At 60.5% G+C, this 57,671-nt stretch carries 45 protein-coding genes (1 of these 45 running past the window's edge); 24 read left to right on the forward strand and 21 right to left on the reverse strand.

Annotated features, from left to right (window positions below):
• The first annotated feature begins 734 nt into the window (after nt 1-734).
• The 4 genes from VGN12_28170 (at nt 735) to VGN12_28185 (ending at nt 9,044) form a co-directional block, all read left to right on the forward strand.
• Nucleotides 735-4,994: a tetratricopeptide repeat protein gene (locus VGN12_28170; GenBank protein HEY4313359.1), complete on the forward strand. Its 4,260-nt coding sequence runs from the start codon at nt 735-737 to the stop codon at nt 4,992-4,994.
• A 179-nt stretch (nt 4,995-5,173) separates the two neighbouring features.
• Nucleotides 5,174-6,490 carry a nucleotide sugar dehydrogenase gene (locus tag VGN12_28175; GenBank protein ID HEY4313360.1) on the forward strand — a complete coding sequence of 439 codons (1,317 nt, stop codon included), beginning with the start codon at nt 5,174-5,176 and terminating at the stop codon, nt 6,488-6,490.
• 407 nt (nt 6,491-6,897) lie between these two features.
• Nucleotides 6,898-7,215 (forward strand): metalloregulator ArsR/SmtB family transcription factor, encoded by a 318-nt coding sequence (locus VGN12_28180; GenBank protein HEY4313361.1) that lies wholly within the window; start codon nt 6,898-6,900, stop codon nt 7,213-7,215.
• Nucleotides 7,216-7,373: 158 nt separating this feature from the next.
• Nucleotides 7,374-9,044, forward strand: coding sequence for an FAD-dependent oxidoreductase (locus VGN12_28185; GenBank protein ID HEY4313362.1), 1,671 nt, complete (start codon nt 7,374-7,376; stop codon nt 9,042-9,044).
• A 132-nt stretch (nt 9,045-9,176) separates the two neighbouring features.
• On the opposite strand, the gene VGN12_28190 is transcribed toward VGN12_28185, so the two are convergent.
• Nucleotides 9,177-10,151 (reverse strand): UDP-glucuronic acid decarboxylase family protein, encoded by a 975-nt coding sequence (locus VGN12_28190; GenBank protein HEY4313363.1) that lies wholly within the window; start codon nt 10,149-10,151, stop codon nt 9,177-9,179.
• A 322-nt stretch (nt 10,152-10,473) separates the two neighbouring features.
• Between VGN12_28190 and VGN12_28195 the strand changes: the two genes are divergently transcribed.
• The 5 genes from VGN12_28195 to hisN all read left to right on the forward strand — a co-directional run bounded on the left by VGN12_28195 (nt 10,474) and on the right by hisN (nt 16,458).
• Nucleotides 10,474-12,108, forward strand: a complete 1,635-nt coding sequence (locus VGN12_28195) for an ABC transporter substrate-binding protein/permease (protein ID HEY4313364.1) — start codon at nt 10,474-10,476, stop codon at nt 12,106-12,108.
• Nucleotides 12,109-12,117: 9 nt separating this feature from the next.
• Nucleotides 12,118-12,882 (forward strand): amino acid ABC transporter ATP-binding protein, encoded by a 765-nt coding sequence (locus tag VGN12_28200; GenBank protein ID HEY4313365.1) that lies wholly within the window; start codon nt 12,118-12,120, stop codon nt 12,880-12,882.
• Nucleotides 12,883-13,134: 252 nt separating this feature from the next.
• Nucleotides 13,135-14,019 carry a class I SAM-dependent methyltransferase gene (locus VGN12_28205; GenBank protein ID HEY4313366.1) on the forward strand — a complete coding sequence of 295 codons (885 nt, stop codon included), beginning with the start codon at nt 13,135-13,137 and terminating at the stop codon, nt 14,017-14,019.
• Nucleotides 14,020-14,118: 99 nt separating this feature from the next.
• Nucleotides 14,119-15,576, forward strand: a complete 1,458-nt coding sequence (locus tag VGN12_28210) for an extracellular solute-binding protein (GenBank protein ID HEY4313367.1) — start codon at nt 14,119-14,121, stop codon at nt 15,574-15,576.
• Between the two features lie 93 nt (nt 15,577-15,669).
• Nucleotides 15,670-16,458 carry a histidinol-phosphatase gene (gene hisN / locus VGN12_28215; protein HEY4313368.1) on the forward strand — a complete coding sequence of 263 codons (789 nt, stop codon included), beginning with the start codon at nt 15,670-15,672 and terminating at the stop codon, nt 16,456-16,458.
• 81 nt (nt 16,459-16,539) lie between these two features.
• Here the strand turns inward: hisN and VGN12_28220 are convergent, their stop codons facing one another.
• The 5 genes from VGN12_28220 to VGN12_28240 form a co-directional block, all read right to left on the reverse strand.
• Nucleotides 16,540-17,895, reverse strand: coding sequence for a TlpA disulfide reductase family protein (locus tag VGN12_28220; GenBank protein ID HEY4313369.1), 1,356 nt, complete (start codon nt 17,893-17,895; stop codon nt 16,540-16,542).
• A 194-nt stretch (nt 17,896-18,089) separates the two neighbouring features.
• The gene (locus VGN12_28225) at nt 18,090-19,409 is read right to left on the reverse strand and encodes a 6-phosphofructokinase (GenBank protein ID HEY4313370.1); all 1,320 of its coding nucleotides are present in this window, start codon (nt 19,407-19,409) and stop codon (nt 18,090-18,092) included.
• A gap of 184 nt (nt 19,410-19,593) precedes the next feature.
• Complete coding sequence (gene accC / locus VGN12_28230; protein ID HEY4313371.1) at nt 19,594-20,937, reverse strand: acetyl-CoA carboxylase biotin carboxylase subunit; 1,344 nt, start codon at nt 20,935-20,937, stop codon at nt 19,594-19,596.
• Nucleotides 20,938-20,973: 36 nt separating this feature from the next.
• Complete coding sequence (gene accB / locus VGN12_28235; GenBank protein ID HEY4313372.1) at nt 20,974-21,456, reverse strand: acetyl-CoA carboxylase biotin carboxyl carrier protein; 483 nt, start codon at nt 21,454-21,456, stop codon at nt 20,974-20,976.
• Between the two features lie 155 nt (nt 21,457-21,611).
• On the reverse strand, nt 21,612-22,703 hold the full coding sequence (locus tag VGN12_28240) for a Xaa-Pro peptidase family protein (GenBank protein HEY4313373.1): 1,092 nt from the start codon (nt 22,701-22,703) through the stop codon (nt 21,612-21,614).
• Between the two features lie 211 nt (nt 22,704-22,914).
• On the opposite strand from VGN12_28240, the gene larB reads away from it, so the two are divergent.
• From larB to VGN12_28260, 4 genes are all read left to right on the forward strand, one after another.
• Nucleotides 22,915-23,691, forward strand: a complete 777-nt coding sequence (gene larB, locus VGN12_28245) for a nickel pincer cofactor biosynthesis protein LarB (GenBank protein ID HEY4313374.1) — start codon at nt 22,915-22,917, stop codon at nt 23,689-23,691.
• A 180-nt stretch (nt 23,692-23,871) separates the two neighbouring features.
• On the forward strand, nt 23,872-24,735 hold the full coding sequence (locus VGN12_28250) for an NAD(P)H-hydrate dehydratase (protein ID HEY4313375.1): 864 nt from the start codon (nt 23,872-23,874) through the stop codon (nt 24,733-24,735).
• 64 nt (nt 24,736-24,799) lie between these two features.
• Nucleotides 24,800-25,405, forward strand: coding sequence for a Uma2 family endonuclease (locus VGN12_28255; protein HEY4313376.1), 606 nt, complete (start codon nt 24,800-24,802; stop codon nt 25,403-25,405).
• Between the two features lie 67 nt (nt 25,406-25,472).
• Nucleotides 25,473-25,901 carry a hypothetical protein gene (locus VGN12_28260; protein HEY4313377.1) on the forward strand — a complete coding sequence of 143 codons (429 nt, stop codon included), beginning with the start codon at nt 25,473-25,475 and terminating at the stop codon, nt 25,899-25,901.
• 66 nt (nt 25,902-25,967) lie between these two features.
• Here VGN12_28260 and gatB read toward each other — a convergent pair whose 3' ends face one another.
• From gatB to VGN12_28290, 6 genes are all read right to left on the reverse strand, one after another.
• Nucleotides 25,968-27,443 (reverse strand): Asp-tRNA(Asn)/Glu-tRNA(Gln) amidotransferase subunit GatB, encoded by a 1,476-nt coding sequence (gatB, locus tag VGN12_28265; protein HEY4313378.1) that lies wholly within the window; start codon nt 27,441-27,443, stop codon nt 25,968-25,970.
• A complete protein-coding gene (gene gatA / locus VGN12_28270) occupies nt 27,440-28,981 on the reverse strand; it encodes an Asp-tRNA(Asn)/Glu-tRNA(Gln) amidotransferase subunit GatA (protein HEY4313379.1) in 1,542 nt (513 codons plus the stop codon). Before gatA ends, gatB begins: the two co-directional genes overlap by 4 nt.
• A 97-nt stretch (nt 28,982-29,078) precedes the next feature.
• On the reverse strand, nt 29,079-29,369 hold the full coding sequence (gene gatC, locus VGN12_28275) for an Asp-tRNA(Asn)/Glu-tRNA(Gln) amidotransferase subunit GatC (protein HEY4313380.1): 291 nt from the start codon (nt 29,367-29,369) through the stop codon (nt 29,079-29,081).
• A 169-nt stretch (nt 29,370-29,538) separates the two neighbouring features.
• Nucleotides 29,539-29,892: a 50S ribosomal protein L28 gene (gene rpmB / locus VGN12_28280; GenBank protein HEY4313381.1), complete on the reverse strand. Its 354-nt coding sequence runs from the start codon at nt 29,890-29,892 to the stop codon at nt 29,539-29,541.
• 312 nt (nt 29,893-30,204) lie between these two features.
• Complete coding sequence (locus VGN12_28285; GenBank protein ID HEY4313382.1) at nt 30,205-30,720, reverse strand: hypothetical protein; 516 nt, start codon at nt 30,718-30,720, stop codon at nt 30,205-30,207.
• An 88-nt stretch (nt 30,721-30,808) separates the two neighbouring features.
• A complete protein-coding gene (locus tag VGN12_28290; GenBank protein HEY4313383.1) occupies nt 30,809-30,970 on the reverse strand; it encodes a hypothetical protein in 162 nt (53 codons plus the stop codon).
• 1,224 nt (nt 30,971-32,194) lie between these two features.
• On the opposite strand from VGN12_28290, the gene VGN12_28295 reads away from it, so the two are divergent.
• The 5 genes from VGN12_28295 (at nt 32,195) to VGN12_28315 (ending at nt 37,930) form a co-directional block, all read left to right on the forward strand.
• Nucleotides 32,195-33,403, forward strand: a complete 1,209-nt coding sequence (locus VGN12_28295; protein ID HEY4313384.1) for a PrsW family glutamic-type intramembrane protease — start codon at nt 32,195-32,197, stop codon at nt 33,401-33,403.
• A 91-nt stretch (nt 33,404-33,494) separates the two neighbouring features.
• On the forward strand, nt 33,495-34,706 hold the full coding sequence (locus tag VGN12_28300) for a D-arabinono-1,4-lactone oxidase (GenBank protein ID HEY4313385.1): 1,212 nt from the start codon (nt 33,495-33,497) through the stop codon (nt 34,704-34,706).
• 289 nt (nt 34,707-34,995) lie between these two features.
• A complete protein-coding gene (locus VGN12_28305; protein HEY4313386.1) occupies nt 34,996-36,573 on the forward strand; it encodes an AMP-binding protein in 1,578 nt (525 codons plus the stop codon).
• A 51-nt stretch (nt 36,574-36,624) separates the two neighbouring features.
• Nucleotides 36,625-37,416, forward strand: coding sequence for an enoyl-CoA hydratase-related protein (locus tag VGN12_28310; GenBank protein HEY4313387.1), 792 nt, complete (start codon nt 36,625-36,627; stop codon nt 37,414-37,416).
• Between the two features lie 232 nt (nt 37,417-37,648).
• Complete coding sequence (locus VGN12_28315) at nt 37,649-37,930, forward strand: hypothetical protein (protein ID HEY4313388.1); 282 nt, start codon at nt 37,649-37,651, stop codon at nt 37,928-37,930.
• 115 nt (nt 37,931-38,045) lie between these two features.
• Here VGN12_28315 and VGN12_28320 read toward each other — a convergent pair whose 3' ends face one another.
• The 3 genes from VGN12_28320 to VGN12_28330 all read right to left on the reverse strand — a co-directional run bounded on the left by VGN12_28320 (nt 38,046) and on the right by VGN12_28330 (nt 43,544).
• Entirely contained in the window at nt 38,046-39,833 is a 1,788-nt protein-coding gene (locus tag VGN12_28320; GenBank protein ID HEY4313389.1) for an acyclic terpene utilization AtuA family protein, read from the reverse strand.
• Between the two features lie 142 nt (nt 39,834-39,975).
• Nucleotides 39,976-41,949, reverse strand: a complete 1,974-nt coding sequence (locus VGN12_28325; GenBank protein ID HEY4313390.1) for a biotin carboxylase N-terminal domain-containing protein — start codon at nt 41,947-41,949, stop codon at nt 39,976-39,978.
• A 2-nt stretch (nt 41,950-41,951) separates the two neighbouring features.
• On the reverse strand, nt 41,952-43,544 hold the full coding sequence (locus VGN12_28330; GenBank protein ID HEY4313391.1) for a carboxyl transferase domain-containing protein: 1,593 nt from the start codon (nt 43,542-43,544) through the stop codon (nt 41,952-41,954).
• A 229-nt stretch (nt 43,545-43,773) separates the two neighbouring features.
• Here VGN12_28330 and VGN12_28335 point away from each other — a divergent pair, with 229 nt between their 5' ends.
• The 3 genes from VGN12_28335 (at nt 43,774) to VGN12_28345 (ending at nt 46,228) form a co-directional block, all read left to right on the forward strand.
• Nucleotides 43,774-44,766: a GTPase gene (locus VGN12_28335; protein HEY4313392.1), complete on the forward strand. Its 993-nt coding sequence runs from the start codon at nt 43,774-43,776 to the stop codon at nt 44,764-44,766.
• A 223-nt stretch (nt 44,767-44,989) separates the two neighbouring features.
• Entirely contained in the window at nt 44,990-45,721 is a 732-nt protein-coding gene (locus VGN12_28340; protein HEY4313393.1) for a 2OG-Fe(II) oxygenase, read from the forward strand.
• 18 nt (nt 45,722-45,739) lie between these two features.
• Nucleotides 45,740-46,228: a hypothetical protein gene (locus tag VGN12_28345; protein HEY4313394.1), complete on the forward strand. Its 489-nt coding sequence runs from the start codon at nt 45,740-45,742 to the stop codon at nt 46,226-46,228.
• 627 nt (nt 46,229-46,855) lie between these two features.
• Here the strand turns inward: VGN12_28345 and VGN12_28350 are convergent.
• Complete coding sequence (locus VGN12_28350) at nt 46,856-47,500, reverse strand: hypothetical protein (GenBank protein ID HEY4313395.1); 645 nt, start codon at nt 47,498-47,500, stop codon at nt 46,856-46,858.
• Nucleotides 47,501-47,999: 499 nt separating this feature from the next.
• Nucleotides 48,000-48,491: an SAM-dependent methyltransferase gene (locus tag VGN12_28355; GenBank protein ID HEY4313396.1), complete on the reverse strand. Its 492-nt coding sequence runs from the start codon at nt 48,489-48,491 to the stop codon at nt 48,000-48,002.
• A 213-nt stretch (nt 48,492-48,704) separates the two neighbouring features.
• Between VGN12_28355 and polX the strand changes: the two genes are divergently transcribed.
• The gene (gene polX, locus VGN12_28360) at nt 48,705-50,420 is read left to right on the forward strand and encodes a DNA polymerase/3'-5' exonuclease PolX (GenBank protein HEY4313397.1); all 1,716 of its coding nucleotides are present in this window, start codon (nt 48,705-48,707) and stop codon (nt 50,418-50,420) included.
• A gap of 433 nt (nt 50,421-50,853) precedes the next feature.
• A complete protein-coding gene (locus VGN12_28365) occupies nt 50,854-51,798 on the forward strand; it encodes a dockerin type I domain-containing protein (GenBank protein ID HEY4313398.1) in 945 nt (314 codons plus the stop codon).
• Between the two features lie 24 nt (nt 51,799-51,822).
• Here VGN12_28365 and VGN12_28370 read toward each other — a convergent pair whose 3' ends face one another.
• The 4 genes from VGN12_28370 to VGN12_28385 all read right to left on the reverse strand — a co-directional run bounded on the left by VGN12_28370 (nt 51,823) and on the right by VGN12_28385 (nt 56,723).
• On the reverse strand, nt 51,823-52,650 hold the full coding sequence (locus tag VGN12_28370) for a hypothetical protein (protein HEY4313399.1): 828 nt from the start codon (nt 52,648-52,650) through the stop codon (nt 51,823-51,825).
• Between the two features lie 655 nt (nt 52,651-53,305).
• Nucleotides 53,306-54,778, reverse strand: coding sequence for a cation:proton antiporter (locus VGN12_28375; GenBank protein HEY4313400.1), 1,473 nt, complete (start codon nt 54,776-54,778; stop codon nt 53,306-53,308).
• A gap of 123 nt (nt 54,779-54,901) precedes the next feature.
• A complete protein-coding gene (locus tag VGN12_28380; protein HEY4313401.1) occupies nt 54,902-56,215 on the reverse strand; it encodes an NAD(P)/FAD-dependent oxidoreductase in 1,314 nt (437 codons plus the stop codon).
• 25 nt (nt 56,216-56,240) lie between these two features.
• Nucleotides 56,241-56,723 carry a MarR family transcriptional regulator gene (locus VGN12_28385; protein HEY4313402.1) on the reverse strand — a complete coding sequence of 161 codons (483 nt, stop codon included), beginning with the start codon at nt 56,721-56,723 and terminating at the stop codon, nt 56,241-56,243.
• Between the two features lie 598 nt (nt 56,724-57,321).
• Between VGN12_28385 and VGN12_28390 the strand changes: the two genes are divergently transcribed.
• Nucleotides 57,322-57,671, forward strand: partial view of an AAA family ATPase gene (locus VGN12_28390; GenBank protein ID HEY4313403.1) — the start only. 868 nt of this gene lie beyond the right edge of the window; only the first 350 of its 1,218 coding nucleotides appear in the window; its start codon is at nt 57,322-57,324; the stop codon falls past the right edge of the window.

Below are 57,671 nucleotides of genomic sequence, written 5' to 3' on the forward strand. Positions count from 1 at the left end.
GCAGACGCCCGCCCAGACCGCCACGCCCACGTGCGCGCAGCAACCCAGCAAGACGCCGCCCTCACCCCCCCGTGAGAACCCGGCTTCCATACAGCCCCTACCATCGACATTCCTAACCCATTCCTCAAATCTTTCCCGAACTTTCTCTAAACGCAGTGGCCATCCGCGGCGTATGCAAATTGAGTCTCGTGGCGCGTCGTAACCGGTACAAATGCGCGCCCCGTCACGACGTACCGTCGCACGTCGTGCGGATGGCAGTAGTCCTTTGTTTTGAGACATTTGTGAGCGTTGTACGAAGTCGTTGACACCACTGCCTGCGAGGATAGGATGAGTCTGATGCCCGACCTGAGTCGTCCGTTTGGGATAGCATTACAGTTAGGCTCAGACCGGGATCAGAAATGTCACACGGCTTTCAGTGCCTGCACGCGAAGGACCGGGCGACGCAGGCGTCTCTATTCTGTTAAGCGCGTCCTTGCGGGTTCGCCCACGGTGCCGATGTTGCAAGTCCTCGTGCCCGAGTTCTCGGGCGCCAGGACGGAACAGGCACTGTCTCGATCGAGGCCAAGGCGTACGAGGCGGCATTCTAGCTTTCCCCTGAATCTTGCTTTCGCCCGAGTTTTTGTCACCAGGTGCAGGCTCGCAAGACAAAAACGCGTCGCTTGACGGACTGCAACAGCAGGCGGGCGGAAACTGCGAATTCGAAACCAATCGAGCGGATTAACGCGGAGTGAATCATGCGTAGGTTGAACATAAAACTGGTCGTGATCTTGGCGACGACCAGTCTGCTGTCGATTGTCCTGGTGGCCGTCGTCCATGCCTGGCAAATGCAACGCACGGCTCGGGTCTTGCTCTATCAGGCCGAGGAAGCACAAAAGAATGACGAGCTAGAGGAAGCAGCCTCGTTCTATTCGCAGTACGTCGAATATGTGCCGGACGACGCCGACGCCGGGGCTCACATGGCGCTCTTGATGGCGGACATCGCTGAGGAGAAAGACGCCTCGCGTCAAAAGAAGATGCGGGCCTACAGCGCGCTCGAGGCGCAATTGCGCCGTCACGAGAACCGGGACGATATTCGCCGGCGCCTGGTGGATTACACGATCCTGGTCGGCCGCTGGGGCGATTCGATCGATCACATCGAAACGCTGCGCAAAGAGACCCCCAACGACGCGGAGCTGCTGACGAAGCTTGGCAAATGCCAATACGCACTGGATAAAAATCGTGAAGCGGAAGAGACCTTGCGAGAAGCAATCGCCGCGGACCCGAAAGAGGTCGATGCCTACATGCTGCTGGCGGTAGTGCTGCGAGAAAGGATGGGGAATCCAACCCAGGCCGATCAGATCATCGACAAGATGGTCGAGATGAACCCTGACAGCGCCAATGCGCGATTAAGCCGGGCGCAATACGATACGCAGTTCTTCGCACGCGAGCAGGGCGTCAAGGAGCAGAAAGCCGAGATCGTCGCGCGTCAGGCACAGCGGCGCGAGGACTTGAAAAAGGCGCTGGAAATGGATCCCGATGACGCCGACACGCTGCTGTTGGCGGCTGGCGCGGCGATCGACGACAACAAAGCCGAGGAAGCACGCAGGTATCTTGAACACGGCGCGGAAAAGCACCCGGACGATGCCCGGCTGGTGCAGCAATTGATCAACCTGGACGTTTTCGAGAAACGCTTCGATGACATTGCGGAGCGATTGAAGAAGGGGCCCAAGACGGCCAGCCTGCAGCAACTCGATTTCGAGCTCAAGCTGCAGCAGCGCGACCTGGCCGGAGCGCGAAAGATCCTCGGCAATCTGGAGCAGGATCCCGAGACTCCGACCTCGATGCTGAACTTCATGCGGGCCTGCCTGGATTACAACGAAATGAAATGGCTGGACGCCAGCCGTAAGCTGGTCGAGGCGCGGGCCGCTTTGCCGGGGTACGCCGGGCGCATCGACTTGATGCTTGGCCGGTGCTACGAAGCACTCGGCGAGCATGACCGTGAAGTGCAGGTCTACGAACGGGCCGTGGGAGAAAACCCCGGCAATGTCTTGGCCCATGCGGTTCTCGCGCAAGCACTAATGCGCGTGGGACAGAACGATCGGGCACTTGCCGAATTGCAGGCAGTGAAGAAAGCGCAAGGCGTCGACAATTTTGTGCAGTCTGCCCCCGCGCGCACGGCTTTGTTGACGCTGCTCTTGCAGCGCAATAACCGGGTTCCCGAGGCGGATCGCGATTGGAAAGACATTGACGAGATCGTCAAGGCAACGGCCAAGGCATTCCCGGACTCGCCGGAGTTGTTGATGGTCGAGGCCAACGTCCGCGAGCAGAAGGGGGATCCCGAGGCGGCGCGGAAAATGTTGCAGACGGCCACGGAAAAAGATCCGACCGACCCGAAGGCGTGGCTGGCGTTGGCGCGGCTAGAGTTTCTGAAAGACGGCGCGGCCGGGGCCATGAAATTGCTCGATAAAGCGCAAGAGCTGGGCGGCGACTCGTTTGCCCTGAGGCAAGCGCATATCGTTTATGCTCTGCAATTGCCGGCCGATCAGGCCAAGGAAGCGCTCAAGGCGGCCGGAGATAACCTGGGAAAACTCACCGAGGATGAGCAGAATCGAGTTCTGCGACTGGTGGGTGTGGGCTATTTCCGCCTCGACGATATGCCGCAGGCCCGCGCGATCTGGACCAAGATCGCCGAGAAAGCTCCCAACGAGCCGGATGCACAATTCACGCTGTTCGACATCGCGGTGCGCGAAGACGACCAGGCCGCCATCAAAAAGAGCATCGCGGCGATCAAGCACTTATTCGGTGAAAGCAGTGCCGAAGCGAAATACGTCGAGGCCCGCCAGTTGGTCGTGGACGTGCGGGCGAAGCGCAGCGGTGATGCGTCGGCCACCTTGGAAAAGGCGCGGCAATTGGTTCGTCGTGCGCAGGAGCAAAGGCCGCGGTGGGCCGTGTTGGCGCGATTCGAAGGCGAAATCGACGTGCTCGACGGAAACACCGACGAGGCGATCACGCACCTGCAGCGGGCGCTGGACCTGGGGGATACCGATGTCGGCACCGCGCGCCAGGTCGCGCAATTGCTGATCTCGCGCGGCCGCGGTGACGAAGCGCGCACCTACATGGAGATGGCCAACGCCCGCGGCTCGACCGGCGATGCGGCTTCCTCGGAGATGCTCGAAATCGGCATGGCGTTGTCCGATAAGGACCTTCCTAAAGCGATCAAGTTGCTCGAGCATGCTCGCGAGCGCGATCCGAACGATCCCCAGAAGATCGTCAGCCTGGGGCAATTGCTTCCCGAGGTCGGCCGCGATGAAGAGGCCGAGAAACTATTCCGCGAACTTGTCGAGAAGCATCCGGAACTCCCCTTGGGATGGTTCGAGCTGATGCGTTTCTTGAAGACGCGACAGCGCGATGAAGACGCGAAGGAAGTCGTCCTACAGGCGCAGGAGAAGTTGCCCAAGGATCAAATCGATCTGTCGATGGCGCAGTGCTACGAGCTGCTGGGTGACATGCCGACGGCGGAAAAATATTTCTTGAAGGCGCGGGACGCGAAGCCCAATGACCTGGGTCTGGCTCGTGCGTTGGCGACGTTCTATGCCCGCATGAAGGACGGCGCGAAGGCGCGCGAGCAATTGGAACGGGTCGCGGGGGCCAAGCCGGCGAACGATGCCGATCGCGAGCACGTCGCTTGGGCGAACCGCGAGCTTGCGATCATTATCGCCGCGAGCGGCACCTATCAGGATTTTCGCACGGCAATGGCGCGTTTGAAGTCGCAGGACGTTAAGGCCGTTTCTTCGCTAGCGGACAAGGTGGCCATGGCGCGCTTGCTGTCCGACCGCCCCGAAGCAGATTCGCGGATGGAAGCCACGCGACTGCTGGAAGAGATCAAGAGCCAGACGAATCTTCCCCCCAACGCGCAGATGATCTTGGCGCGGTTATACGAAGTGACGGGCAACTGGCCGAAGTGCCGGGACGAGATGATCTCCTTGTTGGGTAAGGCGAAGGACAATCCGACGTACATCGCCACGTTCGTCGAAATGCTGATCCGCAACAAGGAAGTTGACTCGGCCAAGTTCTGGCTGGCGAAGTTGGAAGCCGTGGCCCCCGATGCGGCGCTGACGGCCGCGCTCAAGGCTAGGATGTTGGTCAAGGAAGGCAAGACCGACGAGGCCGTGGCCCTCTTGCGTAATCTGCTGCCGCGCCCCATGCCGCGCGAGAAGCTGGGCTCGCTGGTCGAAATCGCCAAGTTGCTCGAGCAAATGGATGCCGACGATGCTGCCGAATCGATGTACCGCGAATACGTGGCGCTCGATCCCAAGGCGGTGTTGGTTCTGGCCGGCTACATGGGACGTCATGGCAAGCTGAAAGATGCCCTGGATCTGTGCCAGTCGGCGCTCGAGGTGCGGACCGTCGAAGAGGCCGTGCGCGAGGGGTTAACCGCACTCCGGCAGCATCAAGCCGACGCCACGAAAGAGGATTACGGGCGCGTCGAATCGTGGTTGGCCAAGGCAATCGCCAAGCGGCCCAAGGATTTGATCCTGCAACTCGAATATGCCGAACTACTCGACCTGCAAGGGCGCTATCCCGAGCTGGAAGAGATCTACATGAAGCTCTTGAAAAATCCCGAGGTGAAGGGGGTGCAGCGGGCCCTGGCGCTGAATAATCTTGCCTATCTACTGGCCGTGCAGAACAAGACCGGTGATTCGCGCAAATTCGTCGACGAAGCCATCGGGATTCTGGGTCCTCAGTCCGACCTTTTGGACACACGCGCCCTGGTGACAATGGTTCACGGAGACGCGAAGCAGGCGATCGAAGACCTGAGCCTGGCTGTCGTCGATCAACCGACCGGCACCAAGTACTTCCACCTGGCGCGAGCCCAGATGGCCAATCGCGATACGATTGCCGCTATGGAATCGTTTAGGACGGCAACCGAGAACTACGACCTGAAGGTGGAAGACCTGCCGCCGCTCGAACAGCCGGCATTTCGCAAGCTGCAAGAGCAGGTGGAGCAGAAGTAGAGTGGGCAGCCGGCAGGTACGTTGTGGCGAAGCGGGATTCCCAGCCGCTCGCGGGCGCTCTCGTCGCGGTCGCACGGTGCTTCGCTTCCGGCCCTTGACATAGCTGACAGATTGGGAAATTTCGACGGGTTTGGCGGTGCGTTGCGTTCGATATCTACTCCGCAGGAAAGCACGTTTCCATGACCTCACTCGAAACCGCCATTCGTGAGAAGACCGCCCGCGTCGGCGTGGTCGGCTTGGGATACGTCGGGTTGCCGTTGATTCGCGCCTTCGTGGCCGCGGGCTACCGAACGCTGGGCTTCGACGTCGATCAGCGCAAGGTCGATCGTCTCAAGGCCGGCGAGAGCTACATCAAGCACATTCCCTCGTCGTGGATTCGTGAATGCTTAAGCGGCGGACGCTTCGAGCCGACAGCCGATATGCGCCGCTTGTCGGAAGCTGACGCCGTGTTGATCTGCGTCCCCACACCGCTCAACGAAAGCCGCGATCCGGACCTGTTGTACGTCGAAGAAACGGCCAAGAGCATCGCCGCCGTGCTGCGGCCGGGCCAGTTGGTCGTGCTGGAAAGCACCACTTACCCAGGCACGACGCGCGACGTTGTGCTACCGATTCTGGCGAAGAGCGGACTGAAAGTCGGCAAGGATTATTTCCTGGCCTACAGCCCCGAGCGAGAAGATCCGGGCAATCCCGACTACGGCGCCAGCGGCATTCCCAAGGTCGTGGGGGGCATGGACCCGACCAGCGCCAAGCTTACGGAAATGCTCTACAGCCAGGCCGTGGTGCGCATCGTGCCGGTGTCGAGCTGTGAGGTGGCCGAGGCGTGCAAGATTCTCGAGAACACGTACCGAGCCGTGAATATCGCGCTCGTGAACGAGCTGAAAATGCTCTACGACCGCATGGGCATCGATGTGTGGGAAGTCATCGAAGCCGCTAAGACCAAGCCGTTCGGCTTTCAGGCTTTCTATCCGGGGCCGGGACTTGGCGGGCACTGCATTCCGATTGATCCCTTCTATTTAAGCTGGGTCGCGCGCAAGCACGGATTGCCGACGCAGTTCATCGAACTGGCCGGCCAGATCAATACCAGCATGCCGCGCTACGTGATCGATCGCGTTGCACGCGAATTGAACGATCGCGGCAAGCCGGTGAAGGGTAGCAAAATCTGCTTGCTAGGCGTGGCTTACAAAAAGGACGTGGACGATCCCCGCGAAAGCCCCTCGTTCGAATTGATGGACCTGCTGCGCGAACGGGGCGCCGTGCTCAGCTACAACGATCCTCACGTGCCGCGATTGCCGAAGATGCGGCATCGCGAGTCCGAGGATCTCGCCAGTCAGGAACTGACGCCGCAATTCCTTGCCGCGCAGGATTGCGTGCTGATCGCCACGGATCACAGCGATTACAAGTACGACGATATCGTGCGGCACTCGAGCCTGATCATCGACACGCGCAATGCCACAAAGGGCGTCCGCGAAAATCGCGAGAAGATCGTTAAGACTTAGCCCGTCTTGTCCTGCAACTGGTCCGGGTTCGAGTCCCCGGAGGGGCCACTCTATTTGTTGGCGATATCAGGTCGATTACCGCATCATCAAACGCGGCAATCCTCGCCCGCCGAGTTGTTGGGATTACCTGCACGGCTCGGCTTTTACGGCCGCTGGCACTGCGCATTCATCAGCCAGCCACATTGCCGTCGCCTCAGATTAGCCTATCCGGCGCCACTATGCGCCCGCAGTCTGGCAAATTGACTCTGCGAAGCAGCCCCGCAATTGCACCTAGCTGAAATCATGCGGTGGCTTGCCCCTTACGCAACACATCTCACACGGGCGACGGCGATCATGAGCGTGGTTGGCTAATGCGACTGTTTGACATGTCGTTATATTGCGATATATTTGACAGTAGGAGCATTTGCATGAAATCCACGACCAAGCGTCCGGCAACTTCAACACTCATCGCATTCGATGCGCTTGAGAAGGCGGCAGAATGCCTCAAGATCCTGGCGCATGCTCACCGCTTGCGGATTGTGCAGCTGCTTTTGCGAGATCGATACACGGTTGGGGAACTTGCCGAGTCGTGTGGCATTGCTAGCCACATGGCGTCTGAACATCTGCGATTGATGCAACGCTGTGGACTTCTTCATAGCGAAAAGGAAGGGCGAAAGACGTATTACCAGATTGCTGAGCCGCATCTGGCGGACATCATGGCTTGCGTCGAGGCACGCTTTGGTTAGGAATTTTGAATAACAACAAGTCGTGCTGGTTTTCTCTGGCGTCAGCGACAATTGTGGGATCGGAATGCTAGTGGCTCGCATGCTCTGGAACCGGGGCAATGCATCAATTCTTGTAGGGTCGGCTAGATCTCTGGGATTTGCCTCAGGAGTTTAAGGTTATGAAATTGCTCATCGTCGGTGGCGTAGCGGGAGGTGCCTCGGCAGCAGCCCGCGCGCGCCGCCTATCAGAGGACGCCCAGATTGTTTTGATTGAGCGAGGCCCAGACGTGTCGTTCGCAAATTGCGGACTTCCCTATTTTATCGGCGGCGAAATTGCCGAACGAGACAAACTGCTCGTCGTCACACCTGAACTGTTACGGACTCGATTCAAGCTGGATGTACGAGCCCGTTCATCAGTCGAATCGATTGATCGCGTCGGAAAAACGATTCGAATTCGTGATCTTGCTTCGGAACGAGAATATGACGAAACGTACGACAAGCTGATTCTCGCGCCCGGAGCGGCGCCTATTCGGCCTCCGCTGTCCGGCATCGACTTGCCTGGAATCTTTACGCTGCGAAATCTGGAAGACACGGATCGCATCGTGAAGACGATCGGACAGGGCGTGCGGCAGGCGGTCGTGGTCGGAGGAGGGTTCATTGGACTTGAGTTGGTTGAAAATCTCGTTCGTCGGGGTATTCAGACCACTATGGTCGAGCGAAACCATCAGGTGCTCCCGCCATTCGATCAAGAGATGACCACCCCCATAGCCGAACAACTTATCAATCACGGCGTCTCCTTGCTGCTCGGACAGACTGCGGAAGCATTGGAGCAAACCGATGACGGACTCATGGTCCGATTAACTTCGGGCCAGAATCTATACGCTCAATTGGTCGTCTTTGGAGTAGGTGTGCGACCTGAAAACCAACTGGCGGTTGATGCAGGGCTGGAGGTTGGCCCTCGTGGTGGCATTCGAGTCAACGATCATCTTCAGACCACCGATCCCGATATCTACGCAGTCGGAGATGCCATCGAAGTTAAGGATTTCGTGACGGGGGAGCCGACTCAAGTTCCTTTAGCCGGTCCAGCAAACCGCCAAGGACGCATCGCCGCAGATAACGTCTTTGGGCGAACGGTTAGCTATCGTGGCACTCAAGGCACTGCGATTGTCCGAGTCTTCAATCTTACTGCGGCGATGACGGGAGCATCGGAGAAAACACTAAGGCGAATTAATCGCCCATACCGCAAGGTCTATGTTCACCCGATGCACCATGCCGGTTACTACCCCGGTGCGGAGGCGATGACGCTCAAGGTGTTGTTCGATCCGCAAAAAGGCAAAATACTTGGAGCCCAGGCGGTAGGCGGGGCAGGTGTGGACAAGCGAATTGACGTACTGGCTGTGGCGCTCCAAGCTGGCCTGACGGTCTTCGACCTGGAAGAGATGGAGCTTGCCTACTCGCCACAATACGGTTCGGCAAAAGACCCAATCAACATGGCGGGCTTTGTGGCTAGTGGACTGCTGCGCGGTGAACATCCGCAGGTCGATGCCGAAGCATTGCCGACCAATCGAAACGAACAGCCTCCATTCTTAGTTGATGTGCGAACGGCCAAAGAGTTCGCCGCCGGGCACATTCCCGATGCGGTCAATTTTCCGGTAGATGAAATACGGCAACGCTTAGATGAGCTTCCGCGTGACCGAACGATTGCTGCTTATTGCCAGGTGGGGCAACGAGGTTATTTGGCGACCCGGATTTTACGACAGAACGGATTCGATGCGGTCAATGTCGGTGGCGGGTACAAGACGTACAGCCTGTTTCACGCTAAGCGCAATCCCGAAGAGACCACCAAGTAAGGAGAGATTGGCCCGTGTGCTTTGGCTAAAAATCCGACACAGAACTGGCGACCTGAGTTACGCTCCGCAATTCGCGGCGCTGCGTGACCCCGCTGCCATCCCACCGCGATATTCTCGAACGACTTGCGTCCGTTAGTAGTTCGGCGTGGGGGCGCGGAACTTCTGGATATCGATCGAGCGGAACCAGGCGATCGTCTTGGTCAGCCCCTCGCGGAGCGGAATCTTCGGTTCCCAGCTGAGGTGCTTTTTCGCCAGCGTAATATCGGGCTTGCGCTGCGTGGGATCGTCGGCCGGCAGCGGTCGATAAACCAGCTTCGACTTCGCGCCGGTTAGCTCGATCACCAGTTCCGCCAGTTGCTTGATCGTGAACTCGCCGGGGTTGCCCAGGTTCACGGGGCCCAGGAAGTCGTCCGAGTTGTTCATCATCCGCAGGATGCCTTCGATCAGATCGTCGCGATAGCAGAAGCTGCGGGTCTGATCTCCTTCGCCGAAGATCGTGATGTCCTCGCCGGCCAGCGCCTGGCGGACAAAGTTCGACACCACACGGCCGTCGAACGGGTGCATGCCGGGGCCATAGGTGTTGAAGATGCGGACCATGCGGATCTGCACCTTGTTCATCCGGTGATAGTCCATGAACAACGTCTCGGCCGCCCGCTTTCCTTCGTCGTAGCAAGCGCGCGGGCCGATCGGGTTGACGTTGCCGCGGTAGCTCTCGGGCTGCGGATGGACATCCGGGTCGCCGTACACTTCGCTGGTCGAGGCTTGCAGGATTTTCGCCCGGCAGCGCTTAGCCATGCCCAGCATGTTGATGGCGCCCATCACGGACGTTTTCATCGTCTTGATGGGGTTGTATTGATAGTGTCCTGGCGCGGCGGGGCAGGCCAGGTTGAAGATTTCATCGACGTCCAGAAACAGCGGATGAATGATGTCGTGCCGCACGAGCTCGAAGTTCGGCCGCGGCAGCAGGTGCGTGACGTTCGTCTTCTGACTGGTGAAGAAATTGTCGACGCAAATGACGTCATGCCCTTGGTCGACCAGCCTTTCACACAGATGGCTGCCGAGAAAACCTGCGCCGCCGGTTACCAGAATCCGCTTGATCGTCGACACGATGATAGTTTCCTGAAGTCTGTGTGTTCACGGCTCTCTGCTGATGCCGCCGCAGTATAGCGAGGCACCACCGTTCTCGCCGAGAGGGCGATCTCGGGTAATATAGAACACGGCAGGGGCCCGGCTCGCGGATTTAGCCGGCCTTTCGCCCGGCACGCTCGACCGGTTACAGCGATCGCGCCGAAGGCGAGTGGAGACTGGCGCTCCTGATTATTGCTGTCCGCAATGGACTGCTATATTTGCTATATCTGGTTGATAGATTTTCTTGCCGCGCGGCCGGAACGCGTTTTGGGGTGAAGCGATCGTAACATCAGCAGCGATAATGCCGGGTGATTCTGGAAAACGCGGCTGCTGTCGATTCTCGCGATTGCTGGTCCTGTTTCTTTCGACCCTGCTGGTCGGTATCACTTGCCAGGCATGGGCTGCGGACGATGCCGAGGCCGTTAACGCCCGTCTGCGCGAGCGGCTGGCGGACGGCGTTCTGCACTGGGGTGGTGATGCTGAAGGGGGCGCCCCGTACCAGCTTCGCGATCCCAAGGATCCGGCCCGGGTAATCGGCTTCGAAGTCGACCTGGCCGATGCCCTGGCCGAGGTTCTGACTCGCCGGCTGGGCAAGCCAATCACGGCCGAGTTCGTGCAGTATCAGTGGGAAAGCCTCGAGCTGGGATTACTGATCTCGAAAGACTTCGACTGCATTATCAGCGGATACGAAATCACGCCGGTGCGCAAGCAGGCGATGCTTTTTACGCGCCCCTATTACGTCTATGCCGAACAACTGGTCGTCCGGCATGACGACCGGCGGATTCACAATCTCGAGGATTGCCGTAACTTCGCGGTGGGCACCCTGGCCGGTAGCGCCGCCGAGCGGCTGCTCAACGAAACCGGCGTCCGCGAAGTGGTGGCCTTTGACGGACAGGTCGAGCCGTATCTGGACCTCGAACTTGGCCGATTGGACGCGGTGCTGTTGGATTCGATCATCGCGCTCTACTACGCCAGTTCCAATGCCAAGTTGCAATACGCGGGCGAGCCGAGCCATCCGGGCGTCTATGCGATTGCCTGCCGGCCCGAGGATGCGGATTTGAGCCAGGCCCTAGACGAAGGGCTGGCCGAACTGATTCGCAACGGGCGTTTGCAGACAATCCTCAGGCGGTGGCATCTCTGGAATCGGGACCAGGCCGCGCTGGCCGAGGGGCCTAACGTCGTCGAGCATCTGCGCGGCATGGGCTTTGACGCTGACCGGCAGCCGCTCGATCCTGACGCGCCGGCGCCGGCCGATGCCGTTGATATTCACGTCATTGCGGCGTCAGCTCAGATGTGGACGCTCGACGAATATGGCCGGCAATTGGTCAAAGCCGCCGGCATGACCGTGTTTCTGACCGTCTGCAGCATGGCCACAGCCGTTGTGCTCGCGCTACCGATTTGCCTGCTGAGGCTGTACGGTCCCAAGCTGGGTCAGTGGTTTGCCCTGGGCTACGTCGAGTTTTTTCGCGGCATCCCGCTGCTACTGTTGCTGTTTGTTTTGTATTTCGGTTTGCCGCATTACGGCATACACCTGGATGCGATCGGCACTGCGATCCTGGGTTTCGGCCTGAATTATGCCGCTTACGAGGCCGAGATTTACCGTAGCGCGATCACGTCAGTGCCGGTCGGCCAGTGGGAGGCGGGGCGGGCCCTGGGCATGACCGAGGCCACTACGTTTCGCCGCATCATCATGCCGCAGGCGCTGCAAACGGCGCTGGGCCCGATGACGAACGACTTTGTCGCCTTGTTCAAGGATACCAGCCTGGTCAGTGTGATCGCGGTGCGCGAGCTGACGAAGGAATACATGATTCTGTCGCGATCGAGCCTGAAGTTTTTTGAGCTTGGATTGCTCACGGCGGTACTTTACTTGTGCATGTCGGTGCCGCTGGGTTACCTGTCGCGCTACCTGGAGCGGCGTTTTAAGTCGGTCCGCTAGTTTCTCTTGATGAACGCATCCGTAAACCCGCTGATTTCCGTCGTCGGCCTGTCGAAACGTTTCGGCGAGCGGTCGGTGCTGGATGACGTGCATTTATCGATCGGGCGAAACGAGACCGTGGCCGTGATCGGGCCCAGCGGCGGTGGTAAGTCCACGCTGTTGCGTTCGATCAATGCCTTGAACTATTGGGACGCGGGAGAAATTCGCGTCGGTCCGTACACGTTGCAGGCCGAAATGGTCGCGCGACGCGACGGTTCGGCAGTGCGCCAGGTGCGCCGGCTGCTGGGGATGATCTTCCAGGATTTTCAACTCTTTCCGCACTTTACCGCGGCCGACAACGTGGCCGAGGCGCCCCGCCAGGTGCTAAAACTTTCGCGCGAAGCAGCCCGGGCCCGGGCCGGCGAACTTTTGGAGCGAGTCGGGCTGAGCGCCCACGCGGACAATTACCCCCATCAGCTTTCCGGCGGACAGAAGCAACGCGTGGCCATCGCCCGAGCCTTGGCGATGCAGCCGCATGGGCTGTTGTGCGACGAGATCACAAGCGCGCTCGACCCGGAGCTGAAGCACGAGGTCTTGGACGTGGTGGCTGATCTAAAGCGCGACGGAATGGCTCTCTTGATGGTAACGCATGAAATCGGCTTCGCCCGGCGCGCGGCCGACCGCGTCGTGGTGCTGGCCGACGGCCGGATCATCGAAGAAGGCCCGCCGGCCCAGGTTCTGGATTCGCCCCGTCACGAACGTACGCGGCAGTTTTTAGCGAACGTGTTGGCCTAGCGGCCGGCGTGGCGGCGACCGACAAACGTTCGACGTTTCCAGACAGCCTGTCGGGGCGCCTCGTAAGGTGCCATCGCGGCATTTTCGGTTAGAATGGCTCTTTCGAGCCGCGCCGGACGGCCGGATTACGGACCGGCCCGGGCGTGCTAGATTTGCTGGATTGCCGCCGTCCCCCCCTCCCGTTCCGGGACAAAGGCTGCAACAGGAAACGCGCACCAGGCTCCGGCGGATTTCTCACGAGGACGACTTGGAATGGCTGAAGAGATGACTCGCGAGAGCGTGGGCGTCGGCGAACACCAGGAGTGGAACCGCATCTGGGAAGGGCTGACCGACGACGAGCAGATTCAGTATCGCCGGACTGCGCCCGTCACATACCGCCAGCTCTATCAGCGTTGCTATTTCGAGGACCTCTGGTCGTTGCTGGGGAGGAAGCGCGACGCCAGATGCCTGGAGATCGGCGCCGGCCGCGGTACGACCAGCATGTATCTGACGGCCGAGGGGTGCGACGTCACGATGCTCGATCTGGCGCCGCAATCCTTTGTCCAGGCGGAGCGAAACTTTCGCCGCGAGAAGTTGACAGTGCCGACGTTCGTGGCGGCCGACGCCACGAAAACTGGATTGCCGTCCGACTCGTACGATTGCATCTACAGCATCGGGCTGTTGGAGCACTTCGACGATCCACGTCCACTGCTCACCGAGACATTGCGTTTGCTGCGCCCCGGAGGGCTGGCGTTTCACGTGGTGGTACCGACAGTTTCCGAAAGTCGGATGTGGTTGAGCTATGCCCTCACCGCTCCTTGGAAGTTGCCGCCGCGCCGGTTGAAGGATTGGGTCAATCGCGTGCTGGGCCGAAAGACCAAGGGAAGCACGGATATCATGACCCGCACCGAACATGACGTCGCCGACTACGTGACGTGGCTGGCCGACTTCCCGGCAACGGATGTGATCTGTATTCCGTACAACTCGTATCATCCGGCGGTCAGTAGTCGAGCGATCGAGCGCCACTGGGCGTTACCACTTTATCGGGCACACCGTGCAGTAAAACGCCTGATCGGCCGGCCCCCTTGGACACGCACCACCAGCAGCCTGGCAATGTGCGTATTGGTTTCTTTTCGGAAGGCCGGTCCCTCGACCTGAGTGCCGCTCGTCTGTCGCAAACTGTTTGGCGCCATGCTATCTCGTTTTGCGTTCCCGAAAGTCAGTCCGCGGCAAACCGCCGCAAGTCGTTGCCTTGTCGTGCTGGCCGTTCTCCTGGTGCCGTTTGTCGGGTGCGCACCGCAGCAAAAGTCCGAAACGCCGGCCGCGCGTCCTTTGGCCGGCGTGGAACTCAACTTATTGATCGTCGACGACGAAGCCCTCGCCCGATCGGTGACGCTGCTGCATGGCCAGTGGGAAGAGGAGACGGGCAGCAAGTTGCACGTCACCCAAATCTCCGAGCCTGACCTCGCACAGCAGTCGGCCAACGGAAAGCTGGCAGGCGACGCGGTCATTTACGCCCCGCGGTTACTGGGCACCCTGGCCACGGCGGGCGCGATTCAACCCATCGCGGCATCGTCGCTGCAAGACCCAGAACTGGATTGGGCGGATGTCTTTGAACTCATCAAGACGCGCGAAGTGACCTGGGGCATCGACGTCGATGCCATTCCTCTCGGTTCGCCGGTGTTGCTGTGCTGCTATCGCGAGGATCTCTTGCGCGAGAGCGGATTGAAGCCGCCGCGCACCTGGCAAGAGTATCAGGAAGTCGCCGCGAAGATGGCCGTGCCCTCCGGTCGTCCTGCCACTGAAAATGCCGATGGTGGCACGGCTGACGGTGAGAAAAGTGGGAACTGGTCGGGAACCATCGAGCCGCTGTCGCGCGGCTGGGCGGGGCTGACGTTGCTGGCCCGGGCGGCCGCGTATGCCCGACATGCGAATCATTATTCGACGCTGTTCAATATGCAGACGATGGAGCCGCTCGTGGCTTCGCCTCCCTTCGTCCGCGCGCTCGAAGAACTGCGGGCGGCGAACCGGCTTTCCAGCGGCGCCTCGCAGAAGGCCAGCCCCACCGACGCGTGGCAGGCGCTTATCACGAATCGAACCGGCATGGCGCTTTGCTGGCCGAACACCGCGGCGCCGGCGAGTGGTGGCAACGAGCCCGAGCGATCCGCCGACGTTCTCGAAATCGGCTGCGTCGAGATCCCCGGTGCGGTGGACGTGTACAACGCCAGTTCCACGGCCTGGGAACGCCGGGCCGGCGGCGCCGCGAGGGTGCCGGTGCTGGGAATGGCCGGCCGGATGGGTTCGATCCTGAAGAATTCGAAGTACCCACAGGCGGCGTTCAAACTGTTGGCCTGGTTAGCGAGTCACAAGTGGAACGAGCGTGCCGTCGCCAGCAGCGCCGGCACGGCACCATTTCGCACTTCGCAGGCCGCTTCGCCCGAGGCCTGGTCGCGCGGTTTACGTGTGGGCGAGGCGAAGCAATACGGCGCTGCCGTGGCCGCGACTCTTTCGTCGCCAGACTGCCTGGTGGTGCCGCGTATCCCCGGCGCCGCACGTTATCTGCAGGCTTTGGATGACGCGGTTCAGCTCGCGCTCGAAGAGCAGGCGTCGCCTGACGAGGCGCTGCGGTCGGCGGCCGAACAATTTCGCGCGATCACCGCCGAACTTGGTCTCGAACGCCAGCGGGATGCCTATCAGCGTTCGCTGGGCTTGTGAGATTGGATTAACTGCGTAGCAGGCTTTCTGCCGGGCCGCGTTGCCGCCCCCTCCTAGCCATGCCGTGCGTCGATCGGTAGGCTGACAGTCCTTATGAATCAACATTTTGCCGACCGATTGGAAGTAGCCCGCCGGATCGCTCGCGAGGCGGGCGATATCACGCTGCGTTACTTCGGCCAAGATAATTTTCAGGTCGAGTGGAAGCCCGACGCCTCGCCCGTGACGGTGGCCGATCGCGAGGCGGAAAAGCATCTGCGCCTGCGGATTGCTGAGGCTTTCCCGCAAGACGCCATCCTGGGTGAAGAGCTGGGTGAGCAGCCCGGGTCATCTGGGTTTCGATGGATTCTGGATCCCATCGACGGCACGAAATCGTTTATCTACGGCGTGCCGCTGTATGGCACGTTGATCGGCGTCGAATTCGAAGAGCGCAGCGTCGTCGGGGTGATTCACATTCCCGGCCTGGACGAGACGGTTTATGCCGCGTCCGGCGGGGGAGCCTGGTTTTGTCGCGGCGCAGCTTCGCCTCGGCGAACGCACGTTTCGAAAACCAAATCGCTGGGCGAAGGGCTGTTCTGCACGTCGGACGTCAAAGGTTTCGGCGAGCGCGGTTCTGCGCCCGCGTACGAACGCTTGCAAGCCGCTGCGAGATTCTGCCGAACCTGGGGCGATTGCTACGGCTACCTATTGATCGCGACCGGCCGGGCCGATCTGATGGTCGACCCGCGGATGCACATCTGGGATTGCGCCGCATTGCAGCCAGTTATCGAAGAGGCCGGCGGCACGTTCACGGACTGGAACGGCAAAGCCACGATCTATGGCTTCGAAGGCGTCGCGACCAATGGACTCGTGCTGGAAGAAACGCTGGCGCTATTGCGCGAGTAAGCTTGCTTCAGACGGTTGGCGCCGGTCGACTGCTGTTGCTCGACACGCGAGCCCAGTCGAAGCAGGAAACCTACGACGCAATTATTTCTTGAGCGCCGCGGTGACCGCGGCGTTTAGCTCTTTGAGCCCTTCTTGCCGGTCGACTTCATAGTGGCCGACGTGATAGTGCGCGATACGGCCATCGCGCCCCACGACGAGGACCAGCGGCAACGTCGCGCCGATCAGACGTGGGTCGCCCACGGCCTTGATCCCTTCGCCGCTATCAAGGACGAGCGGATAGGTCAGGTTCATGAACGATCGCAATTTGCGAATGCCGGCCACGACCGTGCGGCGCTCGTTTTGATCGTTCAAGCGAGCATCGACCGCGACGCCGTAAACTTTGACTCCCTCTTCTTTACGCTTCTGATAGAGAAACTCCAGGTAGCCGACCTGTCCGTACGGTTCCTTCAGCGGCTGGTCGCGGTATTCCCAGAAATGCAGCACCGTGACCCGACCCTCCAGATCCGAGGGCGCGAGTGCCCCGCCGGAAAGGCCCGCCAACGTCATTGCAGGCAAAGGCTGTCCTTGGAATTTCGCCACGAGATCAGCAACTTCGTCGGCACGACCCCCTTGAAGTTTCGCATCCCGGCTGGCCGCGGCGGCGAGCCTGGCTAGCGGACCGCCGGCGGCTTGCTTTTCCAGGTCTGGCCCGGCTGCCGCCAGGATCGCGATTTGCTCGGGATTCCATTCCGCGTCCGTCGACTGGGGCGGGCGGTGCAATTTTCCCAACAGCGCGAGCATGCTGTCGAATGTCGCACGTGTTGCGGCGGTTTCCTCAGCGGTCTGCCGATCGATGCCGGCGAGGGTCATCTCGAGTGTGTATTCGGTTCCCTTGTTCATGAAGACACGATCGGTCGTCGATACCAGCATGGGCACGGCTTTATCGACCAGCATCGTTCGCTTGGCGCCGTAGGCGTTCTTGACGTGAATCTGCCAGGTCGCCCGATCGTCGAGAGTACGTTCGTCCTGCACTTCGAATTCTTCGCCGCCGGCCGACCATGTGGCGCCCTTGGCCAGCGATTTATCGAGCGCAACTTGCGGCGGCGACAGCGGCACGATGCTCTCGCCTTCGCCGTAGTCGAATAGCAGCGTGGGGCCACGCGCGGATTGCGGTCGGCCTTGCGCGTCGAGCTTCAACTGCCCGAACCGTTCGGGCCAGGGCCACGCGCCGCGACCACGCTCTTCGACCAGCCAATACAACGTGGTGCCCGAGGCATCGGTGTCGGCGACGAACCAGGAAAGCTCGAACGACTTTTGTTGCGGCGCCGGCTGGCTGTTGTCGACGACGCGCTGCGTGACTGTGCCGTGATAGTTAATTCGCTGCCCCGTCTCGAACAGCCCTGTTACGGCGCAGATAAGGAGCGGCACGGCAAGAAGCGCAGACGAGAAGGCAACCATCGATCAGCTCGTGTTCCGAGATAATGCGAAACGGGGAAGCAAAACCGGCTCCCCGGCCGCGACGACAACCGCTCGATTGTACGCAGCCAGGCAAGCCGCGGGAATCAATGCTACCGCGTCCATGGCACAATCGTCTTGCGTCGCGCTTCCCCGGCGCAGGCCAGCCGCATACTAGGCCAGCCATCGACGAGTGCTTACTCGTTGACGTCTGTTTCCAGGAAGCGGGCCAGCCGGTGAAAGTCCGAGGACGGCTCGACGAAGCGCACCACCGTGACCAGGGTTTGCGAATCGACCAGTTCCTGGAAGGGAACGTAATTCAATTCGAGCTGTCCGCGCACCGAGACCATGACACCGTTCAGCTTCTCCTCGACCAGCGCCCGGTAGGCGCCGACGCCCAATTGGCTGCCGAGCATTACGTCGAACGCATGCGGCCGGGCGCAACGTGCTTCGTATCCCAATTGTAAACCGGTGACGCGGCGCGGCTTTCCTGCCTGCCGCTGATACTCGGCGGCGATCAGCTTGGCGAACTTGCGGCAGAGGTTCACTTGCGAAATCGAAATGTGGCCGTGATCATCGCGCGAAACGCCTTCCAGGTATTGTTGCGGAAGGAATTCGGCCAACCCTTCGCCGATCACGATGACGCCGAATTCCTTCTTATCGCGCGTTTCACGCACCCGCATCGTGGTGACGATGCGGCGGATCACTTCGTCGACCTTCATCACCGGACGCATGACGTTCTCGCCGGTGATGGGATCTTGAAAAGCTTCCTCGTCGCGGTACTTGCCGGTGATATCCTCGACGCTAATGACCAGGCTAGCCTCGCCCGCGATGGCGGTGCCGTAAGCCAACCAGCCGGCACTGCGCCCCATCGTTTCGGCCAGGTAGTACGAACGGTTCGCTTCGGCATCGGCCAGCAGATTTCGAATTTCGCTGGCCAACGTCTCTACCGCTGTGAAGTAACCAAAAGTGAAATCAATGCCGCTGTAGTCGTTGTCGATCGTTTTCGGCAGGTGCACCACCGGCATCCGTCGCGCATCGGCCGGCAGAAAATCCTGGAACATTTTGAACTTGTTGGCGGTTTTCAGCGTGTCATCACCGCCGATCGACACCAGCGCGTCGACATTCAGCGAAGCCAGCGCCTCGTAGGCCGTGCGCAGTTGCGCCGTGCGTTCCGGATCGCGCAGGTGCTCAGGGCGCGCGATGTCCCTGCCAGGATTGGTGCGCGCCGTACCAATCAAAATTCCCTGGCTGCTGCGCGTGCGTTTGAGCAGCTTCTGGTCGATCATCACGTAGTCTTGCCCTTCGACCAGGGGGCGTTCGGGACTGTACTCGACCAGGTGCGAGTATCCGTGCAAAACCCCGACGACTTCGATGCCGTTGCGCAAGAACGACGCAGCGGCAGTCGATATCACGGCGTTGGCCGCCGGAGCCGGACCGCCGGCAAAGAGAATCGCCACTTTGCGAATGGGACTATCGGCGTGGGCAGGGCTGGAAAGCGGTGAGGTCGTTGTCATGGGGAATCCTCCGGGGCATGCGGCCGCCTAAACACGCGTGCGGCTGCCGCAGCCACGCATCGCGAATCAAGAGTCTCGAACGAACGCCGCCGTGTGATCGGACGCGAATCGTTTTATGACCGGCCTACGATCCGTCAGGCAAATCGTGGGGAATGCTGGTTCGCCAGCATTTCGCAACGACCAACTAGCCGGGCCAGGTCCTCTCGATGAACTTCGTATCCACCGTGCCGGCGGCAAACGCGGAATGCCGCAGAATCTCTAATTGGCGCGGCACCGTGGTTTTGATCCCTTCGATCCGCAACTCGGATAGCGCCGTTTGCATCGCGTTAATCGCTTCGGCGCGCGTCGGCCGGTGAACCAGTAACTTACCAATCATCGAGTCATAATACGGCGAAACCACGTAGCCCGCATAGGCATGTGAATCGAAGCGGACGCCGGGGCCGCCGGGCACCATCAGTTTTTCGATCCGCCCGGGGCTGGGTTGGAAGCCATGCTGCGGATCCTCGGCATTGATCCGGCATTCCAAGGCCACACCTGTGGTGTGGATGTCCTCCTGCTTGAAGGGGAGTTTTTCGCCAGCCGCGACCAGCAGCTGTGTTTTGATCAAGTCGATGCCGGTCACCATTTCCGTAACCGGATGTTCGACCTGGATGCGGGCATTAACTTCGATGAAATAGAAATTTCCGTCGCGATCGACGATGAATTCGACGGTGCCGGCATTTGTGTAATCGGCGCTTTTGATCAGCGACACCGCGGCCTGGCAAAGCTTATTGCGAACTTTCGGATCGAGATGCGCGCCGGGGCTTTCCTCGATCACCTTCTGATGGCGGCGTTGCATCGTGCAATCGCGCTCCCACAGGTGGCAAACATTGCCGTACTGGTCGGCGATGATTTGCACTTCGATGTGGCGCGGCAGCTCGATGTATTTTTCTAGATAGATCGCCGAGTTACCGAAGGCGGCTTGCGCCTCGGCCTGCGCTTGCTGAATCGCGCTCGTTAGAACCAGGTCATTGGCGGCCACGCGCATGCCACGGCCACCGCCGCCGGCCGAGGCCTTGATCAATACGGGGAAACCGATCTGGTGCGCGATCTCGATCGCATCACGCTCGTTGGTGATCAAACCATCGCTACCCGGCACGCAGGGCACTCCGGCGGCGCGGGCCATCTTGCGGGCCTCGTTCTTGTCCCCCAGGCGGCGCATGGCCTCGAAACCGGGGCCGATGAAGTCGATGTTGCAGCTACGGCAGACTTCGTTGAAATGGGCGTTCTCGGACAGAAAGCCATAGCCCGGGTGAATCGCCTGCACGTTGCCGATCTCGGCAGCGCTGATGACGCGATCGATTTTCAGGTAACTTTCGCTGGCTTTCGCGGGGCCGACGCAATACGCCTCGTCGGCCAACTCGAGGTACTGGGCCCCGCGGTCCGCCTCGCTATAGATGGCGACCGTCTCGATTCCTAATTCGCGGCAAGCGCGGATGATGCGCAGCGCGATTTCGCCGCGATTGGCCACCAGGATTCGTTTGAACATGATCCGATCACCCGCTCGAGGCCCGAGCGTCCGGGGTTATTGGCGGGGGTCGACTTTGAACAACGGTTGACCGTATTCCACCGGAGCGCCCGTTTCGACCAGGACCGCCACGATCTGTCCCGAGGTTTCGGCTTGAATCGGGTTGAAGACCTTCATGGCCTCAATGATGCACACGGTCGTTTCCTTGCCGACATGATCGCCGACCTTGACGAACGACGGCGCGTCAGGACTAGGGGCGGCGTAGAACGTGCCAACGATCGGACTTTTGATCACGACCAGATGTTCGTCGCTGGGGGGCGCTGGCGGAGCGGCGGCCCGACCTCCTGCTGCCGAAGTCGGGGCCGATTGCCGGACTTCGACCGGAGTCGAGACCATCTCTCCTTGCTTTCGCAGCCGGATGCGAAGCGGACCCTGGCGCAGATCAATCTCGCCCAAGTCATGTTCATTCATCAACACGACCAACTGGCGAAGCTTCTTCAGGTCAAACACGTCGCCGGAGTTGGACGCAGGATTGGACATGCCGTATCTCCGTGATGCACGCGGCGGAACGCGTCGGGCAGGAAAAGTAATTGCCGGCCCGTCGACTCCGCCGGGCTCTTGAATTCGTTTAAATCTTCGCCGCCGAACCCCAGAGTCGCCCGTCGGGCGTCTCTACCGTCGGGCGGAATTTTGTCTCAGCGAACGACAGCCTCTTCGAGCGTCTTCGGAACGTTGGTCAAAACTTCGTAGCCGGTCTTGGTTACGAGAATATCATCCTCGATTCGCACTCCCCCCCATCCCGGCAGGTAGATGCCCGGCTCGACCGTCACGACCATGCCCGGCCGCAGTACCTGTTCGGCAGCGGCTGCCAGCCGCGGGGCCTCGTGAATGTCGAGCCCCAGCCCGTGCCCCAAACCGTGTCCGAAGTGCTTTCCAAACCCGGCGTCGGCAATGATCCCCCGCGCGACCGCGTCGACCTCTCGCCCGGTGAGACCAGGCTTAATTGTAGCGATTGCCTGGAGCTGTGCTTTGAGCACAACGTTATACACCCGTTCGAGTTTGGGCGAAATCTTACCGGTGACCAAAACCCTCGTCAAGTCGCTCTTGTAGTGCCGCGCTGTGGCGCCCCAATCGACTAAAACGAAGTCGCCGTCGCCGATTTTCTGGTCCGTGGGCTGGGCATGCGGTAGCGCCGCGCGCGCTCCCACGGCAATGATTGGTGGGAAGCTGCAGCCGCGCGCTCCGAGCAGCCGCAGCTGGTATTCCAGGTCGGCCGCGACTTCCTTCTCGGTTCGCTCGGGCCGTAGCGTGGCCCGCAGGATGGCGAACCCCTTTTCGGCGTAGCGCGCCGCGAGCTCGATCTCTTCGATCTCTTGTTTGTCTTTGATGACCCGCAGTTGTTCCACCAAGCCAGCGGCCGGCACCAGCTTCAGCTTTGGCAGCTTCGCCTCGAGCTGTGCGTGCAGACCGACCGTCATCCAATCGGCTTCGACCGCCAGATTCACCATCTTGGCCGAACGGGCCGCCTCGGCCACACCGTCCAGCATGTTCTTGCCGGGCGGGCGGATGTTGACCGTGATTTCGGGGCATTCCTCTTCGAGCTGCGTCGTATAGCGCGGATCGCTGACGAGGATCGTCTCCTTCGGACCGACGATCAGATAGCTGTCATCGCCGGTAAACCCTGTCAGATACGTAACGTTCGTGAAGTTCGTGACCAGAAGCGAGTCAGCGCCCGCGGCACGGACAAGTTTGCGAAGCTGGCTGCGACGGTTCTCGTGTCGACTCATGGTTACGGCACGACGGAGATTCAGCCCCGCCGATGCGAAATTTCCTGGATGTTTTACCCGCAAGATGTTGCTATGTGCTATCAGTTGCGCGGCTTCTTGACAACCTCAAAAGGCAGGCGCCGACACCCGAAACGGCCGTGGATTTGCCAGGAATATGGGGTGAAACGGGGGCTGCTCGCAACGTGTCGGCCGCCTCGTTACGATGGACATCATGGAACCATCGGACCTGACGAATCTGGCGCAGAACCTGTTGAGCGGCGAGCTGTCCGTCGCGGACTTTGTACGGCGACTTTCGCAGGGCGCCATCGCTGACGTCGGTGATGCGCAGCTCGATCTGGATCGGCATCGGCGCTGCGGTTTTCCCGAAGTCGTCTTCGGCCAGGGAAAGTCGCTCGAATCGTTGGAGCGCATCTTCGAGCGCTTGCAAAATGAAGGCATCGATGTGCTCGCCACGCGCGTTCCGTCCGAGTTTGCGACGGCGCTACTGCGTCGATTTCCGACCGGACGTTACAACGCCGTGGGGCGGATCTTTCGTATTCCGCTCGCCGCGAGCGGAAAGGAGGCCCAGCCGCGTGGGCGCGTGGCGATCGTTACGGCCGGTACCAGCGACCTGCCCGTCGCCGAAGAAGCTCGCGAGACCGCTTTATGGATGGGGGCCGAGGTAAGTTTCGTGCAGGACGTGGGCGTAGCGGGGCCGCACCGTTTGCCGGCACGGTTGCCGCAAATCCTCGGCTCGGATGCCGTGGTTGTCATTGCCGGCATGGAGGGGGCGCTGCCGAGCGTTGTCGGCGGCCATGTCGATTGTCCTGTGATCGCGGTCCCCACGAGCGTCGGATACGGCGCCAACCTTGGCGGCATCGCGGCACTATTGAGCATGTTAAATAGCTGCGCCGCCAATGTGACGGTTGTAAATATCGACGCCGGATTCAAAGGGGCGTACGTCGCCGGCTTGATCGCCCAGAACGCGGCGCGACAGCGACACGCTTAAGAGCAGTTCCAAAACTACCTACTGACCAACATTCGGTGCCACTGCTAGCTCGTCTAGCAGTGTCTTGCCGCCAATCCGCACTGCTGGGCAAGCCAGCAGTGGCACCCAGCCTCGATTTTAAAATAGGCTGAAGATGCGTACACTTCTCATCGATTCAACCCATACGACGCGCGCAAGATCATGGATGAGTCCAATCTGCCACGACTGCCAAAGCGGTCGGCTGATGCGAACAAAGGAGACTTTGGCCGCGCTCTTTTAATCGGCGGTTCGCGCGGCATGGCCGGGGCCGCCGGATTGGCCGGCATGGCCACGGCGCGCAGTGGGGCGGGACTTGTACGACTGGCGGTCGCCGATAGCTGTCTCGACACGATCGCGGCCTACGAGCCGTCACTGATGACATCCCCCGTGGCGTGCGATGACGAAGGGCGCATTGCCGGCGCGGCCCGCGCGAAATTGGCCGAATTGACTAAACCGTCGGCGGCGACCGTCGTGGCGTGTGGTCCTGGCTTGTCACGCTCGGTCGAACTCGATGAGTTGGTCGCCTGGCTTTACACAACTCTCCAGCAACCGGCCGTGTTCGATGCCGACGCCCTGAATGCCTTGGCCGCGCAGCCGGACGTTCTACGCCGCGCCGCGGGTCCGCGCGTGCTGACGCCGCATCCCGGTGAGTTTGCACGGCTGGTGCAGGCGCCGAAGATCGGCGCGCGTGACGAGCAAGAGCGACAAGCCATCGACCTGGCCAAGACGATCGGCGCTGTAATCGTGCTCAAGGGGCACCGCACGCTGGTCACCGACGGCAGGCAAACCGCGCACAACACGACCGGCAACCCCGGCATGGCCACCGGAGGGAGCGGCGACGTGCTGACCGGCATCATCACGGCGCTACTGGCGCAGAAGTTAAGCCCGTTCGATGCGGCACGCCTGGGCGTTCACGTCCACGGCCTGGCCGGCGACCTGGCCGCGGCTGAACTGGGCGAGATTTCGTTGATCGCAAGTGACCTGGTGCGCTTCCTGCCGGCGGCGTTTCGGGAAGTTGCTGATTGACCGTGAATGCCGCCCGGGCAATAGTTATTCATATCGGGCGATTGCTCTTGCGAGGGTCGGAATCATGCAAAAAACGGCCGTGATGCTCAGTCCTGCGGATCACGGTCGCCGCATGTCACTGGCCGAGTTCGAGAATGCGATCTCGGAAAATGGCACGCTCTATGAATTGAACCGAGGTGTGATCGAGATGATCAACGTGCCAGGGCGGAGGCATTTTGCGCTGGTCAATGCCGTGCGCCGGCAGTTGGCGGGATACGACGTGGCCAATCCCGGGGCCATCTATGGAATTGCTTCCGGCAGCGATTGCAAGATTCTGATCGAGTCGCTGGAATCCGAGCGGCACCCCGACGTGGCCGTCTACAAATCTCTGCCCCCGTCGGGAGCCGATTATTGGTCGCGTTGGATACCCGAGGTCGTGATCGAGGTCGTGTCGCCGCGTGGGGAGGATCGCGACTACGTCGAGAAGCGAGAAGAGTATCTGAAGTTCGGAATTCAGGAGTACTGGATCGTTGACGGCGAGCGGCGTGTGTTAATTGTGCTTGTACGCCAGGGGGACCAGTGGGAGGAACGACGTATCCACCCTCCGGAAAAGTACGCTTCTATTTCGCTGCCCGGGTTTGAACTCGACTGCGCAGCGGTATTCGCCGCCGCCGATTCCGTCGGCGGCTGAGTCGCAAAACTTCGGTCCTCAATCAAGGCAACCAGCACAGTCGTCGGCTTTCCGTAGGCGCGCATTGATGCCACTTTTCCCTCGCAACCAAACGCCCTTAAAGCAGTTCGTCGCGCTCATCGAATCGAGCGGCCTGTTGCCAAAAGATGTCGTGCAACGCGCGCATGATGCGGCTATTACTGTACAGACCGATTCAGATCTCGAAACTAGCGACGAAATATCCACTCTCGCCGATTCCCTCGTAAAGTGCGGGCTCTTGACAATCTGGCAGTGCGAGAAGTTACGTCAGGGAAGGTGGAAGGGATTTTTTCTCGGCCCGTTTAAGTTGCTGGGGCACGTTGCTACGACAGAGACAGATTCGATCTATCTAGCCGAAGAGATTTATCTCAATCGCCGCGTACATTTGCATGTGCTACCCTGCAATAAGCATGTGCAATCGCTCTCCGATTGGCACGTCTTCGAAGGCGTACAGTTCAAAGTCGTCGAGGTCGGCTGAGCTCAAGAACGCCCAGCCGCAATGGCGAATTGCCAGATACCCGGCTCGATGGCTCGTGACCTTAGGTCACATCGCCGCGATCAGTTCCAGGCAGATCTCGCGGACCCGTGCTGGGTTGACGTTCGGGTTGGCCTTTTTGGCTTGCCCGACGAAGGCCCCCGCGGCTTGCATCTTTCCGGCCTTTACGTCGGCGACGAGCTTGGGATTGGCCGCGATGAGCTGCTTGCACAATTCGACAAGTGCCGATTCGTCGACCTTTTCGATACCCAATTCCTGCATCGCCTCTTCGAGCGATTTGCCTGCCGAGACCATCAGCGCGAAGACTTCGCGACCGCGCGTCGTGTCGACCTCGCCAGCCTTCACCTTCTTCAGCAGATCGGCCAGTGCCCAGGGTCGAACCGGGAAGGCCTCGATATCGGTGCCGAGTTCCTTAAGAAGTCTCAGCACGTCCTGCTGAACCCAGTTGCTGGCCACCTTTCCGTCGCCGCAGGTATCGGCCACGTCGACAAAGTAACTGACCAGCTCGCGTCCCTGATTCACTAGCACGTCGCTGTCGTAGGCATTGATGCCGTACGTTTTCTCCAGACGCTCGCGCATTTGGGCGGGCAATTCACCCAGCTCGGCGCGGACCCGCTCGACTTCTTCGGCCGCGACGGTGACCGGCACCAGGTCAGGGTCCGGGAAGTATCGGTAATCGCTCGATTCTTCCTTATGACGCTGGCCATGCGTGACATTGGCCGTGTCATCCCAGCCGCGCGTTTGCTTCGGCACGTCCCCCAGCTTTTGTCTTGTCTCTTGCCAGACGTCGTATTGCCGTGCCGATTCGTAGGTGAGCGCTCGCTCGACGGCGCGGAAGCTGTTCATATTCTTGATCTCGACGATCGGGGTGGCGATCTTCTCCCCGCGTTCGTCCGTCAGATGCAAGTTCACGTTCGCGTCGACACGCAGGCTCCCTTCCTGCATGTTGCAATCGGAAACGCCCAGGTACGTGAGCAACAGCTTTAGTTCTTCCAGAAAGGCCTTGGCCTCGGCCGGCGAGCGCATGTCAGGCTGCGACACGATTTCCAACAGCGGCGTGCCGGCGCGGTTCAGATCGATCCGGCTGTCGGCCTGGCCTGCCTTCTCGTCGTGCATGCTCTTGCCGGCGTCTTCTTCCAGGTGGGCGCGGATGATGCCGACCCGTTTCGGCTTGAAGCGTCCTTTCGCGTCCGCGATTTCGACGTAGCCATCGCTGCTGAACGGCAGATCGTACTGGCTGATCTGATAGCCCTTTGGCAGGTCAGGGTAGTAGTACTGTTTGCGATCCCATTTCGTAAACGGCGCGATCTGACAATTCAGCGCCACGGCCGTTCGCAACGACAATTCAAATGCCCGACGGTTCATCACCGGCAACGTGCCAGGCATGCCGGTGCAGATCGGACAGGTCTGCGTATTCGGTCCGGCGCCAAACTGCGTGCTGCACCCGCAGAAGAGCTTGCTCTGCGTGGCCAGTTGCACGTGGACTTCCAAGCCGATGACGATCGTATAGGGTGTGTCGCTCACGTTAGCGCAGGCCTCCGCGTGTGCCAGTCCGTGGCCCGCTGAAACATGTGGGCCGCCCGCAGCAGGCGATCTTCTTCGAACGGCGGAGCCTGCAATTGCAAGCCGATCGGCAGGCCGGCCTGACTGAATCCACAGGGAAAGACGATACCGCCGATGCCGGCCAGATTGGCACTCACCGTATACAGATCGAGCAAGTACATGGCCAGCGGGTCGTCGGCCCGTTCGCCGATTTTATATCCCGGCGCGGCCGTCGCTGGGCCGGCGATCAGGTCGACGTCCTCGAATGCTTTGTCGAAATCCTGGCGAATCAAGCGCCGCACCTTGAGCGCTTTCAGGTAATACGCGTCGTAATAGCCGGCCGAGAGGGCGTAGGTGCCCAGCATGATGCGGCGTTTGACCTCGGCGCCGAATCCTTCGGAGCGGCTGCGGCGGTACATGCGCACCAGGGCCGTATCCAGTTGGGCGGCGGCTTTCTTGTCGCCAGCGGCCTCGAGCGCCTTGCGCTGGGCGTCCAGCTCGGCCAGCATGTCGCGTTCGTCGGTGCGATAGCCGTAGTGCGCGCCGTCGTACCGGGCCAGGTTACTGCTGGCCTCGCTCGGCGCGATGATGTAATACGTCGCCACGGCGTACTTGCTATGCGGTAGCGAAACTTCTTTGACCTTCGCCCCCAGCGATTCATAAATCCGAATCGCATCGCGCACCGCGGCGTTAACCTCTTCGTCCAGCCCTGGTCCGAAATGCTCGCGCACCAGGCCAATCGTAAGTCCTTCGAGCGGCTGTTCGATCCACTCGCTGTACGGCGGAACGGGGGAATGGACCGAGGTGGAATCGAGCGGGTCGTGCCCGGCAATGGTTTCCAGCAGTAGCGCCGCGTCTTCGGCCGTGCGCGCCATGGGGCCAACCTGGTCCAAACTGCTGGCGAACGCGACGACGCCGTACCGGCTGACGTGACCGTACGTCGGCTTCAAACCCGTGATGCCGCACAGTCCGGCCGGCTGCCGAATCGATCCGCCCGTATCGGTGCCGATGGCCAAGGGAGCCATGCGTGCCGCAACGCTCGCGGCCGAGCCACCGCTGGAACCGCCGGCGAAGCAGGACAGGTCCCAAGGATTGTGCGTGACATGGAAGGCCGAGTTCTCGGTCGAGCCCCCCATCGCAAACTCGTCGAGATTCGTACGGCCGATCAGCACGGCGTCCGCCGCTTTCAGCTTAGCGACGACCGTCGAATCGTAGGGGGCCGCGAAGTGCTCCAGGATGCGCGAGGCGCAGGTGACGACCTCGCCCCGGCTGCAAAGAATGTCCTTCACCGCTACGGGGATACCGGCCAGATGCCCTACCGGCTGGTTCAAGGCGCGGCGCTGGTCAATGTCGCGTGCCTTGGCCAGGGCGCCTTCGGCATCGACGCGCAAAAAAGCTCCGACTTTCGCGTCATGCGACGCGATCTCGGTCAGATACGCTTCCGTCACCTCGACGGCCGAGACACTCCGGGCGGACAGATCGGCCAGAAGCTGCTTGGCGGATTTTTCGATGAGCGACATGGGCCGATGCACTCGCGCCAAGTTGCTAAGGAGTCAGTTTGCCGAGAAACCACTGTGCTGAAAAATCACATTGCCGAGAACGCCGTTTGCCAGAATCTCAGTCCCCTAGCACGGCGGGCACCAGATAACACTCGCCATCGGCCGAGGGAGCATTGGCCAACATCTCGGACCGCGCAACGCTCGGCTTCACTTCGTCGGCACGAAAGACGTTGTGCAACTCGACGGCGTGGGCCATCGGCTGAATCGAATCGGTATCGAGCTCGGCCAATTGCTCGATATAGCCGACGATGGCACTCAGTTGCGTGGTCATCGTCTCTAGCTCAGCATCGGACAGGCGCAGCCGAGCCAAGAGCGAAACCTTTTCAACTTGTTCGCGCGTCAGCGACATGGGGAGGTGTACCCAAATTCGAAAAGTCGAACGCCCAACGAACGATCATCCGCGCTTCACCGGGATAAGTGCCAGGACAATGCCAGCGCGGTGACGGTTCGCATGACGCAGCGCTCGGCCCGTTCAGACCTCGGCTGCGAATCGTGCGAAACCGTTCCGGCGGTCGCTGCTACTTGCCTGCCTTGGCCGGAGCCTTGGGCTTGGCCTGGGCCTTCGGTGCAACCGGCCCCTTGGGCTTGGTTTTATCCTTGTCCTTCGGCGCGGCGTCGGCGGGCAATCGGAACGGAACCGCCTCGATACGCTTGGTCACGGCGCCGCTGCGCAGGCATTGGGTGCAGACCAACATGGTCTTGTTCTCCCCCTTCATCGTAACCCGGACCCGTTGCAGGTTCGGCTTGAACTGGCGGCGGGTGATGCCGGTGATCTTGGTACCGACGCCCCCCAAATACTTGGCCTTACCGCGGATCGTGACCTGGTTGCCGACCTGCGGTCCCTTGCCGCACACTTCACAAGTACGGGCCATGGCCCAATCCTCCCAGCGCAAAGCTATTTTGTAGCGACGGTTATGTCCGGATTAGTGAATCCAGGAGTATACCCGCCCAAGGCCGGGCTGCAAAGGCGGAGAAAAGGCGGGTGGTGATGCCGAATTAAAACGCATGCCAAAAAGAATCAAAAATCCCACGATTGAGCGCTTGTTAGAGGCTTGCCGCCGATCCCCAATGGTGGAATGCCTCACGAACGGACGATTGGCGTAACGAGGTCCCAGGAAGATCGCCGACGCATGGCAGCTTCGGGGCCTAGAGTCACGACTTACGGCGTATTACATGGCCGCTATTCAAACTTTGCTTGACGACTGAAGACTGCGCATCTCATCGTAAATCTCGTGTCGAATAATGTCGCATGCGACCTCAATCGCCTTTCGTGGACGAGGGAGGCGTTTGTAGTTCCTATAGACCTGCACAAAATCCTGAAGAGCGCGAACCCATTGCTGAATTTCCTCGTCGTCAAGTGATACCACCGCCTTGGCGTGGCCGCAGTGATTGCGAATCTTTCGCAATGAAGTCATCTGTTCGCAAAGTGCTGCGGGAAGTAGCCCGAAAGCGCGACAAATCGCGACTCGCATTGCAAATGAGTATAGAGGCGCAGCAAACGCAGTAAGCAGATTGTTTTGAAGTTCTTGAGGCGCATTGTTCGCGCGAAAGATTGCTTCCAGAAAATCCTGCATTGCATCGTTTACCAATTCTACGGCGATTAATGGACAAGCGCGATCTGTTTCCAGGTTGATGGAAATCATTTCGTGCACCCATTGTACGAGGCTACCCTTCCGCTTCTTCTTGTCTTTGCCACCCATACGCTAGCCCTTTCTCGTTAGGGCGTGGCGCAGGGCGATCCGAGCCTTATACGCTCACGGTTCCGGCGTGCAGCTCGCCGCACGTCCACTAAGTCTTAGGCTGCCGCCGTGCGGCCTTTAACAGCGTCTCACGAGCCCAGGTAGCCGTTTTACCGTCCTCAGTCAGGTCGATGCCTTTTGCTTCAGTCGGCGTGAAACGAATCTCCAGGCGTTCTGCCTGACGTTCCTTTTGGCCTTTTTTGCGGGTCATCGTCTCTTGGTTTCCATGCCGAAATAATAGCCGGTCAAAGCGCAGGTACAAAAGCTGCCGGCAAACGAATTCAACTAAACCGGGCGCGGTTCGATGGGCGTGCTACTATGCCGGGCTAGCCGTCGGAATTAGGTTGATCCGGGAGCATGGATCGCTCGACGTAGGAATCTTCAAAACGTTCCACTACGAACCGGAGGGTAGTGTCGTGCGGTTGTGTTGCTGCAAAACGTTTTGTTTGGTGGTGGGTTATCCGCGTGTGTCGGCTAGGGGAGGCCATTAATCAGGGTCTGGAAGTGGTGGCATTCCCGGTGAAACGCTCGGCAGAATTCTTTGAGCTTCCGGAAATAAAGCGCGAACTCGCCTTAATTCAGCCTCTTCATCGCCATTCGTGCTTCGAGGGTGATCGCTCTCGAATCTCACCCAGATATCAGCGTAGCCCTGCTCGCCGAACAACCAAAGTAATTGCGGGGCCTTAATGGGGGCATCGAATTCAGTCCAAGAGTACTTTGCCACGTCACACCGCGTGAGAACTTCGTGCCGTTGCCGAATCCAGTTGGCGTGGTACGCCACGAATACGGCTAGCAGGGCCATTACCCCGAATAGCGGTCCCAGCCCTAACTGGAACCATCTGCGGCGGGTGCGCGTCATGGTAGATTCGCTCATGCCGCCATTTTAGTGCAACGGAATCACCCTGGCAGCGTGGCTAATATGCATGAATTTGGCTCGCTAATTTGCATCGCCTAACTGGATGAATTACAGCTTATTAGGCGCGAAAAAAAGTTGGGAGTCGCCCCGCTCTGGAATAAACTAGCTCTGCGAGTTGGCTGTCAGGGAGGATGACTTTTCGGACTTGTCGATCGCGGGGCAGCAATGGCGATTCGAGTCGTTTGTCCACAATGCGCGAAGGTGCTTTCCGCGCCAGACATGGCAGCAGGCAAGCGGGCAAGATGCGCCGGCTGTCAGGCGGTGATGACAGTGCCATCGCCAACAAAGCCAGGCGGCGCGACAGCCGACGAACCATTACGTCCCAAGCCGGCCCCCGCCAAAGCTCCGTCGGCCGTGCGAGCGCCGGCCCCGGTGGGTCATCCGCCAAAACGCCCCGCCGTAACACCCACCGCAGACAACGCCGCGGCGCCGCGACCACGCCCGCCACAAGCTGCGCCGTTGTCTTCGAGGCCTGCGGCTTCGACTACCGCGGCACAGTCGCATGTTGCACCGTCCCCCGTGGCACTGACGTCCGTGGCCCCGGCGCGCACGACCCCATCGCCCCTTGATGAAGACACATTTGCCGTTTCGCCGCTGGCGGCGGAGGTGCCTTCAAAGGCACCGGGCGCAGCAGTGGCGTTGGCTCCTACACGGCGCATAGCTCCGGCGCCGACGAAGGCCAAGCCAGCCGCTAGCGCGGGACTGCGTGACTACGTTTACCTGGTATTCGCGCTCGCGCTGTTGCCGCTCGGCTGGTCGATCATTTCGCCTGAGAACGATATTCAGGAGCGGCTGACCCGAACCATCGAAGCCAATCCGGATGTTTTCTCAGCCGAATCCGCGGACCTCGACTCGTCCTCGTTTTTCGATCGATTGCCGGGCGGGCGTTTCGAGGGAGCCCATTTACCTCACTCGACGTGGGTGCACTGGATTTACGGGCTAATCTCGGCCGCGATCTTCCTGGGCATCATTATCGTGGCGTTCGAACGCGGCCAATCAACGCCCGTGTCGATCGCGCTCGTAGGACTTTGCACGGCCACGGCCGGGATCGTTCTGTTGCTCACCGTACAGTTCATGGCTCAGGCGACGCAGGGGGTCTGGTTGCCCGGACGTGGCGTCGGGATGCTCGTGTTTTTGGTCATGAAGCTGATCGGCTTCAGCTATAACGCGGCCGAGGATCCCGAGAACGGCTTCTTGCTGAGCTTCTTCGGTTACACGATCGGCGTCGGACTGTGCGAGGAACTAACGAAGGCGCTGCCCGTGATCATTCGCTGCCGTAACGGAAACCCGTTCACCTGGCGGGCTGCCGTGATGTGGGGGCTGGCGAGCGACGTCGGCTTTGGCGTCGCCGAGGGAATCATGTACTCGGCCCAGTATTACAACGGGATTCAGTCAGGCGAAATCTACCTTGTTCGGTTCGTTTCGTGCGTTGCTTTGCACGCGGTGTGGTCGGCCTCGGTGGCGCTCTTAATCTGGACCAATGCCGAAAAGTTTGAGGGCGATTTAGATTGGCCGGACCTGGCGATCGCCGCGCTAACGGTGCTGGCCGTTCCCATGGTGTTGCACGGCTTGTACGACACCATGCTGAAGAAGGACATGAACCTGCTGGCGCTCGCGACGGCCGCGGCGAGCTTCGTCGTTCTGGCGCTGTTGGTCGAATACACGCGCCGCCAGCAAGAGACGCCGGAGCCACGCCGAATGCTCGCCACATCACGCTCGGCCGGGTAACGTATCGATTACGGCAGCCGTATGGCCCATTGCCACTTGCCGATGTGCGGTCCTCGATATTGTCTCTCCTTTGCCGTTCGATAGGTCTGTCATGGCGCAATGGTCCAATTGGTCCGGCTCGGTTACGTGCAGCCCTGGCGAGATTCTCTATCCGGCGAGTGAGGCCGAAGTTGCGGCGATCGTACGCCGCGCGACGCACGAGCAAAAAATCGTGCGTGTTGCCGGGACAGGGCATTCGTTCATGCCACTGTGCGCGAGCGATGACATTTTGCTGTCGCTCGATCGGCTGGCCGGGGTCGAATGGGCCGATACCAAGGCGGGCCGGGCCGCGATTCACGCCGGCACCAAGATTCACGCGCTGGGCGAGCCGCTGGCCGTGCACGGTCTGGCTCTGGAGAACCAGGGGGACGTCGATGTGCAGGCCATCGCCGGCGCCGTTTCGACCGGCACGCATGGCACGGGGCCGACGCTGGGAAGCATTTCGACCCAGGTCGTCGGTTTGCGCATTGTGACCGCCACGGGCGAAGTGATGGATTGCTCGGCGGAAGCCGACGCCGAGGTGTTTCGCGCGGCACAAGTTTCCCTGGGCGCGCTCGGCGTGATTACCTCGGTGCGGTTGCGATTGTTGCCTCTCTATCGCTTGCACGAACAGGTGCGCCGCGAACCCCTGGACGCTTGCCTGGCGTCGCTCGAACAGCGGTCACAGGCGAATCGACACTTCGAGTTTTTCTGGTATCCGATCGATGGTTGTGCCTTCACGAAAACGCTGAATCCTACGGATCGACCCGTTACGCCGGTGGCCGTGGACGATCCTGGTGCAGGATCGGGCCTGGCCAGTGAAGAGCGCGAACGGGTGGCCAACAGTTGGCAGATCTTCCCCACGGTGCGAGAAAATCGATTCAACGAGATGGAATATTCCGTGCCGGCCGAGCAGGGGGTGGAATGTTTCCTTGCCATCCGCGACTTGATGCAGCGCAAGCATACAAGCGTCACCTGGCCGATCGAATATCGCACGCAAGCCGCGGACGATATTTTCCTTAGTCCCGCCCAGGGGCGCGCGACCGTGGCAATATCGATCCATCAGGGCGCCGATCTGCCGCACGCCGAATTCTTTGCCGACGCCGAAGCGATCTTTCGCCGCCACCAGGGACGCCCACATTGGGCCAAGATGCACAGCCTGACCGGTCGTGATCTGGCCGGCCTGTGCCCGCTGTGGGACAGGTTTCAGCAGGTTCGCCAGCGCCTCGATCCGCAGGGAAGATTCTTGAATCCGCTGTTGCGGCGATTATTCATTGACGCGTGAGCGCAGCGGACGCCTGGCGTTCTGCGCAATCCTTCTCGCTGGGGGCGGCGCCGGATTTTCTGGTTTTTGCGCGGCATTCGCCGGCGAATTCGGTATCTTGAGCGTTCGAAGGGAAGGCGGAATTCTAGGACCGCGACGGGCGGGTAAGTCGCGCTGTGCTCAATGGTGTCTGTGCGATGGCGATTGCGCGACAGGGGTTCGCGTGACGATCGGTCGGAACGGCCGTCATCCGTGACGCGATTCTCCGGGCGACTAATGCCGCCAGATGGAACGAAGCGAGGGGGGGACCATGACGATTGAGAATCTCGCGGAATTGGCGGAAGCGTCGGCGGCCCGCTTGGGCGAGCGGTGCTGCTACGAGATCGACGGCGAGCATTTCACCTACGTCCAATTGCTCGACCGGGGGCAACGGCTGCAAGCGGCGTTCGCTGAATTGGGGCTCGAGCGGGGCGCGCGGGCCATCGTGCTGATGATGAATCACGCCCTGGTCTATCCTGTCTTCCAGGGAATCTTTCGCTGCGGCGCGACGGCCGTACCAGTCATGCCGCAGGCGGCCCCGGCCGAGCTGCGATACGTGCTGGCCGATACGCAGGCGCAATTCGTGATTACCGACGCCGATCGCCTGGCCACGGTACGCGAAGCCGCCGCGGGCCTGCCGCACGTGCGCCAGATTCTGGTGCAAGGGGGCGTCGACAATCCGCAGGCCACGCCCCCGGAAGTGAATCTCGATGCGCTGTTGGATTTCGATCCGAGCGCGGCGCTACCGAAGATCGGCCACGGCGATGGCGCTGTGATGCTCTATTCGTCAGGCACTACGGGGCGGCCCAAGGGGGTCTTGCTCTCGCATGGCAATCTGTTGGCCAGTGCCGAGGCGGTGGTCGAGGCCGCCGAGCTGCCGCAGTGGAAATGGCCGCGGACCACGCTCAGCGCGATGCCGATTGCGCATATTTTCGGCGTGGCGATCATGCACGACTTGCTCATGACGCCCGACTACCTGGCCGATCAGACGCGGTTGATTCAATTGCGGTGGTTCGAGCCCGAGTCGTTCATGGCCCTGATCCATAAACATCGCGCCACGGCCACGGCCGCCGTGCCGACGATTCTAGCCGTACTGCTGCATCATCCGAAGGCGAAGGATTACGACCTGTCGTCGCTGGTCGAAGTGGTGTGTGGCGGCGCGCCGCTGCCGGTCGAGTTGGCGCAGGCGTTCATGCGTCGCTATCCGGCGCGGATTCGCGAAGTGTACGGTCTGACCGAAGGAACTGGGCTCGGGACGGCCAACCGTCGCACCGAGGCGTATCGGCCGGGCTCGGCGGGGCGCGCCTATTTCAACACCGAACTCAAGATTCTCGACGACGCCGACGAGTCACTGCCGGCCGGCAAGCGAGGCGAAATCTGCCTCCGCGGGCCCATCGTCATGCAGGGTTATCACAATCGGCCTGACGAAACCGAGCAAGTCTTACGCGGCGGCTGGCTGCACACTGGCGATGTCGGATATCTCGATGACGATGGCTATCTGTTCGTCGTGGATCGCAAGAAGGACATGATCATCCGCGGCGGCGAGAATATTTATCCGGCCGAACTGGAAGCGGTGCTGCACGAGCATCCGGCCGTGGCCGAGGCTGCCGTGGTGGGCGTGCCCGATGCCGTTTACGGAGAGAATGTCGTGGCGTTCGTGGTTTCGAAGCCGGGCGCGACCGTGAGCGAAACGGAAGTCGTCGAGCACGTTTGCCGGCACGTGGCCCGCTTCAAGGCTCCGACGCACGTCCATTTCCTGCACGCGCTACCGAAAAGCAACATCGGCAAGATCCTACGCCGCGTACTGCGCGAAAAAGCGCAAGAGAACGCCGACACAAAAGCTCCCTGAATTGCCTTTGCCAATAACTAGCTACCGACTACGAACTACTGCCTACTAAAAATGACCGACTTTCAAACGATCACGCTCGAAGTTGACCCGGTTGGTGTGGCGCGCCTGACGCTCAATCGGCCCGAGGCGCGCAATGCCATGTCGCAGCAGATGATTCGCGACCTGCGTGCCGCGACCGATCGGCTGGCTGCGGACAGCACGGTGCGCGTCGTCGTGCTTTCGGGCGCTGGCGATCATTTTTGCGCCGGCGGCGATTTGAAGGAGATGCAAGTCCAGGCGAAACGTTCGCGGGCCGAGCGGATTGCCGACGCGACCGAGCTGGCGACGCTGCTTGCCGAGTTGGATAGCCTGCCGCGGCCGATCGTGGGGCGGATCAACGGTTCAGCCTTTGGGGGCGGCCTGGGACTGATTTCGATTTGCGATATCGCGATTGGCGTGACCACGGCCCGGTACTGTTTGACCGAGGTGCGGCTAGGATTGGTGCCGGCCACGATCTCGCCCTATGTCGTGGCGAAGCTGGGTGTGCCGCGTGCGCGGCGCGTGATGCTGAATGCCACGGACATGGACGGTGCCGCGGCCGTACGCTGGGGATTGCTGGACGACGTTGTCGAGCCATCGGTTTTGGACGCCGCGATCCATCGTGAAATCGCTGCATTCTTGCGCTGCGCGCCGGGGGCCGTGGCCGATTGCAAGCGGCTCATCGCGTTTGTCAGTAATCACGAAACGGCAGAGAATATTTTGTACACGACCGAGCAACTGGCCGACCGTTGGGAAAGTGCGGAACTCGCCGAGGGGATCGCGGCATTTCTGCAAAAACGGAAGGCCGCCTGGAACACGGATTAACGATTCTTGATGCGAACTTTGCATGGCATGGGCTTTCTGCAGAAGTCGCGTTGGATATCGCCGATTGGTCCGGATATCCGGCGGCAGGGATTGTCTGAACATTGTTTTCTACAGGCCCGGGAATAAACCGGGCCGTTTTGGAATCTAAAGTTTGGTGAGAGCGGCGGGCCGGGGGTCCGTCGTTCTGTGGGGGGTTCGCCGATTTTATTGCCTGAGAAAGGATCGTGTTGTTATGAAGAAGTTTATTGGAACGTTGATGGTTTTGAGCGCTGTCAGCTTGGTCGGTTGCGCCGAAGCCAAGAAGGCCGGCAAGGCCGAAGCCGACAAGGCTGCCGCCGCTGCTCACGAAGCTGGTGACAAGGCCAAGGAAGCTGGTGAGCACGCTGTCGATGCGGCCCATAAGGCCGGTGAGGCCGTGGTCGAAGAGACGAAGTCCGTCGGCGAGAAGCTGAAGGGTGCCGCTGAAGGCGCTGTCGACGGTGCCAAAGAAGGCGCGGCTGACGCTCCTAAGTAGTCTGAAAATTCTCCGCGTATCGCGGAGCGCATAACAAATACTGGCCGCCGGGCGAATGGCCCTGGCGGCCAGTTGCGTTTTGTGAGCGTCGGCTGTGCGCGGAGATCCTTCGACGTTACTTCGGTGCGTCGACCAGCAGCACTTCCGGCAGGTCGATCAGTCGCGAGCGCAGAAATTCACCCAGGCTCTTGGCCTGTGCGTCGGGCCGCGTCGACGAGGAAACGCCCTCGCCCAACAGCCCCACGACGACGAAGTTCAACGCCTTGAGCAGGGGAAATTCGAAACGTCGCACCACCAGCTCCGTCGCCTCGGGCACGAGCAGCTTGAACTGATCGACGTTCAGGAACGAGTTCAGCCAGTCGTAGCCACGATCGCTGCGGGCCCAGACGCCAACGTTGGCGTTCCCACCTTTATCCCCTGACCGCGCACCGAAGATGGTTCCTAGCGGAACGCGTTTCGTCGTGCCACCAACGGCGTCTTTCGGGATGGGCATCTCGCCGGTGTCCGGTGGGTTGATGATGCCACCGGCGGTTGGGGCGGGGGGCACGGCGATCGATTTACCGTCGGGCAGGATCACCTTGTATTCCGGCACAGCGGCGGGCACGAGCGCCGGCCAATAGACGCCATACGGAGTAGCTTCTTGCGGCGGCGTGGTGCAGTAGAAACCCGGGAAGCTGGCCAGCACCATTTCGACCACGGCGTTCGAGAAGGCGCGGCCCACGCGTTTCGGATCCTGCCCCTTGGCGGTGACTCGCAGTTGAGCGCTGGCCTCGGGATTGGTCGATGCGTCAGGCTTGTCGCTTCGCACGAGGTCGAAATCGAGCGCGTCGAATTTGTCGGGGCCGCCAAGTTCCTTGATCAAGGTGCGACGGGCCAGATCGGCTTTGGCCTCGATATCCAACCCGGTCAGGATAAATGTCATCGAGTTGCGGAATCCGCCCAGGTAATTGATGCAGACCTTGACCCGGTCGGGCGCAGGTTCGCCGCGCACGCCGGAGATCAATACTCGATCCGGTCCCTGTTGCGCGAGCTGAATCGTGTCGAAACGGGTAACGACGTCGGGATTCAAATAGCGGGTCCCGTCAATTTCATAAAGCAGTTGCGCGGTCACGGTGCCGACCGAAACGAGGCCCCCCGTGCCGGGATGTTTAGTGATAACGCTCGAGCCGTCGGCATGCATCTCGGCCAGCGGAAAGCCGGGATGTTCGAGCCCCGGCACCTCGCGAAAGAACGCGTAGTTTCCGCCGGTCGCTTGCGCGCCGCATTCCAGCACGTGCCCGGTCACGACGGCGCCGGCCAAACGATCCCAGTCGGTACGCTGCCAGCCGAAATGATAGGCGGCCGGGCCCACGACCACCGATGCATCAGTGACGCGTGGGCAGACCACGATATTCGCGCCGTGCGAAAGCGCCTCGACAATGCCCCACGCACCGAGATAAGCGTTGGCGGTCAGTGGCGGGGCTTTCAACTCGGCCAATGGACGGCCCGTATCGAGATGCCGCAGCTCTTCGCCGCCGGCGCGCAGCGCTGGCAGCTTCGGCAATAAGTTATCCCCTTCGATATGGGCGATCGAAGTTTTGATGCCCAGCTTATCGGCCAGGGCGTGTAGCTCGCCCGCGAGGCCGGCTGGATTCAAGCCGCCGGCATCCGTCACGATTTTTACGCCCCGCTCCATCGCCAGGCCGAGTACGACTTCCATTTGCCGCAGGAAGGTCGTGGCGTACCCCTTCGTGGCTTCCTTCTGCTGCGACTTGAAGAGGATCAACATCGTCAGCTCGGCCAGATAATCGCCGGTGAGATAATCGATCGGTCCCCCTTCCAGCATCTCGCGCGCGGCCGACAGGCGGTCGCCATAGAAACCTGAACAATTGGCGATACGCAGCGGTTGCGACTGGGCCGACATAGAACATTCCTACAAGCGGGGGGAACAGAACTTTGAAATGGGTGCCCGGCGGACAAAAGCCGTCGAGCATGCGCCACGAGAAACCGTCATTCTATCGACCGAGCCCGTGGTATGGGAAAGCCCTCAGTCCTGCCGCCGGTGTTCAGGTGCTTTCCTCGATGACGGCCAGCACCGTCCGGGCCTCGACGTGCATCGCCTTTTGCGCGTGTAGTGCGGTAACGCGTCCTGCCGCGGGGGCCGTGACCGGGTAGAGCATTTTCATCGATTCGATCACGACCAGCACGTCACCGGCCGCCACGTGATCGCCGACCGCTACTTTCACCGCGTCCACCACACCAGGGAGGGGCGCCACGAGCGAGCCCGGCTGTACCTCTTCCTCGGCCGTGGGGAAACGAGGCAACTCGACGAGCACCGACGAACCGAGTGGGCTGTCGACATAATGTGTGTCGTCAACGCGATGGACGTCATAAGAGCGAAGAATTTCGTCCGCCTCGAGTTCCACATGCTCGCCACAGCAGCGACCGACGCGAATTCCGGTGAGCGCTTCGCCATCGATCGATAGGCTTAGTGTGCCGCGCGACCAGCGATAGGCGACCTCGATCTCGCCATGGGTGCCCTGGAACTTCACCGTCTCGTATTGCGAAGGATTGTTGCGCCAGCCGGCAGGAATCGTGGACAGCACCGGTGCGTCCGCATGCCGCTGCGTTGCCGCCGCCAGAGCCGCCGCGGCGGCGTGCAGTTTCTCGCCGGCCGTGTCGCACAGCGGTGCCGAAAGTTCGGCGGCCGGATGTCGTTCGAGGAAATGCGTGTCGGTCTCGCCGGCCAGAAATTGCGGATGACGCAGAATACGCACCAGCAATTCGCGATTCGTGTGCGGGCCGTGGATCTGCGAGCGGGCCAAGGTTGCACTGAGCGCCCGCGCGGCTTCGGCGCGTGTCGGCGCATGGACAATCACTTTCGCCAGCATCGGGTCGTAGTACGACGTGATGGTCGAACCATCGACGACACCCGACTCGAGCCGGATGCCCGGACCAGTGGGGACGCGAAAGCGATGCAATCGGCCTGTCGATGGTGCGTATCCGTGCGCGGGATCCTCGGCGTACAGCCGCACCTCGATGGAATGTCCTAGGGGTTTCGCCTGCCAGACCTCGGGGGGCAATGCATGGCCCTGCGCGACCAGAATCTGCAAACGAACCAGGTCGAGGCCGAGAATCTCCTCGGTCACGGGATGTTCGACTTGCAGCCGCGTGTTGACTTCCAGGAAGTAAAACTTGCCATCCGGCGCGAGCAGAAATTCAACGGTGCCGGCGCTCGTGTAACCGATCGCCTGGCCGGCTCGGACGGCGGCACTGCAAATGGCGCCGCGCAGCTTCTCATCGAGCGCGACCGAGGGGGCTTCTTCGACAATCTTTTGATGTCGGCGCTGGATCGAGCATTCGCGCTCGAGCAGATGGATGATATTGCCGTGCGTATCGCCGAAGATTTGTACTTCGATGTGGCGCGGCGCGTCGACATACGGCTCTAGAAATACCGTCGAGTCGCCGAACGCCGACAGTGCTTCGCGCTGCGCCGCCTCGACCGCTGCCGGCAATTCGGACGCGTTCCGCACGATGCGCATGCCGCGTCCACCGCCGCCGGCCGACGCTTTGACCAAAATGGCCGGACCGAGTGTCGCGGCCTCGCGCGCCAAATCCGCGGCGGATTGAGTGGTGACCGCGATGCTGGACAGCACCGCGACCCCCGAATCCTGCATGCGGCGCTTGGCCTCGATCTTCGAGCCCATCGCGGCAATGGCGTCGGGCGTGGGGCCGATAAACGTCAGGCCGGCCTGGCCGACGCGGCGTGCGAAGTCGGCATTCTCCGAAAGAAAACCATAGCCCGGATGGACCGCATCGGCGCCCGTCAGTTGCACGGCCTTCAGCAGTGCGTCGACATTTAAATACGTTTCGGCGCTGGACGCGCCCGCGAGCGGCACCGTTTCATCCGCCTCGCGCACGAACGGCGCGTCCCTGTCCGGTTCTGAGCAGACGGCGACCGTCGCGATACCCATCTCGCGACAGGTGCGCATGATACGGCGGGCGATTTCGCCACGATTTGCAATCAGGATCTTCTTCATTTTTACATGCGAAAGACGCCCCACTGCCGCGTGCCTTGCACCACGTTGGAATGGCAGGCCGAAAGGGCGATGCCCAGCACTGTGCGCGTATCGCGTGGGTCGATGATGCCGTCGTCGTAAATCCGCGCGCTCGTATATTCGGCGAGCGACTCTTTTTCGATCTGATTTTCGATAAAGGCCCGCTGCATCTTGTCGGCCTGCTCGTCGAACGGCCGGCCCGCCTCGGCCGCGGCGGCACGACTGACGATCGACATCACGCCGGCCAATTGCTGCGGACCCATGACGGCCGTCTTGCTGTTGGGCCAGATGAACACAAAGCGCGGATTGTAAGCCCGGCCGCACATGCCGTAATTTCCGGCGCCGTACGAAGCGCCGATCTGCAGCGTGACGTGCGGCACCGTGCTATTCGAGACGGCGTTGATCATCATGGCGCCATGCTTGATGATGCCGCGCTGCTCGTATTCCTTGCCCACCATGTAGCCGGTCACGTTTTGAATGAACACCAGCGGCACGTCGTTACGATTGGCCAACTGGATGAACTGCGTGGCCTTTTGGGCTTCCTCAGAGAACAGCACGCCGCGCGCGTTCGCCAAGATGCCCACCGGAAAACCGTGGATCGACGCCCAACCGGTCACCAGGCTGGTGCCGTAGAGTGGTTTGTATTCGTCGAATTGCGAACCATCGACGACGCGGGCCAGGATCTCATAAATATCGGCCGGAACCTTCAAGTCCGACGGGGCAAGCCCGAGCAAGTCTTCGGCGTCGTACAATGGTTCAGCGACGTGGCCGCTCGGCGCCGGGCCGTGCTTGCGCCAGTTGAGGTTGGCCATGATCTGCCGGCCCAAGCGCAGCGCGTCGAGTTCATCGTTGGCCAGGAAATCCGACAGGCCCGAGACGCGGGCGTGCATCTCGGCTCCGCCCAATTCTTCGTCGGTCGATTCTTCGCCAGTGGCCATCTTCACCAGCGGCGGGCCGCCGAGAAACACCTTTGCACGGCCGCGGACGAAGACCGAGTAATCGCACATCGCGGGGTTGTACGCGCCGCCGGCCGTGGAATTGCCGAACACCAGGGCAAGTGTCGGAATGTTCATGGCCGAGAGCTGCGTCAAATCGCGAAACACGGCGCCCCCCGGCACGAAGATCTCGGCCTGCCGGGGCAAATCCGCTCCGCCCGATTCGACCAGAAAGATAACAGGCAGCCGGTTTTGCCGCGCGATGGCGAGCGCCCGCATGGATTTCGCGAGCGAATAGGGATTCACCGCGCCGCCGCGTACCGTGGGGTCATTGCCGGTAATGACGCATTCGACGCCGGACACGACGCCGATCCCGCCGACGCCGGAACCGCCGACATGATATTCGGTGCCGGCAGCGGCGACGCTCGACAATTCGAGGAACGGCGAATCGCGATCGACGAGCAGCTCGACGCGCTCGCGCGCCAGCAGCTTGCCTCGCTTGTGATGCCGCTCGGTGTATTTCGGTCCGCCACCGGCGCGAGCCCCTTCGAGCAGCTTGTTCAGCTCTTCGATCTGGGATGTGAGCGCGGCGCGATTTGCCTGAAATGCGGCCGCGTTACGATCGATTTTGGAACGAAGCACCGAACGCGTCACGACCAGCGAATCTCCCTCGAATGAGCGAGCAACGAAACCCCTCGCGCGGCTAGTTGGGAACGGTAACGGCGCGGCCGAGCGGCGTCAACTGGCTGACCGGCAGAATATCGCTTGTCCGCTGGGATCGGGGCCGTGCCCGTGTTGCTGCAACGCGCGGGGGGCAAACGGTATGCTGTGTGAAAGATCGTTCCACCTTTCATAGATCGCGCTCGCCGCCATGGCCACGAACCTTACTCCGCAATATCACAAGGCTGAAGAAGCCTATCGCCGGGCCACCACGGTCGACGAGGAACTGAAATGGCTCGAGGTGATGTTCCGCGAGATGCCGAAGCACAAAGCTTCGGAAAAACTGCAGTCGGACCTCAAGCAAAAGATCAGTCGGGCGAAGAAAGAGGTCGAAGCCGCGAAAAAAACGCCGGCCAAGCAGACCGGCGTCAAGATTCCGCGGCAGGGGGCCGGCACAGTGTTGCTCGTGGGCGGGCCCAACGCGGGCAAAAGCCAACTGTTGGCCGCGCTAACCCGGGCCACGCCCGAGATCGCGCCGTATCCCTTCACGACGCGCATACCCTTGCCAGGCATGATGACTTGGGAAGATGTGCAGGTGCAATTGATCGACACCCCGCCGATCACGCCCGACATCTTCGAAACCTACATGCAGGGACTGATTCGCGGCGCGGACCTGGTGCTGCTGCTGGTCGATCTGGGAAGCGATGAAGGAATCGACGAGTGCCAGGCCGTGCTCGACAAGCTGGGCACAACGAAGACGCGCCTGGCGCGGACTTCGCACCTGGACGAGGACGACATCGGCCTGTCATTTACACAGACACTGTTGGTGCCGAACAAGATCGACCTGGAAGACGCCTCGATTCGGCTCGAACTGATGCACGAATCGAAGCAATGGGATTTCGCCGAGTTCGTCGTCTCGGCCCAGGTCGGCACAGGCCTGGAAGAATTACGCACGGCCAGCTACCAGGCACTCGACGTGATGCGCGTCTACACAAAGCATCCCAAGGCGAAAGGCCCAGACTACGAGCGACCATTCACGCTACGCCGCGGCGGCACCGTGGCCGACGTCGCGGCGCTGGTACACAAAGACTTCGCCGAGCAATTGAAGACCGCCCGCGTCTGGGGCGCCGGCGTCCACGACGGCACGCCCGTAAAAGGGGACCACGTGCTCTCAGACAAAGACGTAATAGAGCTGCATATTTAAGCGGAGCTAGATATTTAAATGGAACTGCCGACTTAGCCTTGGCCTTCGCGGAAACCACTGGGGGGCGGGCGTCCCGCCCGCCTTGTACTCTTGGTCTCAAAAAAATTCGTTCTCCCCATAAGAAACCATGCGATCATAAAACGAGTCGATCATTAAAACCCCTCTCCCTTCGGGAGAGGGCAGGGTGAGGGGCTCCGCTTTCAATCTCGCCAGGACACAGCGCATGGCCAAGGCTCAAACAACAAAGTTAGCAAACCGCAGCAAGCCACGCACGCTCGATTGGGCGGCAATCTCCACAGAGCTGGACGAGTACGGCTGCGCGACCACCGAACCACTCCTCACCCTACGGCAGTGCGCCACGCTGCGTAAGTCATTCGCGGACGACTCGCATTTTCGCAAGACGATCGTCATGGCCCGGCATGGGTATGGCCGCGGCGTGTACAAGTATTTCGATTATCCACTGCCCGAGCTGGTTGCCGAACTGCGGTCCGAGCTTTACCCGGCCCTTGCGGAAATCGCCAATCGTTGGAACGCGGCATTGCGACGTGAGCAGCGCTTCCCTGCCGATCACGCGGCATTTCTAAACCGCTGCCACGCGGCTGGGCAGGAGCGGCCGACGCCGCTGGTGCTGCGCTACGAGACGGGCGATTTCAATTGTTTGCACCAGGATGTGTACGGCGAGCATGTCTTCCCGTTGCAGGTGGCGATCTTGCTGTCGGACTCGACCCGCGATTTCACCGGCGGCGAATTCGTGCTGACCGAGCAGCGGCCCCGTAAGCAATCGCGCGTCGAAGTGGTGCCGCTACGACAAGGAGAAGGGGTAATCTTTCCCGTGCAGGCTCGTCCGGCAAGCGGAACGCGCGGCATCTACCGGGCGAACATGCGGCACGGCGTCAGCCGATTACGCAGCGGCGAGCGATTCACACTGGGAATTATCTTTCACGACGCGAAGTGACTCTCGTTAGGCGTGAATATGAGTATGAACGTCGCGCCCAAAGCAGGACTACAGATCAGCGTGCGGCAGATTCTGCTGCTGTGCGCCGTCGCGGCGATTACTTTTGCATGGCCTAATTGGGTTTCAGGTCTGCGTGTTCCGCAAGGCGGCTGGGATAGGGTGTTGTTTGTGACGCTCGTCCAGTGGCTGCCTGTTGCTTTGCCACTGACAATTCTCGCGCTCGACGGGAAGCGACAACTCCCTTGGCTGTTCGCCGGGGCTGTGCCGGCAGTGTGCTTGCTCGGCGAAATTCGCCTTGAGCTCACCAATCGAGTTTTTAACTGGCCAGAAACGTTCGTGATGATTGTTCTTTTCGGTGGGCTGACGATCGGCTGCTTCGGCAGCGCCGGCATGGCATGCGGTGCGCTACTCGCCCGACGGTGGTGGCTCGCTGCATTCTGGGGATCCTTTGCCGCCGGCACCGGATTCGAGTGCTGGTGGATGCGCTGGATGGTCTTGCACGCGTAGCGCCGCGGCCGGTGATTTCGTGAAATGCGATCTGGGGTGATTCGCCGATGAAGCTTGAGTGATCTGTTTGTTCGGCGTCTACACGTCGCGTCCTACGATTTTACAACGTACAAGTGTTGGCTTCGTCGACAGGCGGTGCCTAAAGAGGATCGCCCAAACTAAACGGCGTGCAGAAGTGTATTAGTTCCGCGGGAACGAGCGCGGCCTTTTGAAGAAACGTCGGCTGTTGTGGTGGCTCGGTTGGATGCGCTGGCGTCACTACCTCGCCCGGCTGTGGGTAAGCGTATCGCGGCGGCGGTTGTGACGGTGCGGACGCACAACCGCTAGCGGCACTCGCGATTATCAGCGCTAAAATTGATCGCATGGCGAAGCGTAATGCGAGCCTTGCGCACCGAGCAAGGTCATCATCCGCAGACTGCTCATGTAGACAAAATGGGCAAGGTGCGTCGCGTGGTTGGACTGCAACCGTGTGCGTTGGAAGAGATCGACTTCCTCGATGCTCACTGCAGTAAGATGTCTGTCGCTAATGGGAGCCCCCTCAACCTGTCCTCTCCCCCGCAGGGAAGAGGGGTTAAAGATCATGCTCTCGCGTAATCCGTCATGCCTTTGCCTTGAAATAATCCGCCATCAGTTCGCTGATCCATCGCGGTTGCCGGATTTCTTCGCGTGGTGGTTCGAACTCCAGAACGTAGGGCTTGATGTCGACGACCGGCGTGCCGTCGATGGCGTCGATTTCTTGCGCTTACTCAGCAGCTTTTCTTGCTCGGCGAGAAATGTTTCCCAATCCCGGCCGGAGATGACTTCCTCGCTGCCGCGAATAAAGAGGACGGAATGGCCCCCTTCGGGCAGCGTCTGACCGTTATGGCCTAGGCCGATTTTGTCCCAGACGATAGCGATTCGGGGATCGTCAGTAGTCTTTAACCCTTCAACGTAGTGCCAACCGCATGTTTTCGGGCCGAGGAGCTCACCGCGCTCAAGGACTTTCTGAACTACGTGCAACGGAACTGTTTTGCCGCGCAAGGTTTCTGCGTCCATAAGATGTTCTCGATAGAGCAAGCTCAGAGATGCTTCGCTTGACGATTCGCCAACCGGAAATCGGCCGCCATAGGTGTCGCTGTAGTTTTGCAGCGCTAATCCAATTCCCTTCAAGCAGCTATGGCTCCGCCCGTAGGGATACGAAGGCCTGCTGTTGTAGACCGCGACCGCCACGAATGCCCCGACCGCGCCGAGGACGCCGAACAGCGGCATGGCTTCCTTTAACCAAGGGCGCATGATTCAGCTGCGAACTCGCGGTAAGAAAATTGCCTAATACACTAGATTCTAAGGCCCACAAACCAGAATGTCACTTGGCATTCGCTCCCCTCACCTGCCCTCTCCCCCGCGGCGGAGAGGGGTTAAAAAACTAGTTTCGCATTGTCGAGGAATTTCAGTGATTCGTACCTGCGTAGGCGTCACACAGATTAGCCCAGAGCATTCAACATTTTGAATCTTCTTTCAAGTGTCGGCGCGACGATGAAAAAACGCTCTGAGCCCCGAAAGGGGCGACAGTGTGTAGCCGTGGGCGCGAGCCCATGGAATAATTCGCGAACAAAAACCGTCGTCAGCCCCGCAAGGGGCGGCAGCGAAGTGTCAGTGTACGATCGATGTCGCCCCTTCGGGGCTCTTTTGTTGCGCTACGCAGCCGTTCACCGTGGGCTCACGCCACACGGCTACACTATGCCGCCCCTCCGGGGCTATTGCAGCATTTCCGGAGGCAGCTCTCGCATTATCGTCATGCCTTCGCTTTGAAATAATCCGCCATTAGTTCGCTGATCCATTTCGGCTGGCGGGTTTCTTCGCGGCGCGGTTCGAATTCCAGGACGTACGGCTTGATGTCGACAACTGGCGTACCGTCGATGGCGTCGAGTTCGGCGACTGCAATCGTAATGCCGTCGACCGAAACCAGGCGGCACGTCGACAGGCCCAATCGGTTCGGGCGGTTCTTCTTGCGCTGAGCGAAGATGCCGACCTTCGGCCAGGCCGGATTCTCGCGTGGGTGTTCAGCCGCGGTGACGATCTTCGCCGGATCGACGCGATCGAAGACGTACACGATCTGCACGTGCGAGAAATCGGTCAGGCCTGCCAGTGCCGATGCATCGAATTGCTCGGCATCAAGTTCGATCGTGGCCACGGTGCCGCCCCAAAAGTCGTCGACCGCCGCCGAGCGGGTTGAACGTACATGACCAATTGCGCGGATTGCGAATTCCTGTTGCGAGTTGCCCATGATTACCTTTCGCGAATATGAAGATGCCAACCGTGCCCGTCGTCTAAATGCGGTGCTTCGCGGACGCACCCTACAGGTTTGCGAATCTGATCGTGCCCGTCGTCTGAATACTACCGGCATAGACCGTTATGATATGATCTGGTTCGGGGGCGCGAGAGCTGGCGTCCTCTAGGATTTACGGATTGTTGCCTTTGACTTTGCACGCGCATGACGATGAAGAACGGCCAGATTGCCGACATTTTTGACCAGGTGGCCGACCTGCTCGAATTTCAGGGAGAGAATCCTTTTCGCCTGCGGGCGTATCGCAACGCGGCCGCGACGCTGCGCGATCTCACGGAGTCGATCGCCACGATCGCCAAGGACCCCGAGCGAAAGCTCACCGACCTGGCAGGCGTGGGCAAGGATCTGGCCGACAAGATTACGACGCTGGTCACGACCGGCGAATTGCCGCTGCTGGCCGAGTTGACGGCCAAGACGCCGCCGTCGGTTTTGGCTCTGTTGCGTGTGCCGGGTTTGGGGCCGAAGAAGGCGGCCGTCCTGTACAAGGATTTGAAGATCGGCACGCTGGAACAACTGCGCGAGGCGTGCGAAGCCCATCGCGTGCGCGACTTGAAAGGCTTTGGCGAAAAAACCGAACAGAAGATTCTGGAAGGGCTGTCGATCGCCGCCACGAGCGAAGATCGCATCTATTGGGCCACGGCCGACGAGTACGTGCAGTCTTTGTTGAAGCACTTGCGCGAGTGTAAGGCGGTCGAACAGGCCGAGGCGGCCGGCAGTTATCGTCGCCGGCGCGAAACGATCGGCGATCTGGACCTGCTGGTTGCTTCGAGCAAGCCAGACGTGGTGATGGATCATTTCGGCAAGTACGAGGGAGTGACCGACACGATCGCCCGCGGCGATACCAAGATGTCGGTACGGCTATCGGGCGGGCTGCAGGTCGATCTGCGCGTCGTGGCCGCGGAATCGTTCGGCGCGGCGCTGCAATACTTCACCGGCTCGAAGGCGCATAACGTCATCTTGCGCGGCCGCGCGAAGGCGAAAGGCTTGAAGATCAACGAATACGGCGTCTACCAGGGCGAGAAGTCGATTGCCGGTCGTACCGAGCAAGAACTTTACGCGTCGCTGGGCTTGCCGGTGTTTCCACCCGAGCTGCGCGAAGCACGCCGAGAGTTTGAATGGGCCGACGAAGGGAAACTGCCTGAGCTGGTAACGCTCGAAGACTTGCGTGGCGATCTGCACATGCACACCGATGCCACGGACGGCAAGGCGACGCTCGACGAGATGATTGCCGCGGCCCGCGAGCGCGGCCTGGCGTACATCGCGATTACGGATCACTCGAAACGCGTGACGATGGCCAACGGCCTGGACGGTACGCGCTTGAAGCGGCAGTGGGCCAAGATCGACAAGCTGAACGAAGGGCTGCGCGGCTTCAAGATTCTGAAAGGAGTCGAGGTCGATATCCTGGAGAAGGGGGGACTCGATCTCGACGACGATGTTCTGGCCGGGGCCGACTGGATCGTGGCGAGCGTCCATTACGGACAGAATCAGCCGCGCGAGCAGATCACGAAGCGCATCGTCGAAGCGCTGCAAAACCCCTACATATCGGCGATCGCGCATCCGACGGGCCGAATCCTCAATCGGCGAAAGTCGTACGACGTTGATTTGGACGAGGTTTTCAAGGTGGCCAGCGACTACGGCAAGCTGCTGGAGTTGAACGCCAATCCGGCCCGGCTCGACCTGGACGACGTGGCCTGCGCGGCGGCCAAAAGCCACAGAATTCCGATCGTGATCTCGAGCGATGCCCACAGCACGATCGGCCTGGACGTGCTGCGCTACGGGATCAATCAAGCGCGACGCGCCGGGCTGACCAAGGCCGACGTGGCCAACACACGCAGTTGGACCGAGATGCGGAAGCTGATCGGGAAATGAGCGCTGTATCCCGCGCGAGGGCGGCACGGCGATGGCCCGGACCGTCGAAGGAATCGCGCTCAAAACTATTGACGGCGATGCACTCTTGGTTAGAATTAACCCCAATTGAGACTAAGTATCAATAAGCAGGTCTGGTCTCGATTATCTAGAGGTCGCTCGCTAGCCCTAAGCTCGCTCGCCACTCTTGGCCGTCAGCGAAATGCTGGTGGTGAACCGATGGTTCGCCACTGACCACTCGGATTCTTCCGAAGGTCGTTCCACGCGCCCAGAGCCTCTGCATTTTCCTTCCGCAGGACCGCGCGCGTACCGGCCTCCAGGGGCTGGCGCAATCGTTTCTGTTGCCGCCCCGAACCACCTGCCCGCCGTTGTGAGCGGTGCCCCTTTGTCGTCGCGCTCCCGTAGTCGAACCATCATCCCCGTGAAAGATTTAAACATGCGTGCAGGAACCAGAGAACTTCTGACGAAAATCGGTCGCCGCGCGACGGCGGTTGCCTTGGCCACGGCATTCATCGTTGCAGGCGCACGCGCGAGTGCGGTGCCACTCGTTAATCCTTCCTTTTTTGGCCAGGCCAATACGACCTACCAGGAATGGGATGGATTCACGAGTCCGACGGGCCCCAACCCGGCAACGCACGTCAACAACCCCTACGGCACTCCGACGTGGGTCGACACGACCGCCAACACCGACGACGCGTTCATCATCGGAACGCCACCGGCGGCCCACATCTATTCGTTCGATGCAATCTTGAATCTGCAGGCAACCGTTCCGGCGCCGACGTTGTCGAGCGGTGCCACGACGACCATTGTGTTTCAGGCTGAGGTGCTGGGGAGTGCGCTCGACCAGACGCTCTTCGGAGTGAGCCTCGCGGGACTCATGGGTAGTCCTCTGCAGCCGACACAAATCACGCAAGTCGACGAAGGAGTGGCCAGCGGCGGATTCGGCGGCGGCGACTTCTACTATCGCGTCGAATGGGACAACGTGCCCGCCGCGAGCAGCTATACCCTCACCTATGTGGCGGGTGATACTTCGTCGAGCCAAGTCTCGGCACGCATCGACACGCTGACCACCGTGCCCACGACGAGCCTGACCGGTGACGTTAACAACGACGGGATCGTGAATGGCCAGGATCTGGCTTTGGTCTCGTCGAGCTGGCTGCAAGCCGGGGCCAACCTGGCGAGCGACGTCAACCATGACGGCATCGTCAACGCCCAAGACATTGCGCTCGTTTCTTCGAACTGGCTGCATACGTCCGGCGCCGGCGCGCAGGCGGCCGCGGTGCCTGAACCGTCGACGATTGCCCTGCTGGGCGTCGGCTTGCTGGCGCTTTTGGCGCGACGGCAAATGCGTGCAACCCGGGCGCGAAACTTCATCGGCTGACGCTAAGCAGGAAGGGGCGCCTCATCAGGCCGATGCGACCTGGCGACGCTGCGATGCCACATCCGCGAATTGCAACAGTTCGCGTGCCTTGATGATGTATGTCAGGTTGATCGCAAAATCTTCGCGCGAGCGGATCGCCGTCGACGCGGGCTGCGCCCCGATTTGACCGTCGGGGCCAAACGTCGCTGCCGAATAGACCACGCCCAGCAGCAGATTATGCGGTTCGCCGGGGCGATCGTTCCCGTGTTCGTCGGTCTGGCCTTTGGCATTCAGGATGAAAACGGGCGAGCCCGTCGAACCCGGGAAGCAAGGGATATTGAGCAGAATCTCGGGCTTGTCACAGAAGTCGATATTCGGATGGCTGGCCGTGATGCCGCGACAATAAATCGGCAGGCTATGTGACTTTTCCCACACGCCGTTCGGATAGCCGACCATGAGCACCTCTTCGACGGCACTCAACGCCTCGAGTCGAGTTTCGGTGGGGGCCATGCACGATTCGATTGCCATCCAACGCGGATTATGCCGCAGCCGAGACGCGGCATCGTCGATGATTCGGCTGGGCAGGGCCACCAGATCGATCGATTCGTCGTGATGCCGGATCCACAGATCCTGAAAGTTATCGAATTCGATATCGAACGTCGGCGGCGCGTTGCCTCCGTCATCCTTGCAGGCGGCATTGTGGAGTCGCAGCGTTCCGCGCGACGCCCCTTCGATGGCGTGCCTGCTGGTGATGAGCAGATCGCTCCGGCCGTGCTGCAATCCGAAGAAAAAGCCCGTCGCCGTGCCGTGCTCGGTCTCGATGCGGACGGTGCTTAGCAGCAGTTTCTCTTCGGGGGTTCGCGGCTTGAACATGTTCGAATTCCTTGCGCAGCGGGTCCGTTGTCGCATCGCCCCGCGGCCATTCTACGTTTTTGGTCGCCAGGCGCGAACGCGAGTTAGCCCCGGGCAATTGCGAGCGGCTGGAAAAGGGGAACGCGCGAAGCGGCGTATGATCTAGCTCTGTTCGCCGTCATTGCGTCTAGGCATCTCCTGGTGGATCGGCCCATCTTCCCTATCCTGCGACGTGGCTGCCGGCCTCCGATACAAGTAGAAGAAAAATGCTGCGCCATAAGGCAAGAGCGAAAGCGTAAGCACACGGCCTTCACTCGGCCCCCGAGGGGAGATTGCGATAAAGACGGTCGACAAGAGCCAAGCAACAAGCCCATACTTCGCCCCGCGAGTCATGCCGTGACGTATCAACGACACGGGAATGGCAGCAAGAACTACCACAAGGGCGATGCCTATCGCGCAGATGAAGAATCCTTCGCGCGTCATTACCTGATTGTACCAACCGCGTGGCTGTGAAAGGCGACGATCAAGCCGATTCGCGATTGTTCAATCCGCTACCTGCGCCTTTCCGGCTCCCGAATGATTCCGGCAGCGCTTTTTCCGGTGCGATGGCGGCAGCCCATGGTATCAGCGGCCACCAGACGGACAGTGATCATGGTCGTAATGAACCGCACCGCCACTAAACGTGAGCGGGCGCGTGAGCTAACGTCGTGTTTTCGATCTCTTCATGACTGTCGCGCCCGACACCCAGCAGTGCGAGCAACGGACCAGCCATGAATGTCGTCGTGAGGGCCATGATCACCATCATGGCAAAGATGTGCGGTGACAAGATGCCCATGTCGTAGCCGATATTCAGGACGATCAGTTCCATCAGCCCGCGGGTATTCATCAAGACACCGATCGCCAGCGATTCCTTCCAACTGATGCCCGTCCAGCGGGCGGCCAGGGTGCTGCCGCCGAATTTGCCGGCGACCGCCACCAGGATAATCAGCAGGCACAGCAGCCAGCTTTGCAGGTCGCCCAACAATCCGATCTGTGTCCGCAAGCCTGTGAAGGCGAAGAACAAAGGTAAAAGCAGCACCGTGGTGAACATTTCGAGCCGCGCGCGCAGCACAGAACGCAAGCGCGCCTGGGCCGGCATCACCGCTCCGGCCAAAAAAGCGCCGAACAGCGCATGGATGCCGATCGCCTCGGTGAACAGAGCCGAGGCAAACGCAAAGACCAGCACGCCCGCCACTAGCCCCTTGCTGTTTGCCTCTTGCTGAAATTCCTCACTCGCAAGTCGCGCCGCCTGCGGTCGGATGACCATTAGCGCTACGGCGATGAAGCCCACGGTCAAGGCGACCGTCAAAGCAGCGCCGCCAAAACCACTGGCACTGGCGATGGCCACGACCACGGCCAACAGGCACCACGCCGTGACGTCGTCGACCGCGGCGCAGGCGATCGTGGTGCTGCCCAAAAACGTCCCCATCAATCCTCGTTCGTCGATGATGCGCGCCAGAACCGGAAACGCCGTGATGCTCATGGCGATGCCCAGGAATAGCGCGAAGGGGGTGAACGGAATGTTCGACGGAGCAAGCTCTGAGTAAATGAACAGGCACAGCGCCGTCCCGAGAAAAAACGGAACGACGATGCTGGCGTGGCTGACGAGGATCGCCGCGTGCGCTTTCTGCCGTAGCCGCCCCAGGTCCAGGTCGATCCCGACCAGGAACATGTACAGCACGACCCCAACCTGGCTGAACAAACGCAAGGCGGGCATCGAGGAAGGGGGGAACAGAAATGACTGACTCGCCGGCCACAGCATGCCCAGCAACGACGGACCGAGCATGATGCCCGCCACCATTTCGCCGATGACCGATGGCTGTCCGATCTTGCGAATCAGGCCGCCAGCGATCCGCGTGGCCGCGACAATGACGATCAGTTGCATCAACAACAGCGACAAGGGGTGGTGCAAGTTTTCGAGGAACACTCGAAAGGCACCATCCGCGCCAATCGCGGTTTCGGCCTGCGGTGTACTGGCTGCGGCCACTGCGGGCTTCGTCACCGTCTCGGCCGTTCCCGGCGGCAGGTCCGCGCCGAGATGCAGAATTACGAGCACCGCGCCGACAAAAAGACCAATGATCAAGAAGTAAAAAACAAGGTTCTTCAGCATGGCCTTCGGCAGATAGAATCAACCGTGCGGTTGCCGTTTTCCCTTAATGCGACACCTTCCACCGCGATAACACTTTTCAACGATCCGAGCCGCGCTCGTGAGTACCGACCGCGAGTAGCCGTATCACCGCAATTCGCCCTCGGGCAGATAGAGCTCGTTGACCTTATCCGGCACTTCCTCGGGCTCGACACCGGCGTCCCATGTCGGAATGGATGTCTTCTCGGGCGGATACAGCGACTCGAGCGGTCCCCAAACTTCGTCCACCTTGTCGTCGAACAGATCGCCAATCAGTAGGTCCGTGACTTTGCCGCGCAGGTGCGGATATTCCTTCATGAATTGGCCGAAGCTGAAGCCGTCGTAGTATTCGCACACCAGCCGGCGCATGCGGTCGACGCCTCGATTGAATTGCGCGCCCCAATGCCCGAGTTGCGCGGCCGACGTGTCGTTCTTGGCCAGGCCGTCGGCAATGGCATCCGCGGCCAACTCGCCCGATTTCAGCGCCAGTAATACGCCGGACGAATACAGCGGGTCCAAAAATCCAAAAGCATCGCCGACCAGCACCCAGCCGTCTCCGGCGACATCCTTCGACCGATAGGAATAGTCCTTGGTGGCAAAGTATCCTGTCGCCCGCTCGGCGCCGGCAATGCGGCGCTGGATAGCCGGGCAAGCCGCGACTTCCTCTTCGTACACCTGTTCGTGGCTGCCGCGCCCTTTGAAGAGATAGTCGAACGGTCCCACCACGCCCAGGCTGATCGTGTTGTCGTGTTGCGGGATGTACCACCACCATCCCTTGCGGTTGGTCGTCTGGATCACGACCGTGGCGCCCTCATCCCGGCCGGTATCGCGATAGGCGCCGCGCCAGTAGGTCCAGATAGCTCCCTTGTTCAGCACCGGGTCCCACAGCCGTAGCTTGAAGCGGTTTTGCAACATGGTGCTTTGCCCGCTGGCATCCACGACAACCTTTGCGTGGACGGTGTAATCGCGACCGTCCTCGCCTCGCACGCGGACGCCGATAGCTCGGTCGCCGTCGAACAGAATCTCTAGCACGCGGCCAGGCTGGACCACTTCCACGCCGTGCTCGCGGGCGTTGTCCAGCATCATCTTGTCGAATTCGCTGCGGATCACCTGCCAGGTTTGCGAGCACTCGTGCGGCTTGTTGTCGTGGAAGTAAAACGGAGCCGATTCCTTGCCGGCCGCATTGACGAACTGCACGCTGAACTTCTTGACGAACGGGCTCGCTTTCATCTTGTCGAGCATGTTGAGACGCTTGAACACCCAATACGTCTCGGGGATCAGCGACTCACCAATATGGAAGCGGGGAAATTTCTCCCGCTCGAAGAGTCGGACTTTCACGCCGCGCTGCGCAAGAATGGTCGAAGCGGTGGCGCCGGCCGGCCCGCCGCCGACCACGATCACATCGGTTGTCTGTGTGTCCATGTCTTCTCTCAGGGTGCGATAGGGGTTAGCACCAGGGGCTGTCGGAATCTTCGTGGGGTAACCGGGCCGCCTGCAGCAATGTCACCAGCGACTTGAGTTCTTTGCGAGTCAAATGTCCCAGTTGCCGGTCGTGGCAATCGCTGAGCGGTTCGTGCAGTTTCTCCAGCAACTCGAGTCCGGCCGCGGTGATGCCAATGCGTACGACGCGGCGGTTATCCGCCGGCCGATCGCGCACCACCAGTTGACGCTGCTCGAGCTTGTCGAGCATCCGCGTGATGTCCGGAGCGCGACTGACCAGCCGCGACGCCAGATCGAGCGTGCGAATCGGGTGCGGATGATCGCGGCGCAGCAGCCGGAGGACGTTGTACTGCTGCGGCGTCAGGTCGTACCGAGCAAACAGCTCGTCCTCCATCGCCCGCAGCCGATCATACGTCCGCCACAGGCCAAGAAAGGCCTCTTGCTCGAGACTGTCGAAATGACGTTTCGCGCTACTCGTTTTCGTGACCATCCCGCCATATTAGCCATCGGAACAACAGTTGTCCAGACAAGTGAGTGAGCGCGGAAACCGCTTAGGTTCTGATAAATTTCCGACAGTAATTTATCGGAGGCCTTTGGAAAATGAGGTCAAAGCCTCGGGGCTTGGTAAAGGCGTTGCCGTCCCTGCAGGCCCCAGCGTTCTGGGTCGAATCGGCCATCGTCGCGACGAATCACGCGTCCAGACGGGTGTATCTGTAATATCTAAAATCTCAGGTGGCGACTTGTGAGGTAGACAACGCTACTGCGCGTGTTTGTCTTGCACTCGCGAACGGGGCGCGAACAAGTCATATTCTAGATGTGTCGTTAAGTCATCTTAATCCACAAGTTCCAACATCATCTCTGATATGCACGGAATGTTTTCGACTGCAGGCATTATTGCGATTGGAATCGCTGTCGGCGTGGCAGCGACGTTTGGCGCATTCTGGGCTCGGTCACGAACTCGCAGGAATCGCTCAGTCGTTTCGCTTGTCAGGTCGCACTTGTTGCCGGCGCAATTAAGAGACATCTCGGTTTCCGAACGCAAGTTTCCGTTTCGAGTGCGCGCGGACCTTCAGCGAGCCATTGACCAATTGTTTGCCAAGGACACGATCATTCGTCAGTTCTGTGGCATTCGCAAAGAATACTCGCACGAGGGAATCACCTTATCCGATTGCTTCGTGGAAAGTGACCACAGCCCAGCGATTGCTGTACCTCCTCAATACGAAGAGGTCGACGTTGGGGATGACGAGCCAGTTCGCTGTCTAAAGAATGGCCTGTGGTTTCTTGAACACGGACAAATCAAATATGTCGTCCTCCTCTCGCCCGTCGCGCAATATGGTCGAGTGACAGGCGTACAGTTTCAGATCGGAGTTCCAAACGGCGTGGAAGGGAGTGCAATCGCAAATGGATTCTTTCGGCATCTGGAAGAGTCGGTCTTCAA

This window comes from Pirellulales bacterium (assembly GCA_036499395.1).
GTDB lineage: Bacteria > Planctomycetota > Planctomycetia > Pirellulales > JACPPG01 > JACPPG01.

Bases quoted from the DNA above. Each gene is read 5' to 3' on its own strand.
- VGN12_28335 (HEY4313392.1), top strand. From the start codon at position 43,774: ATGGCCACGAACCTTACTCCGCAATATCACAAGGCTGAAGAAGCCTAT.
- gatC (HEY4313380.1), bottom strand. From the start codon at position 29,369: ATGTCGCTGACGCGCGAACAAGTTGAAAAGGTTTCGCTCTTGGCTCGG.
- accC (HEY4313371.1), bottom strand. From the start codon at position 20,937: ATGTTCAAACGAATCCTGGTGGCCAATCGCGGCGAAATCGCGCTGCGC.
- VGN12_28175 (HEY4313360.1), top strand. From the start codon at position 5,174: ATGACCTCACTCGAAACCGCCATTCGTGAGAAGACCGCCCGCGTCGGC.
- polX (HEY4313397.1), top strand. From the start codon at position 48,705: ATGAAGAACGGCCAGATTGCCGACATTTTTGACCAGGTGGCCGACCTG.
- VGN12_28260 (HEY4313377.1), top strand. From the start codon at position 25,473: ATGCCACTTTTCCCTCGCAACCAAACGCCCTTAAAGCAGTTCGTCGCG.
- VGN12_28200 (HEY4313365.1), top strand. From the start codon at position 12,118: ATGAACGCATCCGTAAACCCGCTGATTTCCGTCGTCGGCCTGTCGAAA.
- VGN12_28350 (HEY4313395.1), bottom strand. From the start codon at position 47,500: ATGCGCCCTTGGTTAAAGGAAGCCATGCCGCTGTTCGGCGTCCTCGGC.
- VGN12_28205 (HEY4313366.1), top strand. From the start codon at position 13,135: ATGGCTGAAGAGATGACTCGCGAGAGCGTGGGCGTCGGCGAACACCAG.
- VGN12_28385 (HEY4313402.1), bottom strand. From the start codon at position 56,723: ATGGTCACGAAAACGAGTAGCGCGAAACGTCATTTCGACAGTCTCGAG.
- VGN12_28345 (HEY4313394.1), top strand. From the start codon at position 45,740: ATGAGTATGAACGTCGCGCCCAAAGCAGGACTACAGATCAGCGTGCGG.
- VGN12_28170 (HEY4313359.1), top strand. From the start codon at position 735: ATGCGTAGGTTGAACATAAAACTGGTCGTGATCTTGGCGACGACCAGT.
- VGN12_28180 (HEY4313361.1), top strand. From the start codon at position 6,898: ATGAAATCCACGACCAAGCGTCCGGCAACTTCAACACTCATCGCATTC.
- VGN12_28225 (HEY4313370.1), bottom strand. From the start codon at position 19,409: ATGACAACGACCTCACCGCTTTCCAGCCCTGCCCACGCCGATAGTCCC.
- rpmB (HEY4313381.1), bottom strand. From the start codon at position 29,892: ATGGCCCGTACTTGTGAAGTGTGCGGCAAGGGACCGCAGGTCGGCAAC.
- VGN12_28380 (HEY4313401.1), bottom strand. From the start codon at position 56,215: ATGGACACACAGACAACCGATGTGATCGTGGTCGGCGGCGGGCCGGCC.
- VGN12_28365 (HEY4313398.1), top strand. From the start codon at position 50,854: ATGCGTGCAGGAACCAGAGAACTTCTGACGAAAATCGGTCGCCGCGCG.
- VGN12_28340 (HEY4313393.1), top strand. From the start codon at position 44,990: ATGGCCAAGGCTCAAACAACAAAGTTAGCAAACCGCAGCAAGCCACGC.
- VGN12_28325 (HEY4313390.1), bottom strand. From the start codon at position 41,949: ATGAAGAAGATCCTGATTGCAAATCGTGGCGAAATCGCCCGCCGTATC.
- VGN12_28285 (HEY4313382.1), bottom strand. From the start codon at position 30,720: ATGGGTGGCAAAGACAAGAAGAAGCGGAAGGGTAGCCTCGTACAATGG.
- larB (HEY4313374.1), top strand. From the start codon at position 22,915: ATGGAACCATCGGACCTGACGAATCTGGCGCAGAACCTGTTGAGCGGC.
- accB (HEY4313372.1), bottom strand. From the start codon at position 21,456: ATGTCCAATCCTGCGTCCAACTCCGGCGACGTGTTTGACCTGAAGAAG.
- VGN12_28290 (HEY4313383.1), bottom strand. From the start codon at position 30,970: ATGACCCGCAAAAAAGGCCAAAAGGAACGTCAGGCAGAACGCCTGGAG.
- VGN12_28375 (HEY4313400.1), bottom strand. From the start codon at position 54,778: ATGCTGAAGAACCTTGTTTTTTACTTCTTGATCATTGGTCTTTTTGTC.
- VGN12_28185 (HEY4313362.1), top strand. From the start codon at position 7,374: ATGAAATTGCTCATCGTCGGTGGCGTAGCGGGAGGTGCCTCGGCAGCA.
- VGN12_28300 (HEY4313385.1), top strand. From the start codon at position 33,495: ATGGCGCAATGGTCCAATTGGTCCGGCTCGGTTACGTGCAGCCCTGGC.
- VGN12_28310 (HEY4313387.1), top strand. From the start codon at position 36,625: ATGACCGACTTTCAAACGATCACGCTCGAAGTTGACCCGGTTGGTGTG.
- VGN12_28250 (HEY4313375.1), top strand. From the start codon at position 23,872: ATGGATGAGTCCAATCTGCCACGACTGCCAAAGCGGTCGGCTGATGCG.
- gatA (HEY4313379.1), bottom strand. From the start codon at position 28,981: ATGTCGCTCATCGAAAAATCCGCCAAGCAGCTTCTGGCCGATCTGTCC.
- VGN12_28240 (HEY4313373.1), bottom strand. From the start codon at position 22,703: ATGAGTCGACACGAGAACCGTCGCAGCCAGCTTCGCAAACTTGTCCGT.
- VGN12_28315 (HEY4313388.1), top strand. From the start codon at position 37,649: ATGAAGAAGTTTATTGGAACGTTGATGGTTTTGAGCGCTGTCAGCTTG.
- VGN12_28255 (HEY4313376.1), top strand. From the start codon at position 24,800: ATGCAAAAAACGGCCGTGATGCTCAGTCCTGCGGATCACGGTCGCCGC.
- VGN12_28370 (HEY4313399.1), bottom strand. From the start codon at position 52,650: ATGTTCAAGCCGCGAACCCCCGAAGAGAAACTGCTGCTAAGCACCGTC.
- VGN12_28320 (HEY4313389.1), bottom strand. From the start codon at position 39,833: ATGTCGGCCCAGTCGCAACCGCTGCGTATCGCCAATTGTTCAGGTTTC.
- VGN12_28220 (HEY4313369.1), bottom strand. From the start codon at position 17,895: ATGGTTGCCTTCTCGTCTGCGCTTCTTGCCGTGCCGCTCCTTATCTGC.
- VGN12_28195 (HEY4313364.1), top strand. From the start codon at position 10,474: ATGCCGGGTGATTCTGGAAAACGCGGCTGCTGTCGATTCTCGCGATTG.
- VGN12_28355 (HEY4313396.1), bottom strand. From the start codon at position 48,491: ATGGGCAACTCGCAACAGGAATTCGCAATCCGCGCAATTGGTCATGTA.
- hisN (HEY4313368.1), top strand. From the start codon at position 15,670: ATGAATCAACATTTTGCCGACCGATTGGAAGTAGCCCGCCGGATCGCT.
- VGN12_28305 (HEY4313386.1), top strand. From the start codon at position 34,996: ATGACGATTGAGAATCTCGCGGAATTGGCGGAAGCGTCGGCGGCCCGC.